The 56,088-nt window shown below is 70.0% G+C and carries 56 protein-coding genes (1 of these 56 running past the window's edge); 32 read left to right on the top strand and 24 right to left on the bottom strand.

Annotated elements, in window-relative coordinates; genetic code table 11:
- Together QSK37_RS31175 and QSK37_RS31170 are read left to right on the top strand one after the other, a co-directional pair.
- On the top strand, positions 1-176 hold the 3' end of the coding sequence (locus QSK37_RS31175; protein ID WP_285628336.1) for a sensor histidine kinase. The gene continues 1,066 nt to the left of window position 1, outside the view; only the last 176 of its 1,242 coding nucleotides appear in the window; the start codon falls outside the window, past its left edge; the stop codon is at positions 174-176.
- Positions 173-841, top strand: coding sequence for a response regulator (locus QSK37_RS31170; RefSeq protein WP_285628333.1), 669 nt, complete (start codon positions 173-175; stop codon positions 839-841). The genes QSK37_RS31175 and QSK37_RS31170 overlap by 4 nt, the downstream gene beginning before the upstream one ends.
- A gap of 170 nt (positions 842-1,011) precedes the next feature.
- Here the strand turns inward: QSK37_RS31170 and QSK37_RS31165 are convergent, their stop codons facing one another.
- Complete coding sequence (locus tag QSK37_RS31165) at positions 1,012-2,628, bottom strand: flavin monoamine oxidase family protein (protein ID WP_285628330.1); 1,617 nt, start codon at positions 2,626-2,628, stop codon at positions 1,012-1,014.
- A 551-nt stretch (positions 2,629-3,179) separates the two neighbouring features.
- On the opposite strand from QSK37_RS31165, the gene QSK37_RS31160 reads away from it, so the two are divergent.
- On the top strand, positions 3,180-4,187 hold the full coding sequence (locus tag QSK37_RS31160; RefSeq protein WP_285628328.1) for a hypothetical protein: 1,008 nt from the start codon (positions 3,180-3,182) through the stop codon (positions 4,185-4,187).
- A gap of 140 nt (positions 4,188-4,327) precedes the next feature.
- On the opposite strand, the gene QSK37_RS31155 is transcribed toward QSK37_RS31160, so the two are convergent.
- Positions 4,328-5,020: a response regulator gene (locus QSK37_RS31155; protein ID WP_285628325.1), complete on the bottom strand. Its 693-nt coding sequence runs from the start codon at positions 5,018-5,020 to the stop codon at positions 4,328-4,330.
- Between the two features lie 99 nt (positions 5,021-5,119).
- Positions 5,120-6,328 (bottom strand): sensor histidine kinase, encoded by a 1,209-nt coding sequence (locus QSK37_RS31150; RefSeq protein ID WP_285628322.1) that lies wholly within the window; start codon positions 6,326-6,328, stop codon positions 5,120-5,122.
- Between the two features lie 167 nt (positions 6,329-6,495).
- On the opposite strand from QSK37_RS31150, the gene QSK37_RS31145 reads away from it, so the two are divergent.
- The 3 genes from QSK37_RS31145 to QSK37_RS31135 all read left to right on the top strand — a co-directional run bounded on the left by QSK37_RS31145 (position 6,496) and on the right by QSK37_RS31135 (position 9,832).
- On the top strand, positions 6,496-7,032 hold the full coding sequence (locus tag QSK37_RS31145; protein WP_285628319.1) for a hypothetical protein: 537 nt from the start codon (positions 6,496-6,498) through the stop codon (positions 7,030-7,032).
- 105 nt (positions 7,033-7,137) lie between these two features.
- A complete protein-coding gene (locus QSK37_RS31140) occupies positions 7,138-9,312 on the top strand; it encodes an MMPL family transporter (protein ID WP_285628317.1) in 2,175 nt (724 codons plus the stop codon).
- A 118-nt stretch (positions 9,313-9,430) separates the two neighbouring features.
- A complete protein-coding gene (locus QSK37_RS31135; RefSeq protein ID WP_285628315.1) occupies positions 9,431-9,832 on the top strand; it encodes a VOC family protein in 402 nt (133 codons plus the stop codon).
- Positions 9,833-9,921: 89 nt separating this feature from the next.
- Here QSK37_RS31135 and QSK37_RS31130 read toward each other — a convergent pair whose 3' ends face one another.
- The 6 genes from QSK37_RS31130 to QSK37_RS31105 all read right to left on the bottom strand — a co-directional run bounded on the left by QSK37_RS31130 (position 9,922) and on the right by QSK37_RS31105 (position 16,462).
- A complete protein-coding gene (locus tag QSK37_RS31130) occupies positions 9,922-10,305 on the bottom strand; it encodes a VOC family protein (RefSeq protein ID WP_285628312.1) in 384 nt (127 codons plus the stop codon).
- Positions 10,306-10,959: 654 nt separating this feature from the next.
- Entirely contained in the window at positions 10,960-11,232 is a 273-nt protein-coding gene (locus QSK37_RS31125) for a hypothetical protein (protein WP_285628309.1), read from the bottom strand.
- A gap of 347 nt (positions 11,233-11,579) precedes the next feature.
- Complete coding sequence (locus tag QSK37_RS31120) at positions 11,580-13,232, bottom strand: FAD-dependent monooxygenase (RefSeq protein ID WP_285628306.1); 1,653 nt, start codon at positions 13,230-13,232, stop codon at positions 11,580-11,582.
- A complete protein-coding gene (locus QSK37_RS31115) occupies positions 13,232-14,098 on the bottom strand; it encodes an amidohydrolase family protein (RefSeq protein ID WP_285628303.1) in 867 nt (288 codons plus the stop codon). The genes QSK37_RS31120 and QSK37_RS31115 overlap by 1 nt, the downstream gene beginning before the upstream one ends.
- Entirely contained in the window at positions 14,095-15,450 is a 1,356-nt protein-coding gene (locus tag QSK37_RS31110) for an MFS transporter (RefSeq protein ID WP_285628300.1), read from the bottom strand. Before QSK37_RS31110 ends, QSK37_RS31115 begins: the two co-directional genes overlap by 4 nt.
- A gap of 70 nt (positions 15,451-15,520) precedes the next feature.
- On the bottom strand, positions 15,521-16,462 hold the full coding sequence (locus tag QSK37_RS31105; RefSeq protein ID WP_285628298.1) for a LysR family transcriptional regulator: 942 nt from the start codon (positions 16,460-16,462) through the stop codon (positions 15,521-15,523).
- A gap of 97 nt (positions 16,463-16,559) precedes the next feature.
- On the opposite strand from QSK37_RS31105, the gene QSK37_RS31100 reads away from it, so the two are divergent.
- From QSK37_RS31100 to QSK37_RS31070, 7 genes are read left to right on the top strand one after another with little or no spacing between them, the layout of a single operon-like run.
- On the top strand, positions 16,560-17,504 hold the full coding sequence (locus QSK37_RS31100; RefSeq protein WP_285628295.1) for a 3-carboxyethylcatechol 2,3-dioxygenase: 945 nt from the start codon (positions 16,560-16,562) through the stop codon (positions 17,502-17,504).
- The gene (locus QSK37_RS31095) at positions 17,501-18,400 is read left to right on the top strand and encodes an alpha/beta fold hydrolase (RefSeq protein WP_285628293.1); all 900 of its coding nucleotides are present in this window, start codon (positions 17,501-17,503) and stop codon (positions 18,398-18,400) included. The genes QSK37_RS31100 and QSK37_RS31095 overlap by 4 nt, the downstream gene beginning before the upstream one ends.
- Positions 18,397-19,881, top strand: coding sequence for an aldehyde dehydrogenase family protein (locus QSK37_RS31090; RefSeq protein WP_285628290.1), 1,485 nt, complete (start codon positions 18,397-18,399; stop codon positions 19,879-19,881). Before QSK37_RS31095 ends, QSK37_RS31090 begins: the two co-directional genes overlap by 4 nt.
- A 35-nt stretch (positions 19,882-19,916) precedes the next feature.
- On the top strand, positions 19,917-20,876 hold the full coding sequence (locus QSK37_RS31085; RefSeq protein ID WP_285628287.1) for a 3-hydroxyacyl-CoA dehydrogenase NAD-binding domain-containing protein: 960 nt from the start codon (positions 19,917-19,919) through the stop codon (positions 20,874-20,876).
- Positions 20,873-22,594, top strand: a complete 1,722-nt coding sequence (locus QSK37_RS31080) for an AMP-binding protein (protein WP_285628284.1) — start codon at positions 20,873-20,875, stop codon at positions 22,592-22,594. The genes QSK37_RS31085 and QSK37_RS31080 overlap by 4 nt, the downstream gene beginning before the upstream one ends.
- Positions 22,591-23,076, top strand: a complete 486-nt coding sequence (locus QSK37_RS31075) for a MaoC/PaaZ C-terminal domain-containing protein (RefSeq protein WP_285628281.1) — start codon at positions 22,591-22,593, stop codon at positions 23,074-23,076. The genes QSK37_RS31080 and QSK37_RS31075 overlap by 4 nt, the downstream gene beginning before the upstream one ends.
- The gene (locus QSK37_RS31070; RefSeq protein ID WP_285628278.1) at positions 23,073-23,519 is read left to right on the top strand and encodes a PaaI family thioesterase; all 447 of its coding nucleotides are present in this window, start codon (positions 23,073-23,075) and stop codon (positions 23,517-23,519) included. The genes QSK37_RS31075 and QSK37_RS31070 overlap by 4 nt, the downstream gene beginning before the upstream one ends.
- A 21-nt stretch (positions 23,520-23,540) precedes the next feature.
- Here the strand turns inward: QSK37_RS31070 and QSK37_RS31065 are convergent, their stop codons facing one another.
- Complete coding sequence (locus tag QSK37_RS31065; protein WP_285628275.1) at positions 23,541-23,744, bottom strand: SDR family NAD(P)-dependent oxidoreductase; 204 nt, start codon at positions 23,742-23,744, stop codon at positions 23,541-23,543.
- Positions 23,745-23,840: 96 nt separating this feature from the next.
- On the opposite strand from QSK37_RS31065, the gene QSK37_RS31060 reads away from it, so the two are divergent.
- Positions 23,841-24,788 carry an alpha/beta hydrolase gene (locus tag QSK37_RS31060; protein WP_285628272.1) on the top strand — a complete coding sequence of 316 codons (948 nt, stop codon included), beginning with the start codon at positions 23,841-23,843 and terminating at the stop codon, positions 24,786-24,788.
- A gap of 647 nt (positions 24,789-25,435) precedes the next feature.
- On the opposite strand, the gene QSK37_RS31055 is transcribed toward QSK37_RS31060, so the two are convergent.
- Positions 25,436-25,858, bottom strand: a complete 423-nt coding sequence (locus tag QSK37_RS31055; protein ID WP_285628269.1) for a hypothetical protein — start codon at positions 25,856-25,858, stop codon at positions 25,436-25,438.
- 483 nt (positions 25,859-26,341) lie between these two features.
- Here QSK37_RS31055 and QSK37_RS31050 point away from each other — a divergent pair, with 483 nt between their 5' ends.
- Together QSK37_RS31050 and QSK37_RS31045 are read left to right on the top strand one after the other, a co-directional pair.
- Entirely contained in the window at positions 26,342-27,940 is a 1,599-nt protein-coding gene (locus QSK37_RS31050) for an FAD-binding oxidoreductase (RefSeq protein ID WP_285628266.1), read from the top strand.
- Positions 27,941-28,080: 140 nt separating this feature from the next.
- The gene (locus QSK37_RS31045; RefSeq protein ID WP_285628263.1) at positions 28,081-29,055 is read left to right on the top strand and encodes an L-threonylcarbamoyladenylate synthase; all 975 of its coding nucleotides are present in this window, start codon (positions 28,081-28,083) and stop codon (positions 29,053-29,055) included.
- Between the two features lie 87 nt (positions 29,056-29,142).
- On the opposite strand, the gene QSK37_RS31040 is transcribed toward QSK37_RS31045, so the two are convergent.
- The 3 genes from QSK37_RS31040 to QSK37_RS31030 are packed head-to-tail and all read right to left on the bottom strand — an operon-like array spanning position 29,143 to position 30,316.
- A complete protein-coding gene (locus tag QSK37_RS31040; protein ID WP_285628260.1) occupies positions 29,143-29,844 on the bottom strand; it encodes a hypothetical protein in 702 nt (233 codons plus the stop codon).
- Positions 29,841-30,029 (bottom strand): RNA polymerase sigma factor, encoded by a 189-nt coding sequence (locus tag QSK37_RS31035; RefSeq protein WP_285628257.1) that lies wholly within the window; start codon positions 30,027-30,029, stop codon positions 29,841-29,843. The genes QSK37_RS31040 and QSK37_RS31035 overlap by 4 nt, the downstream gene beginning before the upstream one ends.
- Before the next feature lie 38 nt (positions 30,030-30,067).
- Positions 30,068-30,316, bottom strand: a complete 249-nt coding sequence (locus QSK37_RS31030) for an RNA polymerase sigma factor (RefSeq protein WP_285628254.1) — start codon at positions 30,314-30,316, stop codon at positions 30,068-30,070.
- A 1,043-nt stretch (positions 30,317-31,359) separates the two neighbouring features.
- On the opposite strand from QSK37_RS31030, the gene QSK37_RS31025 reads away from it, so the two are divergent.
- Both QSK37_RS31025 and QSK37_RS31020 read left to right on the top strand, forming a co-directional pair.
- Positions 31,360-31,602: a hypothetical protein gene (locus QSK37_RS31025; protein ID WP_285580030.1), complete on the top strand. Its 243-nt coding sequence runs from the start codon at positions 31,360-31,362 to the stop codon at positions 31,600-31,602.
- Positions 31,603-31,748: 146 nt separating this feature from the next.
- Entirely contained in the window at positions 31,749-32,492 is a 744-nt protein-coding gene (locus QSK37_RS31020; RefSeq protein ID WP_285628251.1) for an SCO6745 family protein, read from the top strand.
- A gap of 252 nt (positions 32,493-32,744) precedes the next feature.
- Here QSK37_RS31020 and QSK37_RS31015 read toward each other — a convergent pair whose 3' ends face one another.
- Positions 32,745-33,296 (bottom strand): TetR/AcrR family transcriptional regulator, encoded by a 552-nt coding sequence (locus QSK37_RS31015; RefSeq protein WP_285628248.1) that lies wholly within the window; start codon positions 33,294-33,296, stop codon positions 32,745-32,747.
- 117 nt (positions 33,297-33,413) lie between these two features.
- Between QSK37_RS31015 and QSK37_RS31010 the strand changes: the two genes are divergently transcribed.
- The 4 genes from QSK37_RS31010 (at position 33,414) to QSK37_RS30995 (ending at position 37,721) form a co-directional block, all read left to right on the top strand.
- Complete coding sequence (locus QSK37_RS31010) at positions 33,414-34,463, top strand: aldo/keto reductase (protein WP_285628245.1); 1,050 nt, start codon at positions 33,414-33,416, stop codon at positions 34,461-34,463.
- 64 nt (positions 34,464-34,527) lie between these two features.
- The gene (locus QSK37_RS31005; protein ID WP_285628242.1) at positions 34,528-36,003 is read left to right on the top strand and encodes a hypothetical protein; all 1,476 of its coding nucleotides are present in this window, start codon (positions 34,528-34,530) and stop codon (positions 36,001-36,003) included.
- Positions 36,004-36,395: 392 nt separating this feature from the next.
- On the top strand, positions 36,396-37,046 hold the full coding sequence (locus QSK37_RS31000; RefSeq protein WP_285628237.1) for a hypothetical protein: 651 nt from the start codon (positions 36,396-36,398) through the stop codon (positions 37,044-37,046).
- Between the two features lie 84 nt (positions 37,047-37,130).
- Entirely contained in the window at positions 37,131-37,721 is a 591-nt protein-coding gene (locus QSK37_RS30995; protein ID WP_285628235.1) for a hypothetical protein, read from the top strand.
- Positions 37,722-37,818: 97 nt separating this feature from the next.
- On the opposite strand, the gene QSK37_RS30990 is transcribed toward QSK37_RS30995, so the two are convergent.
- Together QSK37_RS30990 and QSK37_RS30985 are read right to left on the bottom strand one after the other, a co-directional pair.
- Positions 37,819-38,202 carry a hypothetical protein gene (locus QSK37_RS30990; RefSeq protein WP_285628232.1) on the bottom strand — a complete coding sequence of 128 codons (384 nt, stop codon included), beginning with the start codon at positions 38,200-38,202 and terminating at the stop codon, positions 37,819-37,821.
- Between the two features lie 337 nt (positions 38,203-38,539).
- Positions 38,540-38,887 carry a TetR-like C-terminal domain-containing protein gene (locus QSK37_RS30985; RefSeq protein WP_285628230.1) on the bottom strand — a complete coding sequence of 116 codons (348 nt, stop codon included), beginning with the start codon at positions 38,885-38,887 and terminating at the stop codon, positions 38,540-38,542.
- A gap of 281 nt (positions 38,888-39,168) precedes the next feature.
- On the opposite strand from QSK37_RS30985, the gene QSK37_RS30980 reads away from it, so the two are divergent.
- Both QSK37_RS30980 and QSK37_RS30975 read left to right on the top strand, forming a co-directional pair.
- Positions 39,169-39,660, top strand: coding sequence for an Lrp/AsnC family transcriptional regulator (locus QSK37_RS30980; protein WP_285580106.1), 492 nt, complete (start codon positions 39,169-39,171; stop codon positions 39,658-39,660).
- 109 nt (positions 39,661-39,769) lie between these two features.
- The gene (locus QSK37_RS30975) at positions 39,770-40,786 is read left to right on the top strand and encodes a DMT family transporter (RefSeq protein WP_285628227.1); all 1,017 of its coding nucleotides are present in this window, start codon (positions 39,770-39,772) and stop codon (positions 40,784-40,786) included.
- On the opposite strand, the gene QSK37_RS30970 is transcribed toward QSK37_RS30975, so the two are convergent.
- Entirely contained in the window at positions 40,707-42,170 is a 1,464-nt protein-coding gene (locus QSK37_RS30970; protein WP_285628224.1) for a serine/threonine protein kinase, read from the bottom strand. The two genes, QSK37_RS30975 and QSK37_RS30970, sit on opposite strands and share 80 nt — an antisense overlap.
- Positions 42,171-42,252: 82 nt before the next feature.
- Positions 42,253-43,425, bottom strand: a complete 1,173-nt coding sequence (locus tag QSK37_RS30965) for an MFS transporter (protein WP_285628217.1) — start codon at positions 43,423-43,425, stop codon at positions 42,253-42,255.
- 172 nt (positions 43,426-43,597) lie between these two features.
- On the opposite strand from QSK37_RS30965, the gene QSK37_RS30960 reads away from it, so the two are divergent.
- A complete protein-coding gene (locus tag QSK37_RS30960) occupies positions 43,598-43,966 on the top strand; it encodes an ArsR/SmtB family transcription factor (RefSeq protein WP_285580527.1) in 369 nt (122 codons plus the stop codon).
- Between the two features lie 96 nt (positions 43,967-44,062).
- Positions 44,063-45,007, top strand: coding sequence for a DUF1259 domain-containing protein (locus QSK37_RS30955; RefSeq protein WP_285628215.1), 945 nt, complete (start codon positions 44,063-44,065; stop codon positions 45,005-45,007).
- 39 nt (positions 45,008-45,046) lie between these two features.
- Here QSK37_RS30955 and QSK37_RS30950 read toward each other — a convergent pair whose 3' ends face one another.
- From QSK37_RS30950 to QSK37_RS30930, 5 genes are all read right to left on the bottom strand, one after another.
- Entirely contained in the window at positions 45,047-45,412 is a 366-nt protein-coding gene (locus QSK37_RS30950) for a VOC family protein (protein ID WP_285628212.1), read from the bottom strand.
- Between the two features lie 101 nt (positions 45,413-45,513).
- Positions 45,514-46,218 (bottom strand): helix-turn-helix transcriptional regulator, encoded by a 705-nt coding sequence (locus QSK37_RS30945; RefSeq protein WP_285628209.1) that lies wholly within the window; start codon positions 46,216-46,218, stop codon positions 45,514-45,516.
- A gap of 45 nt (positions 46,219-46,263) precedes the next feature.
- Entirely contained in the window at positions 46,264-47,253 is a 990-nt protein-coding gene (locus QSK37_RS30940) for a cation diffusion facilitator family transporter (protein WP_285628207.1), read from the bottom strand.
- 13 nt (positions 47,254-47,266) lie between these two features.
- Entirely contained in the window at positions 47,267-47,890 is a 624-nt protein-coding gene (locus QSK37_RS30935; RefSeq protein ID WP_285628204.1) for an ACT domain-containing protein, read from the bottom strand.
- A 245-nt stretch (positions 47,891-48,135) separates the two neighbouring features.
- On the bottom strand, positions 48,136-49,158 hold the full coding sequence (locus QSK37_RS30930; protein ID WP_285628201.1) for a PHP domain-containing protein: 1,023 nt from the start codon (positions 49,156-49,158) through the stop codon (positions 48,136-48,138).
- 97 nt (positions 49,159-49,255) lie between these two features.
- On the opposite strand from QSK37_RS30930, the gene QSK37_RS30925 reads away from it, so the two are divergent.
- From QSK37_RS30925 to QSK37_RS30900, 6 genes are all read left to right on the top strand, one after another.
- On the top strand, positions 49,256-50,443 hold the full coding sequence (locus tag QSK37_RS30925; RefSeq protein WP_285628198.1) for a sensor histidine kinase: 1,188 nt from the start codon (positions 49,256-49,258) through the stop codon (positions 50,441-50,443).
- Positions 50,440-51,096, top strand: coding sequence for a response regulator (locus QSK37_RS30920; RefSeq protein ID WP_285628195.1), 657 nt, complete (start codon positions 50,440-50,442; stop codon positions 51,094-51,096). Before QSK37_RS30925 ends, QSK37_RS30920 begins: the two co-directional genes overlap by 4 nt.
- Before the next feature lie 729 nt (positions 51,097-51,825).
- The gene (locus QSK37_RS30915; RefSeq protein ID WP_285628193.1) at positions 51,826-52,749 is read left to right on the top strand and encodes an alpha/beta hydrolase; all 924 of its coding nucleotides are present in this window, start codon (positions 51,826-51,828) and stop codon (positions 52,747-52,749) included.
- 198 nt (positions 52,750-52,947) lie between these two features.
- A complete protein-coding gene (locus QSK37_RS30910) occupies positions 52,948-54,069 on the top strand; it encodes a PucR family transcriptional regulator (RefSeq protein ID WP_285628840.1) in 1,122 nt (373 codons plus the stop codon).
- Between the two features lie 80 nt (positions 54,070-54,149).
- Positions 54,150-55,079 (top strand): ACP S-malonyltransferase, encoded by a 930-nt coding sequence (locus tag QSK37_RS30905; protein WP_285580129.1) that lies wholly within the window; start codon positions 54,150-54,152, stop codon positions 55,077-55,079.
- Positions 55,076-56,041: a beta-ketoacyl-ACP synthase III gene (locus QSK37_RS30900; protein ID WP_285580131.1), complete on the top strand. Its 966-nt coding sequence runs from the start codon at positions 55,076-55,078 to the stop codon at positions 56,039-56,041. The genes QSK37_RS30905 and QSK37_RS30900 overlap by 4 nt, the downstream gene beginning before the upstream one ends.
- Positions 56,042-56,088: the final 47 nt, after the last annotated feature.

Genomic DNA, 56,088 nt, shown 5'->3' with positions numbered 1-56,088 from the left:
CGGTGACGAACACCGGCGGCCCTGCCACGGTCGCCGCCGGCGCCGACGGCACCGGGCAGGGACTCACCGGGATACGTGAGCGAGCGGCCTTGTACGACGGCACGCTGCGGACGGGACCGCTGCCCTCGGGAGGATGGCACGTCGACCTCTGGCTCCCCCGAGAGCAGGATCGATGATCGCCGTATTGATCGCCGACGATCTGCCGCTGCAACGGCTCGGCTTCCGGATGCTGCTCGAAAGCCAAGACGACATGACCGTGGTCGGCGAGGCCGCCGGCGGCTCGGAGGCCGTCCGGATGACCGCGGAACTGGGGCCCGACGTCGTGCTGATGGACGTCCGCATGCCCGGCCTCGACGGCGTCGAGGCGACCCGTCGCATCGTCGCGTCCGGCGGCCCCAGCCGCGTGCTCATCCTGACCACCTTCGATCTGGACGAATACGCCTTCGCCGGGCTGCGCGCCGGAGCCAGCGGCTTCCTGGTGAAGGACGCACAGCCGGGCGACCTGCTGTCGGGCATCCGCGCGGTCGCCGACGGTAACGCCGTCGTGGCCCCGTCCCTGACACGAAGGCTTCTCGACCTGTACGCGCACCGGTTCCCGGTCACCGGACCGGACAGAGAACCTGAGCCCCGGCTGCGGTCGCTGACCGAACGCGAACGCGGCGTTCTCCTCTGCATCGGCCAGGGCTACAGCAACAGTGAGATCGCAGAGCGCCTGGTCCTGGCAGAGTCGACGGTCAAGACGCACGTCGGACGCGTGCTGGCCAAGATCGGTGCACGGGATCGAGTGCAGGCCGTGATCTTCGCCTACGACACCGGCCTGGTCACCCCGGAAACCCGCTGACCCGTACGGCTTCCGGACAGCCGCGTTGCGCCTGACTTAAACAGCGACCTGGGGACTCAGATGGGGCCGCCCCAACAGGGCGGCCCCCTTCAGTGTCGTAAGAAGAGCTTGAGCCAGATCATTGGACGGACCGACGGCTACCGGGAGAACGCCGGAAGAGGAACGGCAGGTCAGGCGGCCAGGACCCGCTGATGGAGTTCGGTGACGACCTTGCGGGCGGAGGAGATCGCGCCGGCCTGCCAGGCGTCCAGGTAGCTCAGGTAGTCGCCAGCGAAGTAGACGTTGCCTTGAGCCTGGTTGAGCGGGGCGAACGCTGGGGCGTCGGGGCCGCCGGACATGGAGTGCCAGGCGGCCTCGATGTGGGGGGCGAGCTTCCATTGATGCGAGTACGAGGCCGCGAGTTCCGAGCGGTACTTCTCACCGTGGATCTTCACGCCCTGGGCAACCGCGCGCTCCAGTCTCTGGGCCGGAACGAGCGCCGAGTAGGTGTCGGAGTGGGAGCCGGTGTTGTAGTAGCCGATGATGGTGCCTCGCTCGCCGAGGTGACCGTAGGACGGGTACCAGATGTGGTCCAGGTCCAGGTCGGTCTCGGTGATACCGCCCATGATCTTGAAGTCGGTCTCCCACCAGCGGCTCTTGTACTCCAGGCCGATCTTGGAGGCCTGGGAGGGCCGCACGGCCTGCAGGGCGGTCTGCACCGCGGAGCCGAGGTTGTGGGAGGTCCGGGCGAGGATCCAGGGCGCCAGCGTGGCGATGCAGTAGTCCGCGTCGACGACCTTGGTCCTGCCGTTACGGGTGTAGGTGACCTCGACGCCGTCGGAGGTGTTCCTGACGTCGGTGACCGCGGCGCCGGTGAGGATCTTGTCGGGTCCGATGGCCTTTGCGAACGCCCTTGGTATCGCGTCCATGCCGCCGACCGGCTGGAACATCAGCATGGCCTGGTCGTAGCCGAACTCGAAGGAGAAGTAACGCCCGACGTTGGAGGCGAAGACCTCGGTCAGGGACGGTACGTCGCCGAGTTCGACGCCGGGGGTGCCCGCGGCGCCGGGATCGACGCTGAAGCCGCGGTGTTCGGTGCCGGTGTACTTGTAGTCGGAGCCGAGGGAGCCGTAGCTCCTCAGGAAGGTGAGCAGCCGCTCCTTGTCGTCGGCGGTCAGCTCGGCGTCGAGGGCGCCGGCGTTGGTGGCCTTGGCGAGCAGTTCGGAGACGTAGCCGTACACGTCCGCCTTGGCGGCACGGTAGGCGGCCGGGGTCTCCATGCCGGTGGACTCGTTGTAGATGAGTGCGCTGGCGTTGGTGTTGGTGAACACCTCGACCGGCACCTTGAGCTCTCGACAGTAGTCCAGGGTGACCATCCACTGGGCGAGACGGGCCGGGCCGCAGTTCATGTACTGCCCCTGGCTGAAGGTCACCTTCTGGGTGACACCGTTCAGGTCGGTGACGGTGTCACCGCCGCGCACGGTGAAGTTGCGACCTCCGACGCGGTCGCGGGCCTCGAGGACGGTGCACTTGTATCCAGCCTTGCCGAGCTCGTACGCCGAGGTGAGGCCGGCTATGCCGCCGCCGATGACGACGACCTTGGCGGGCTTGCCGCCCCGGCCCTGGAGGGTGAAGTCACCGCGTCGAGGAGCGATGAAGGGCGCCTCCTTCTCGGCGGCGTAGGCGGCGGTGGGGGCGAGATCGAGGGCTCCCATGGTGGCGAACATGGCCCCGGCACCACCGGTGATGCCGACGGCCCGCAGGAAACTACGTCGGCTGGTGCCCGTTCCCGGCTGAGGCTCTGCCATCTGGCGGATCCCCTTTCAATAGGACGCACCACCGGTGTCTGGGCACCGGTGGTGATCTTGAAAGACGAAGAGATCCTCACATCGGCGTGTTACGAGCCACCTCATTCAGGCGTTTCGTGCGCGTTACCTGGCTTTCGCAGCTGATGTAGTGCGATAGGCCATGAATCTGGGTCCTGATGTGCGAAAACGTGCTGTCGACCGGTGAGACGACGTGTATCTACGTCGCGATACCGCCCGTCATCCAGCCTTTAATCCATAGGTTCCGGGTTCGAGCCCCGGGCACCCCACCAGTCCCTACCTGCGAATTCACCCGTGGACGGGGACAGGCTGCTGGACGAGCTGGGTGTCGGCTGCGCTGGCGGCGGTGGCCGCTACACGTCCGCATGAGATCGCCGACGAGGCGGCGAAGCGCCGGTTGGTCGGCGTTCCCGGACAGGCCACAAGCATGATTCATCCACCGTTAACCGGGACGACCAGGCCACGTCATCGACGCACCAGGACGTCCCGTTGCTATGCATCCGTCCGTATTTCACGAAGATCTGGAGAGCTCGATGCGTAGATCCCTGGTGACCGTGGCGGCCGGCGCGGTGTTGGTGCTCGGCGGGGCGTCCGCCGCCGGCGCCGGCTCGCCTTCCGCCGGCAGCGCCTCGCACGTCGGCCGTGGCGACGATTACGAGATCGCGCTGATCGGTGACATGCCCTACGGAGACTCCGGACGCACCCGGTTTCCACGCGTCATCAACGAGATCAACGCCGACCGGAGCATCTCGTTCACGGTGTTCGACGGGGACATCAAGAACGGCAGCGAGCGCTGCGACCAGGGGCAGTACGACCTGGCGGCCAAGAACTTCGACTCGTTCCAGCGGCCTGTCATCTACGTGCCCGGCGACAACGAGTGGACCGACTGTGACCGGGCCAGCAACGGCGGCTACGACCCGAGCGAGCGGCTCGCGCTGGTCCGCCGTATGTTCGCCTCCACCCCGGACTCTCTCGGTCAGAGGAAGCTGCGGCTCACGCGGCAGTCCGCCGACTTCCCCGAGAACGTGCGCTGGCAGTACGGCGCGGTGACGTACCTCGGCCTCAACATCACCGGCAGCGACAACAACGCACCGCAGTTCGACTCGAGCGGTAAGCAGACCGACGGGGACCTCGCCGAGTACACCGCACGCAACGCCGCGAACCTGGACTGGCTCGACCGCGGTTTCGCCGCGGCCAAGGCCGTCAAGTCGAAGGCGATCGTCATCGACATCCAGGCCGACATGTGGGCGGCCTCCGACCCGACCGCGCACTTCGCCGACACCAAGCGCAAACTCGCGCAGCTGACGATCGGTTTCCCCGGCCAGGTCCTGCTGGTGAACGGCGACAGCCACTTCCTCCAGATCGACAAGCCCCTCAAGGACGCGAAAGACGCGACGATCGAGAACTTCACCCGGGTGCAGACGTTCGGCAGCGATCAGAACCACTGGGTGAGCGCGCTGATCGACCCGAGCGACCCGCAGGTCTTCACCTTCCACCAGCACATCGTCAAGGCGAACGAACCGGCCTACGTCAGTCCGTGACCCTGACGTCCCTCCCCGGATCGGGCCGGGCCCCTTCTCAGGGCACGGTCCGATCCACCGGTCTTTCCGCAGGCTGTGGATGGGTTTTCAGCACCCGCAGGGGTCGCGGCGCTCGAGCACTCGAGGCGGCCGGCCAACGATTACGGAGCATTGGGTGACGTCGGGTCAGGCGGGTTGACCAGGCGGTACTGGTAGGCCAGCGCGACCAACTGTGCGCGGTCTCGGGCGCCGAGTTTGGCCATTGCCCGGCTGATATGGGTTTTGGCGGTGGCCTGGCTGATGGATAGGGCCGCGGCGATCTCGTCGTTGCTCATGCCGTGCGCCGCCAGCCCGGCGACCTCTCGCTCCCGCCCGGTGAGCTTGGCCAGCGCTCCAGGGTTGATCTGGCGGGTGGGCGCGTGGTCGACAAGCCGTGCGATCAGCCGGCGGGTCAGGCCGGGCGACAGGAGTGCTTCGCCACCTGCAACCACCCGGATGCCCTGAAGCAGTTGGCCGGGATCGGTGTTTTTGATCAGAAAACCGCTGGCGCCGGCGTCCAACCCCTCGATGACGTATTCGTCGTGATCGAACGTCGTGAGGATCAGCACATGCACGCCCGCGAGGTCGGGAGCCTCGGCGATCTGGCGGGTGGCGTCCAGCCCGTCGACACCTGGCATGCGGATGTCCATGAGGACGACGTCGGGGTTGGTTTGCCGGGCCAGGTCAACCGCTGCGGCGCCGTCGGCTGCCTCGCCCACCACGATCATCTGCGGTTCGGCGTCGATGAGGACCCGGAACCCGGCACGGACCAACATCTCGTCGTCGGCGATAAGGACCCGGATCGGCTCGGTCATGCCTGACCAACACCAGGTGCTGTCGGTGGTCGTCGGTGTCCGCTCGTCCGGGTCACGCGTGGTTCCGGTTGGCCGGTCATTGGCGGGCGCATGTCGTCATCATGCCGGGTCTGGTGTGGGTATCACACACCGCACCTCGAAGCCGCCGTCGGGGTGCGGGCCGGCGGTGAACTGCCCGGACAGCGCCACGGCCCGTTCTCGCATGCCGCTCATGCCGTGCCCATCCTTACCGTTGGTGCCGCGGTGACCGGGGCCGGGGGCCGGCCCGTCGTCGCGGATCTGGATGACCAACTGCGCGGGTTCGTAGCGCAGGTCAAGCTGGACGGTGCGGGCGTGGGCGTGGCGCACGACGTTGGTCAGTGCCTCTTGGATGATCCGGTAGGCGGCAAGATCGACGGCTGCGGGCAACGGCCGGGCGCTGTGGTGGATGTTCAGCTTGGGCTGGACGCCGGCTGCCCGAACCGGGTCCAGCAATGCGTCGAGCTGGTCGAGGCCGCCGCGGGGTGCCCGGGGCTGGTCAGGCTCGTCGCTGTCGGCGCGCAGAATGCCCAGGATGGTCTTGACGTCGGTCAGCCCCTGGTCGCTGATGTGTTTGATCGTGCTCAGTGCCTCCGCCGCCTGGGCGGGTCGCGTGGCGATGAGGTGGATGCCGACCCCGGCCTGCACGCTGATGCTGGCCATGGTGTGGCCGAGGACGTCGTGCAGTTCGCGGGCGATGCGCAGCCGTTCTTCGACCACGCGGTGGCGGGACTGCTCCTCGCGGGTCTGGGCTTCGCGGGCAAGCTGAGCGCGGGTGGCCACCAGCAGCGCACGGTTGTACCCGACCGCCGTGCCGGCGGCGCCGGCGGTGATGGCCATCCACATGGCGTTGCCCGTGATCCCGGCCGGCACGGCGGCGCCGAAGGCCAGGTGGATCGCCACCACCGCGGTGAGCGCGGTCACCACCGCGCCCGCCAGCCCCCACCGCCACCCGCGTCGGGCCGCCAGGGTGTAACAGGCGATCAGCGGGGTCAGCGGGATCAGGGGGCTGGGATAGTGGGCGGCTGACCAGACCAGGGCGACCGTGCTGAGGACGACCAGCACCGATCTCGGGTAGCGGCGGCGGAGCGCCAGTGCGCCGGCCACAACCCCGACGAGCCCGACCGCCCCGGCGTCGAGTGGGCGAGGGTTGTCGATCCACGGGAGTCTCGCGCCGGTTCGGCTGCCGGCCAGCACCAGCACCGACAACGCCACGCCGAGCCCGACAACGGCATCGGTGAGGTTCGGTGCGGCCTGGCGCACGGTGCTGAGCGTCTTTGGCGTCTGCATCGCGAGTCATTCTGCCGGTATCCGCTGGTCAAGCGCATCCGCTGCCTGGACTACCACACTCGGCGTACTGGTCTACCGCGTGGGGATGACCTACTCCGGCGGAGTGAGCCACGAAACACTCCCACCAGCCGACGCGAACCGCCTGCGCCTGCCGCCACGATCATTTCGTGACGAGCACCAGCGAGGAAGAACTGATGGTGGCGAAGCGGGCAAGGACACGACGCCAGACCGAAGGCGGGCCGGCGGCCAGGCGAACCGGTAGAAGCATCCCGGATGCATCGGGCGATTCGACGAGGTTCACCGCGCCCAAGGCGACGCTACTGCCGGAGAGCGGCTGGGAACTGCGTGTCGGCCGGGGCAGCCGGAACCGCGCGGCCCTGGAAGTGCACACCGGCGACGGGCTGATCGACGTAGCCGTCGCCGACGGTCTCGTCGCGGCCCTCATCCGCGGAGCCGTACGGGGACGGCGGTGGTCGGTGGCCTGGGGGCACCTACCTCGCGGTGGCGACGTGCTCGTGGAGTTCCGCTCCGGGAATTCGATGCGCCGCGTCCCCGCGATCACGATCGCGGGGGCCTTCTGGGCGGCCGAGGTGCCGGGGCGGTTCCGCTCGGTCGTCGTCACCACCGCCGCCGACCGGGCGTCATTCCGCCTGCGCCGCTTCCGGCAGCACGGGACTGCAGGACTCCGCCCGCAGGCGTCGTAGCGGGCGTCGACGAAAGCGACGCCCGCTCACGGCTCCGCCCGTGCATTGGGCTCCAGGGATCCAAGGGGGTCGAGTACGACGCTCGAACGACTTGAGGAGAAGATGATGACAACCGAGGCTTCCCGTACGGATGGGGCTTTGGCGGGACTGGCCCGTTTCTGTTACCGACGGCGCCGTCTGGTCTTTCTGGCCTGGATCGTCGGCGTGCTCGCCGTTGCGTTCATCGGCTTCGGTTACGGCGCCGCCCCCGACAACGACATGTCCGGCGGGGGCTCCGGGTCCGCCAAGGCGCAGGCGCTGATCGAAAAGCACTTCCCTGAGCGGCAGGGGGACACGCTCACGCTCGCGATCAAGGCGGACAAGGGGATCGACGACCCCGCCGCCCGGCGGAAGATCGAGAAGGTCATCGCCGATCTTGACGCCTCACCCATCACTGGCCCGGTGACCTCGCCGTACCCGGACAAGAAGCTGGTGACCAAGGATCGTCGTATCGCCCGTACGATCATCCCGCTGACCGAAAAGGATGCGAAGAAGACCGAGGTCAAGCCTCTGGTGGACACGGTCAAGCAGGCTTCCGGAGATGGCGTGTCATTGGGGCTCGGTGGGGAGCGGGCAGAGAAGGCCGAGACACCCAAGCAGGGTCCGGGCGATAGCGTGGGCGTCCTTGCGGCGGCGGTGATCTTGTTCATCGCCTTCGGGTCGCTGGTGGCGATGGGCTTGCCGATCGTGACCGCGCTGATGGCGATCCTCGGCGGCCTTGCCCTGACCAAGCTATCGGGGTACCTCGTTCCCGCGCCGGACTTCACCGTGCTCTTCGCCGCGCTCATCGGGCTCGGTGTCGGCATCGACTACGCACTGTTCATCGTGACCCGCTACAAGGACGGCCTGCAGGAGGGCGACGATCCCGAGAGCGCCACCGTCAACGCCATCACCACCGCGGGTCACGCAGTGCTGTTCGCCGGTACGACCGTGGTGATCGCGATGCTGGGTCTGGTCGTCATGGGGCAGAGGCTGATGACCGGGGTGGCCATCGGCGCGTCGGCGACAGTCCTGGTGACCATGATCGCCGCGGTGACCCTGCTGCCGGCGTTCCTGGGCTTCATCGGCCACAAGATCAACTCGCTGCGGCTGCCTCGCCGTACGTCCCGCCGGCCCGCGTCTACCGGTGGCCCGGCCCCAACGCGCCGTACCCCCGCCGAGCGCTGGGCCCGCACAGTACAGCGCAGACCATTGGTCGCTGCGGTACTGGCCGGCGCGGCTCTGCTGGTGCTGGCCGCCCCCGCGCTGTCGATGCGCCTCAGCCTGCCCGACGCCAGCGTGCAGCCCCACGACAGGAGCAGCTACACCTCGTACAAAATCCTCTCCGAGGGTTTTGGCCCCGGCTACAGCGCACCCCTGATCTTCGCCGCCGAGGCCGGCTCCAAGGACGAGCTGGGCCCCGCCGTCGAAATGGTCAGCGCGACCGAGGGCATCGCCTACGTCACGCCACCCCAGATCAGCAAGGATGGAGAGGCCGCCACCTTCACCGCCTTTCCCAAGACCGGATTCCAGGACGAGGCGACCACGCACCTGGTGCACAAGCTTCGCGACGACGTGCTGCCCAAGGCACCCGCCGGGGACAAGGTCTACATCGGCGGCCCTAACGCCGCCGCGATCGACTATTCCCAGGAGACCGGCTCGCGCCTGCCCCTGATGATCGCGGTCGTCATCGTGCTGTCGCTGGTGCTGCTGATCGCGCTGGTCCGGTCGGTCACGATCGCGCTGCAGGCCGCCGTGATGAACCTGTTGTCGATCGGCGCCGCCTACGGCGTGCTGGTCGCGATCGTGCAGTGGGGATGGTTCGGCTCGGCCCTCGGTTTCGCCACCGACATGCCGGTCACGACCTGGGTGCCGTTGGTGATGTTCCCGGTCCTGTTCGGCCTGTCGATGGACTACGAGGTCTTCTTGATCTCGCGGGTCCGTGAGGAGTACGAGCGCACCGGCGACACCCGGACCGCCGTCACCCACGGGCTGGCGCGGACCGCCAAGGTCATCACGGCCGCGGCCGCCATCATGATCGCCGTCTTCACGACCTCCGTGCTCGGCCCCGACGTCTCGATCAAGCAGGTGGGCCTGGGCATGGCCGTCGCCGTGTTCATCGACGCCACCATCGTCCGGATGATCCTCGTCCCCGCGGTGATGGAACTGTGCGGCAAGGCCAACTGGTGGATGCCCGGAGGCCGGGCACCGAAGACGACCTCGGCTGCACAGGCCGAGGTCGGGGAAAGGGTCGAAGTCTGACCCATAACCCGGCCGTCGAGCAGTCCGGCCATGCCACATTCGGCCGCGCGGCGACAGGCATTGACACCCGCATCCGCCACCTGTTGCCCGTCCTCACCCAGACACCGGAGACTCACCCATGACCGCACCCAGCCACTACGCCAGCGTCCGCTACCTCGTCGACGACGTCCAGGCAGCCATCGACTTCTACACCACCCACCTCGGCTTCACCCTCAACACCAGTGCCGCACCCGCTTTCGCCGACGTCGTACGCGGGCGGCTGCGACTGCTGCTGTCCGGACCCGCGAGCTCCGGTGCCCGCGCCACCCCCGCCGAGAACACCGTCGCAGGCCGCAACCGCATCCACCTCATCGTCGACGATCTGGACGCCGAGATCGCCCGGCTGCGCACCGCGGGCCTGCCGTTCCGCAGCGACATGATCGTCGGCCCCGGTGGACGCCAGATCCTGCTCGCCGACCCCGCCGGCAACCTGATCGAACTGTTCCAACCCGCCGACCGGCCCGAGGCACCCACACGCTGACCCATGAGCACTCCCACCAACGTCCCGTCCGTGCGATGACCACGGCGTCATTCACCCCCAGCCGCGGCATCGTCTGGCCTCTCGCTTCGTCAGCGGGCCGCGGGCTGGAAGAGCTCGACGACGTTGCCGGAAGGGTCCTGGAGCAGGATCTGTTTTCCGCCCGGCCCGGTGATGATGTCGTTGCGGAAGTGCAGCCCGGCCGAGCGGAGCTTGTCCACCTCGGCGGCCAGGTCGTCGACGATCAGGTGGATGCGGTTCCAGCCCCCGGGACCGGGCGTGACGCCGTCGGGCATCGGCCGCCCTGCCGAGGACTTCGGCCCGCTCAGCAGCAGCCGCAACCCGCCGCGGGTGACATCGGCGAAGGCGGGTACCGCGGACGAGCGGAGCACGAACCCCAGGTGAGTGGTGTAGAAGTCGACGGCCTTCTGCACGTCGTCGACGATGTACCGTACGCTGACCAGATCTTCGGACATCGTCAGTCCTCACTCGCTAGGTGATGGATGAGGAAGCGGATACGAATGTCGAGTTCGGCGGCGGTTCGTTCGAACGCCGGATACTCGCCCCGCGCCGGGTTCCCGAATCGCTAGACAGTGAGTCAGCGGAAAGGCTGGGTTGCCAGACTGACGGACAGTAACCAAGGCAGCTGGGCATAGCAGTCTCGTCAGCGTCGGCGATCTGGGATGTAAGGCCATGTTCGTCATGGTCGGAGAGCCCCACAGCGCTTCAGCGAAAGAACTCCCGATGAAGGGTTCGAAAGTTCGATCAGTGGTAGATGGGGCGCAACCGGTGGCCACCTCCAGGCAACCAGCCGGCACTGCCATCGCGCGAACGTGTCCAGGGCTGACATTGAAGCTCTGAGCCCAACGACGTCGCGGGATCAGAGATGGTGACCACGGCGAGCGCGAGCTTGATCAACGCGAGAAGCCAGGCGACGGGGTGACCAACGATCAGCCGGCGTTGCGCGGCCTGACGCCAGCCGACACAGGCTCAGAAGAACAAACCGCACCCCGACAACACACCGAAGGGCAAGGCAAAGGGCAACCCCCACAAAGCGCCGACCGGCTGAGACCCCGAAGTCACTCGCCCGGAGTAACGGCCCAAGCTTCTACGGCGCTGTAGATCTTGTGCTATCTCATCCCGGAGACTCCATACCGGCGGACACCCGGACAAGCATCGCGGCGACCGTCGGGCGACACCACGTACCGGCCGCCACGCACCACCACACCGGACCGCTCCAGGCTGACCATCTCACCGCCATCGTCGCGATCGGCGCCGTGCTGTGGATCCTCGGCACCGCCTTCGTCACCAGCTGGCGGGACAGCGACCGAAGGTTCCGGGGCATACTCAGCGAATTCGACGAGCACCACGACCCACATGCCGAACGACACACCGATGCACATACGGCGAGCCCACGTTGACGACCGTACGTCACCGAGACACCGCATTACGCATTCGCGCTCGCGTATTCGCCGTCTCCCTGGACGGGCCAACACTCCGGATCAAGTCGGTCAGCGCAGGCCGCTTATTGAGGACTGCCAGGTAGGGCAACACCCTCGTCGATGATCAGAAGACGCTGCGTTCCCTTGTTCTGTGCGCCCTGCAGCCTGACCGCACCGGCGCAATGGCCCTCCGGCATCTCCGCGCGGCGCGGACCGGTGCGCACTGCCCGTGATCGCTACTGGGAGCGGGTGGCATGCAGGGTCGGTACCTCGTACGACAACCCCACGGGGCCGCAGCGCACACTCGCTCAGGACGTGACCGTCGGAAGGTCGGCGGTGACCGCGCCGAAACCGGCAAGCCGCCGGAGCAGGCCGTCGACATCGGCCGGGGGCACTGCCCCACTCCAGGCGATGAACAGGTCGGGGCGAACGAGAAGGAGCGGCTGTGCGTAGCTCTCGTCGGCGTGCACTACCGAGAGTGGGATTCCGAGCCTGGCTGCGGCCTGGACGAAGCGGCCGGCATCGCCACCGGCGCAGACCAGCGTGAATTCCCTGCCGAGAAGGTCGAACACCGAACGTCCGTCGGGCAGCCAGACGTGCGGAAAGCGGGCGCCTGGGGCGAGGCTCGGGCGGTACTCGTCGATACGTGTGATCGTGTCCTCCGCCGACCGGCCGTCCGCTGCGATCCCCGGCGAGTCCACGTAACGGGACCCGAACTGCACACCCTGGCTGTGCCACTGCTGCCGATCGAGCTTCGCGATGAGTTCCCCGACCTCGGCCCGCAGCCGGGCGCCCTCGGCGTCGTCGACGTGCAGCGCGGGGTCGCGGGCGATGGACGCCATGTCCCGGTCGATCTTGAGCGCCGCACGCGAGGTGGCCTCCCCCACGGAGCGGCGCTCGACCTCGTACGCCTCGAGAAGTTCGGGTCCGCCCCAACCGCCGAGCAGCGCCGTGAGGCGCCAGCCCAGCCCGACCGCGTCGGCGATGCCGGTATTCATGCCGAAGCCACCCAGCGGGAGCCAAAGGTGTGCGGCGTCGCCGGCGAGCACGATCCGGCCGTCGACGAACCGGTCGGCCACGAGCCGGCGCGGCGTCCACCGCACGACCTGGATCTTCTCCAATTCCATTTCCCGGCCGAGGGCGGCGGACAGGACCTCGTCCTCGTCGAGGTCATCCGGTGCGGTGCCCTCCGGGACGCGGGCATGGCACAGGAACAGGCCCTCACCATCGAGTTGCACGAACGAGCCTTTCAGGCGTGGTCCGTACCACCAGTACATCCAGCCGGGCCTCTCTGACGCGGCGAACTCGCGCCCCAGCTCCGCCGAGCGGAAGTAGACCGAGAGCCGGTTCTCCGCGGCACGGGAGTCACCCTGCAGCCTGGCGCCAATCGCCCGCCGGGTGGTGCTGGCCCCGCCGTCGCAGCCCACGACGTAGTCGGCGGTCAGCACCTTCTCGATGCCTCCGGCGATGACGCGCACCTCGACGATCTCGCCACGCTGCCGGACTCCGACGACCTCGTGCTCACGAGCGATCTCGACCGAGTCGTAACCGCGGACGTGCTGTTCCAGGATCGGCTCAAGGAAGATCTGTGAGATCCGGTGCTGGGGCTCGGGGGTGGGCCACTCGTCGAGCTCGGGCGCGGTCCGGTCCAGGATCTCCTGGGCGGACGAGAACCGGAAGCGGGTGAGCTCCCAGCCCGTCAGGCTCGTGCAGTACACGACGTCCGTGGCGTGGTCGAGCGGCAGCCCGGCGCGGCGGATCCGGTCCGCGACGCCGAGCCGGCGAAAGTACTCCATCGACCGGGCGTTGGTCGTGTTGCAGCGCGGGTTGTCCGTGGTGGTGTCCTGCTTTTCGAGCACGAGCGTGTCGACGCCGCGAGTGCCGAGCTCGGCGGCGAGTGTCAGGCCGACCGGTCCCGCACCGACGACGATTACGGAGCGGTGTCCGGAGGGGGTGGGCATCAGAGATTCTCCTCGGGGGTGTCGAGTGCTTGCAGCGCCTTGTCCGCGGCGGGAAAGACACGGCAGAACGTGCGCCAGAAGACGTTCTCGAGATGCTCGGCGTCCATTTCGGACGCGAGCAGCTCCTCCATCACGGCCGGCACGTTGTAGCTGACGGGGTCGGCATAGGAGTCGGTGCCGAACATCAGCCGTTCGGAGCCGAACCGGGTCACGAAGGTGTCGAGCGGGCGCAGCAGCGGGAAACAGATCGCGGTGTCGAACAGGATGTTGTCGAAGCGGTCCGCCAGATCCATGACGTACTGGATCTGGGTCGACGCCGAGAACGCGTCGAGGGCGACGATCGTCGCATCGGGATGGTCGCGGGCGAGGTCCGCGAACATCCACGGCGCTTCGAGGTTGGACTCGGCGAACATGTGCACGTAGCAGGGGAGGCCGCGGGCGGTGGCCTCGTCGATCAGGGCGTGCATCCGCTGGTCCGAGACGGCGACGCCCTGGTAGCGGGTGTGCCAGACGACCCCGTCGAGCCCCAGCTCGTCGACCATCCGGTCGAGTTCCTCGCGGCAGAGCGCGAGACCGTGCAGCGGCTCGACAGTGCCGAGCGCGGCGAGGAAACGCGGCGAGCGCTTCCGGTAGGCCGCGATCGCATCGTTGACCTCTCGGGTGTTGACGATGCCGTATGGACGCTCGTACTGCAGGCCGGGCATCACCGCGCACGCGGTCATGCCGAAGCGGTCGAGCATCGCGTGATGGGTGTCGACGTGGTCCCGCGACACCGAGGCCGTGGGCCGCTCCTCGGCCGCGCCGATCGAGAGGGCGCCAACGTGGTGGTGGGTGTCGACGACGTGCCGGACCGTCCGCCTCGTCATGTGAGCTCCCGGCGGCTCGCCGAGTTCGCGCGCCTGCGCAGGACCGTAATGGACAACAGACTGATCACCCCGAGCACCGTCATGTACGCGGCGACGGACCAGCCGGCCTTTGTCGCGTCGAGCAGGGCGGCGGTGATCAGCGGCGCGAGCCCGCCACCGAAGACCGACCCGACCTGGTAACCCAGCGACGCTCCAGAGAAGCGGACGTCCGTGCTGAACAGCTCGGAGTAGAGCGCCACCTGAGGGCCGAACATCAGCGAGTGGACGGTGAAGCAGACGAACAACGCGACGAAGATCAGCCACAGATTGCCGGTGTCGATCATCGCGAACATCGGCCAGCCCCAGACCGCGACACCCGCGGCCCCGATGATGAACAGTTTCGGCCGCCCCAACCGGTCGGACAGGTGCGCGAAGTACGGCAGGAAGATCAACGGCGCGATGCAGGCGGCCAGGATCGCCCCGAGCAACGGAGTCCGCGCCAGGTGCAACGACTTGACGCCGTAGTCGAGGATGCCCGACACGATGATGAAGGCGACGGCGTTCGGCAGCACGAACGCGCCGCCCGCGAGCAGGATGGTCCGCCAGTGTTCGCGCAGCACCTTCGCCAGCGGCTGCTGCTCCGCCACGTTCGGCTCCGGGCGAGCCGCCTGCAGCTCCTTGAACTTGGGCGTGTCCTCCACCGCGTGGTGGATGTAGAGCCCGATGGCGATCATGACCAGGCCGGACAGGAACGGAATCCGCCACCCCCACGCCAGCATCTGCTCGTCCGAGAGGACGAACGAGAGCACGAGGAACGCGCTGATCCCGCCCATCAGTCCCAGTTGCGCGCCGACCTGCACGAAGCTGCCGAAGAACCCGCGCCGACCGGCCGGCGCGCTCTCGGTGAGCAACAGCGACGCACCGCCCCACTGGCCGCCGAGCGCGAAGCCCTGCAGCAGGCGCAGGAGCACGAGCAGCACTGCTCCGACCCAGCCGATCGCCGCCGCCGTGGGCAGCAGGCCCATCAGGAAGGTGGCCACGCCCATCACCACCGTTGATGCGACGAGCACCGGTTTGCGGCCGTACCGATCACCGATGTGCCCCGCGACGGCGCCGCCGACCGGGCGGGCGACGAACCCGACGGCGAGGGTGGAGAACGACGCGAGCGTGGCGGCGGTGTCACCAAGCCCGGAGAAGAACAATGGGCCGAGAAAGATGGCGGATGCCGTGGCGTAGACGAAGAAGTCGAAGTACTCGACGGCCTGGGCCAGCACGGCAACGGAGATCAGCCGCTCCCATCTGGGGGGCTGCGCGGCCGCTGGGGCACCCGGCCGGTCGGCGGTAGCCGGCGTGGAGGGAGTGAGGTCGGTCATGCAGAGGAAGCTAAGCCGGACCCAGCAATAGCACTATGACGATTTTCGGCGACTTCACTGAGTCAAAAAGCTATCTCTCCTGGTCCAGCAGCTCCCGGATGCCATCCAGAAGCACGGTGGTCAGCGTCGACTGGAGAGCGGTGAGCCTCTTGCCGCGACGCCGCACCAGGTAGAGCTTGTCGTACAGCGTGTGCCCGGTGATTCGCACCTCGCGCAGGAGGCCCGCTTCCAGTTCGCGACGCACGGATTCTCGCCAGAGCAGCGCCACGCCGAGTCCGCCCTGTACGGCCACCTTCATGGACTCGGCGCTGCCGAGTTCGATCTCCACCCGCCGGTCCACGACCCCGAGAGAGGCCAACGCCGAGTCTTGGCTGCGGCGAATCGCCGCGCCGGACGGCGGGCAGACGAACGGAAGCGCGGTCAACTCGGCGACCGTCGCCGAGTCGCCGACCTGCTCATCATCGGGCGCCGCGACCAGGCAGAACGGCGGCCGAGCGATCAGTTCGGACTCAAAGGAGTTGGCGTCGAGCACGGCGTCCGTGGCGACGACCGCAAAGTCGGAGCGGCCGTCGAGCGTGCGCTCCAGGGCGATCTCCACGGTCGACTGGTTCAGCGAGATCGACGCCTGTGGATGTGCGCGACGGAAGTCCACCAGGATCTGCGGCAGCACGTAGTTGCCCACGGACATGCTCGACGCGATCGAAGCCCGCCCGACCACCCCGCGGGAGATGTCGCGCAGACTCCGGTCGAGTTCGGTGCGCCCCCGCAACACCTCGGTGGCCCACTGGTGCACCTCGGCACCGGCCTCGGTCAGCTTCATGCCCCGGCCGTCGCGTTGGAAGAGCTTGACCTTCAGGCGTTCCTCCAGCGAGCGCAGGTGGGCACTGACCACCGGCTGGGAGACGAACAGATCCTCCGCGGCAAGGCGGACACCACCTCGCTCCACCACGCTGCAGAACACCTCGAGTTTGTGCAGGGAGATCCGGTTGTCCGGCGCCGTCGGCGAACTCATAGCCGAAATGCTAAGTCCTGATGCCAAACTTTCACATAGACCTATATGGCCGGGTAGTCGTAGCGTTCGGCGCATCCCCGCCATCGAGGAGGTCCCGATGCCGCTGGCCGTCGTCACCGCGTCGCACTCGCCGCTCATGCGTACCGTTGAGCCACGCGGCGACGCCCGGGCCGCGGTCGACGCGGCGTTCGCGCAGGCCCGGGCCTTCGCCGCGGACTTCCGGCCCGATCTGGTCGTCGTGGTCGCACCGGACCACTACAACGGCATGTTCTACGACCTGATGCCGCCGTTCTGCGTGGGCACCGCGGCCGAGTCCGTCGGCGACTACGGGACGGCGCGGGGACCGCTCGCGGTCGACCGGGAAGCCGCACGGCACGTCGTCCGGGAGGTCCTGGCCGCGGGCATCGACCTGGCCATGTCCGAGCGGATGGTCGTCGACCACGGCTTCGCCCAGCCCCTGGAGTTGTTGTTCGGAGCGATCGACGCCGTTGCGGCGGTGCCGGTCTTCATCAACTCCGTGGCGGTGCCGTTCGGCCCCGTACGGCGCACCCGCCGGCTCGGCGAGGCACTGGGCCGAGCCCTGCTCGCGCTCGACCGCCGGGTGTTGCTGCTCGGCTCCGGCGGTCTCTCCCACGATCCGCCGCTGCCCACGCTGGAGGGCGCGCCGCCCGAGGTCGCCGCCCGGCTGATCGCCGGCCGGCATCCGACACCCGAAGAGCGGGCCGGGCGCGAGGCCCGGGTCCGTGACGCCGGGCTGGCCGTCGCGGCTGGGGAGCCGGGGCCGCGACTGAACCCGGACTGGGACCGCGCGTTCTTGGACCTGCTGGCCGAGGGGCGCCTCACCACCACCGACACCTGGACCAACACCTGGATCACCGCCGAGGCGGGCAACTCCGCCCACGAAGTTCGCACCTGGCTGGCCTGCTACGCGGCCCTGGCCACCGCCGGTCCCTACGCCATGCGCGGCAGCTTCTACCGCCCGATCCCGGAATGGATCGCCGGCTTCGGCATCACCACCGCAGAGACCCGGAGGAACGCGTGACCGTCCCCATTCCCGCCCCCGTCACCGACGAGCCGAGCATCTGGACCGCGCTGATCGGGCAGGACCTGACGATCCGACACGTGCAGGTCGACGAGTGGAACACCCGTGTGCTGGAGGCCGGCACGGGACCGGAGACCGTGGTCCTGCTGCACGGCGTCGGCGGGCATCTGGAGGCCTACGCCCGCAACATCCCCGCCCTCGCCGCGCGGTACCGCGTGATCGCCTACGACTACCCGGGGCACGGGCTGACCACCCCGGCGACTCGGCCGCTCGAACTGCCGGACTACGTCGCCCACCTCATGAGCCTTCTCGACGCGCTCGGTGTGGAACGGGCACATCTGAACGGAGAGTCGCTCGGTGGCTGGGTCGCGGTGAAGGCCGCGTACGCGCACCCGGAGCGAGTGGGCCGGATGGTGTTGAACACCCCTGGTGGTGCGCTGTCCGACCCGGCTGTCCGGGAGCGGATCCGCACGCTGTCCCAGGGCGCCGCCGACGACCCGAGTGACGAGCGCATCCGCGCCCGCGTGAGCTGGCTGATGGCCGACCCGGCGAGTGTCACTCAGGAGCTGGTCGACGTCCGGCGGACCATCTACGCCCAGCCGCCGTTCGCCGAGTCGATGCGGAACATCATGTGCCTGCAGGACGGAGACGTCCGGGCGCGCAACATGATCACCGACGACGAACTGGCCGCCATCACCGTGCCCACGCTCGTGGTCTGGACCAGTGACGACCCCTCGGGGCCGGCCGCCGTCGGGCTGCGCATGGCGGACAAGCTCCCGAACGGGCGCTTCGAGCTGGTCGATGGCGCGGGGCACTGGCCACAGTGGGAGCGGCATCGTCGGTTCAACGAGCTCGTCCTGGACTTCCTCGGGCAGCGAGAGGACGCGTTTCTGTGACATCAACCCAGCTTCCGGGCAGCCATGACGTCGAGGCCATGACGGCCGATGGCGCACTGCCCGTCCGCAATCCCCGAACGGGGCGCGTCGACTACCTGATCCATCCACCCAACCGGACCGAGATCGCCGAACGCTGTGCCGGCCTCCGCAAGGCCCAGCCCGCGTGGACCGCGGCCGGGATCGGCCACCGGGCGGCCGTGTTGCGCCGCTGGGCGGACGCCATCGAGGCGAACGCCAAGGCGATCGGGGACGCCGAGACGGTCGACACCGGCCGCAGCCGGGTGTCTCACGAGGTGCCGTACATGGTCGCGGCCTCGATCCGCGGATGGTGTGACGCCGCACCCACGATCCTCGAGCGCGCTCGGCTGCACGGCATTTCGAGCACGTCCGCCACGGTGCGCTACGACACCGAGTTCGACCCGTACGGCCTGCTCGGTGTGATCAGCCCGTGGAACCATCCGTTCCTGCTCTCGACGCTCGACGCCGTGCCCGCGTTGCTCGCGGGCTGTGCGGTGATCGTCAAGCCGAGCGAGGTGGCACCCCGCTTCGTCGAGCCGGTTGCCGCCAGCATCGCCGAGGTGCCCGACCTGGCCGCCGTGCTGCACTTCGTGACGGGTGGACCCGATACGGGCCGGTCCATCGTCGAGGAGGTGGACGCGCTGTGTTTCACCGGCAGCGTCTCCACCGGTCGCGCACTGGCGCAGACTTGTGCCCGCCGCTTCATTCCGGCGTTCCTCGAACTCGGCGGCAAGGACGCGGCGATCGTCACCGCCTCGGCGGACCTGCGGCAGGCCGCGGCCGCGGTCCTCAAGGGCGCTGTGCACAACACGGGGCAGGTGTGCTTCGCGACCGAGCGCGTATACGTCGACCGGTCCGTGCACGACGCCTTCGTCGAGGAGCTGACCAGCCAGGCCCGGCGGCTCGAGCTGAACTACCCGGACGTCGACCGGGGCCATATCGGCCCCTTCATCCTCGGCAGGCAGGCCGACATCGTCGACGCCCATCTGGCCGACGCGCTGGCCCGTGGCGCCATCCTGCACTGCGGCGGCCGCAGCGAGACGCTCGACGGCGGTCGTTACATGCACGCGACGGTCCTGACGGGCGTCGACCACGACATGAAGATCATGCGCGAGGAGACGTTCGGACCCGTCGTCCCCGTGCAGGCCTACGACCACATCGATGAGGCGGTCCGGCTCGCCAACGACAGCGACTACGGTCTGTCCGCCGCGGTGTTCGCCGGTGACGAGGACGAGGCCAGGGCGATAGGGCGGCGCGTCAACGCCGGCGCCGTCAGCCTGATGGACACCTCGCTGACCATCACCATCATGCGCGACGTCGAGAAGACCTCCTACAACCTCTCCGGGTTGGGCGGCTCGCGCATGGGGCCCAACGGCATGTTGCGCTTCCTCCGCCGCAAGGCGCTGCTCACCCGCTCCGGTCCGGTTCCGGATATGGACTCGCTGCGCGAAGACGCCTCCTGACCCGGCACGCGACGACACTGACAGGGAGGTCAGGCATGCCCAACGACTGGAGCGACGAACCGATCGGCCTGGTGGGCGCTGGGACGATCGGCGGCGGATGGGCCGCCACTTATCTCGCCCGCCGCCGCTCGGTGCTGGTGGTGGATCCGGCACCCGCCGCGCTGGGGAGGCTGACGTCGTACCTTGAGGGCGTGTGGCCCTCGGTCCGTCGCACCGTGCCCGACGCGCCCATGTCGGCGCCCCTGGACCTGCTCCGGCTGGTCCCGACCGCCGGTCTCGGTGCCGCGACCCTGGTGCACGAGAACGTCCCCGAGTCCGTCGAGGCCAAGCAGGGCGCGTACCGAAGCATCGAGGCCGCGGTCGCGCCCGAGGTCCCGATCCTGTCGAGCAGCGGTGGCCTCATGCCGTCGGACCTGCAGACCCGCATGGACCACCCAGAGCGTCTGGTCGTCGCCCATCCGCAGAGTCCGGTCTACGCGCTCCCACTTGTGGAGGTCCTGGCGGGCAAGGCGACCTCGCCCACCGTCGTCACCGCGGTGCTCGCCCACCTCACCGACCTGGGCAAGCGCCCGGTGCTGCTGCACCGCGAGATCCCCGGCTACCTCACCAACCGGCTGACCTTCGCGATGCTGAGGGAAGTGACGTACCTGCTCGCCGAGGGCGTCGTGGACGCGAGCGGCATCGAGGACGCCGTGGTGCACGGCATAACCCCGCGGTTCCTGATCGGCGGCCCACTCATGTCGCTTGCGCTGGCCGGCGGTCCCGACGGGATGCGTGGCGCGATGCGCTCGTTCGCGGACACCATCGAGGGGTGGTGGTCCGACCTGGGCACACCGCAGCTCGACGAGGACGCCCGGGCCCGGCTGATCGCGGCCGGGGACGAGGTCCTCGACGGCCGGCCGATCGGCGACGTCCTCGCCGCCAGGGACGCGGCCGCCGTTGATGTGCTCGCGCTGCTGCACTCCCTTCACCGCGGCGCGGAGCCCCGCGCATGAGCATGTTCGCAACGCCCGCGGTCGACTGCCGCCGCGAGCCGGACGGCATGCTCGTGCTGCGGTCCCGGATTCCGGCGGGTACGGCGACGCCGACCGTCCTGCACTGGTTGCGCCGATTCGGCGCCGAGACACCGGACGCCGCCTTGCTCACGGTGGCCACGGGCGCGGACCGGACGGCCTGGTCCTACGCTCAGGCGTGGGAGGACGTGAGCCGGGTCGCCGCGGCGCTGGTCCAGCGCGGTCTGCGGCGCGGGGACCGCGTGGTAGTGCTGGGTCCGAACTCCGTCGAGCACATGGCCATGGGGCTGGCCACGATGCTGGCCGGCGCCGTAGCCGTGCCCGTCGCACCGCAGTACGCCGGGGCCTCGGCCGACCGAGGCAAGCTGGCCGATCTCCTCGCCCTGCTCGAACCGGCACTGGTCTGGGCGGCCGACTCGGCCCACGCGGCGGTCCTGGCGGAGGCCCTGCCCGCCGGCGCACCGGCCCGCATGCTCGTCGGCCGCCCGGCCGTCCGGGAACTGCGGTGCGCGATTCCCGACGACGCTGCACGGCCGGCGCCCGAGAACATCGACCCCACGGCCCCGACGAAGATCCTCCTCACCTCCGGTTCGACCGGTCGGCCGAAGCCGGTGGCCTACACCCAGTCGATGATGACGACGAACATCCAGATGACGCTCGACGTCTGGCCCTTCCTGACCGGCCACCGCCCGGTACTGGTCGACTGGCTGCCGTGGAACCACGCCTTCGGCGGCAACGCCAACGTCAACCTCGTGCTGTCCCAGGGCGGAACACTGCACATCGACGAGGCCGCGGGCCGGCCGGACCGCCTCGACGTCACGATCCGGAACCTCCGCCGTCACCGGCCCACCTTCCACGGCGCGGTTCCGTCCGGGTTCGCGGCACTCCTGCCCGTGCTGGAGGCCGATCCGGACTTCCGCGCGGCGTTCTTCGGCCGCCTCGACGTCATGTTCAGCGCCGGCGCGGCCATGCACCCGAGCGTGTTCCGCCGGCTGTCGGAACTCTCGGCGGCGGTGCGCGGACGCCCGGTCCCCATAGTGACCGGATGGGGCTCGACCGAGGTGGGCCCCGGCGCGACCATGGTGCACGCGCCCGGAGTCGCCCCGGACTGCATCGGGACGCCGCTGCCCGGTGTCGAGATCGGACTGCGTCCCGTCGCGGGAAAGCACGAACTCCTGGTCCGCGGGCCATGCGTCGCCGGCGGATACTGGCGACTGCCCGAGCAGAGCCGAGCGGCGTTCACCGCCGACGGCTGGTACTGCTCGGGCGACGCGGGCGAACTCATCGATCCCGCCCGCCCGGAGCGCGGATTGCGCTTCACCGGCCGGATCGCCGACGACTTCAAGCTGGCCAACGGCACCTGGGTCGACACCAGCGGCATCCGCGCGAGCCTGCTGGCCCGCAGCGCGGGACGGTTGCGCGACATCGTCGTGTTCGGCGCCAACCGGTCCGCACCGTGCGTGCTCGTCTGGGCGGACAGCCGTGCCGCCGAACCGTTCGGCGAGGACGACCTGCGGCTGCTGCTGGACGCCTACAACCGTGAGAACACCAAGCCGAGCACCCGGGTCCTCGACGGCGCCCTGCTCGAACCCGAGGGCGACGAGGTGGGCAGCAAGGGACAGCTCGTGCGCAATGTCATCCTGGAACGGCGGGGTCGGCTCGTCGAGCAGATATACGACCGGCAGAGAGCGGGATCGTGAAGATCGGGAACCCAACCAGAACCCTGGCCGTCGACCGCGCTGCCGACCTCCAAGCCCACGTCGGAAGCGAGATCGGGATCAGCGGCTGGGCATCGCTCGAGCAGGACGACGTGCTCGGCTTCGCCGAACTCACGCACGACCGGCACTGGATCCACACGGACCCGGTACGGGCCCGCGACGAGGCCGGCCTGAACGGTCTCCTCGCCCACGGATTCCTGGTGCTCTCCACGGTCACCGCGCTGGCGAACCAGTGCTACACCATCGCCAAGGCCACCAGGTGGACCAACTATGGGCTGGAGCGGATCCGGTTCACCGCACCGGTCTCCCCCGGCGATGAGTTCCGCCTGCGGTTGTCCCTGGACGCCGTGGCGCCGGGCCCCGGCCCCACCACCCGGCTCAGCCTTGGGTGTCGGCTCGAACGGCGGGCGAGCGAACGGCCCGCGATGGCGGCGACATGGATCGTCCTGGTGGAGGAAGCATGAACGGCGTTCCCGAGGGCTTCGTTCCGCTCGACCAGGATGGCACCTTCCTCGGCCATGTCGGCGGCCTGCTGTGGCGGCGCGGCACCGACCGGACCGACCTGTGCGTGTCGCCGGCACCGCACCATCTCAATCCCAACGGCACCGCGCACGGCGGTTTCCTCATGACCGTCCTCGACATCACCCTGGGCGCCACGGTCGAGTCCTTCCTCGGTGCGGACCCCGACCGCCATCCCGTGACGCTCCAGTTGTCATGCTCGATGCTGGCACCCGCGCGTGGTGGTGAGCTGCTGTTCGGGGAGGCGACGGTCGATCAGTCGACGCGGACGGTGACGTTCGTGTCCGCGCGGCTCCACAGTGAGGGGCGGACGGTCCTGACGGCAAGCGCGGTTTTCCGCAACCCACCGTCGCGTTCGCCGGCGCAGTTGATGCCCAGGGCGACCTAGACGGGCCGGTCGTCGCGAGGGTCACGATGGACTCGGCGCCCTCGGCGACGCTGTGCCCGAGGCCGCCGGTGAAGTCGTCGCGGTCTGCCCGGGGTCTGCGGCGTTGACCTTCACCTCCTTCAGTTCCTTGGCGTACTGCGTCGTGAGCATCGTGACCGCGGCCTTCGAGGCGCAGTAGAGGGGCAGGGCATACCGCGACTCGATCCGCGCCGGGTCCTGGGTCATGCCGAAGGAACCCAGAGGCCGCTGAGTGCCCCCCAAAGGGGGCATGTTGTGAACCACGTGGTTCACTTACCTCATAAACGAAATCGGAGGCTGGTCATGCGGGGGTTCACAAAGCGACAGCAGGTTCGTTTCGTCAGCGATGACGCCGAGTGCGCGGCGTGGCACTATGCGGGCGACAACGGCGCCTGCGTGGTCATGGCTGCGGGCTTCGGCGTGACCAAGGAGCCGGGTACCGATCGGTTCGCCGCCCGGTTCCAGGAGGCCGGGTTCAGTGTCCTGGCCTTCGATCATCGGGGGTTCGGCGACAGCGGCGGGGGACCGCGGCAGGTCGTCCGCATGCGGGAGCAGCTGGCCGACTGGAACGCCGCGATCGCGCACGCCGCGACGTTGCCCGGCGTCAACCCGGATCGGATCGCCGCGTGGGGCTTCTCCCTGGCCGGCGGCCACATCATCCGCGTGGCGGCGGACCATCCGAGTCTGGCGGCCGCGGTCGCCCAGACTCCGACGGTCGACGGCGTGGCCACCACGCTCAGCGCCGGGCGATACCAGCGGCCCACGGCGGCGCTGCGTTTGCTCGGCCGGGCCGTCCGCGACGCCGTGGGTGGCCGGGTCGGCCGCCCGCCCGTGCTGGTGCCGCTGGCCGGCGAGCCGGGCACCGTCTCGGCCCTGACCACACCAGATGGCAAGCAGGGGCCTCGGGCCCTCGACCCGGACGGCCGGTACCCGGAGTGGCAGATGGCGGTCGCCGCTCGCTCGACCCTGATTCTCGGCGGCTACCGGCCGGTCCGGCAGGCCTCTCGTGTCCGATGCCCACTGCTCGTCGTGGCCGGCGACAGCGACAGGTCGGCCCCGCCGAAGGCCGCGATACGTACGGCCGAGCGGGCACCGCGCGGGGAACTGGTCCGTCTCAAGGGCGGGCACTATGCGCCGTTCCTGGACGAGCACGAGAAGGTCGTGTCGGCTGAGCTGGAGTTCCTGCGGCGCCACCTCCTCGACGAAGACGCACAGGCCGAGGCCACGGCGGCGGAACCGGGCATGGTGTGAAGGAGTCGCGCTGTCCCCCGACGGGGCGTCCGAGCACGAGCCACACCGGCGCGGATCGGGTCTTCGACTCTTCACGGCCCGATGAGGGACGGGGTGCTGTGCGACGAGACAGTCGCGAACCTGTCGCCCACCATCGCCGCCCGATCCCGATCCGGCCGCTGGTCGCCCACCGCCGCCCGACGAACTTTGACACGGTCAGCGTGAGGCGCCCTGACGAGGACTGCCAGGTAGGGCAATGTTCTCTTCGGTGATCAGAAGACTGAGAGGCTGGGATGCCGAGCGCGTCACGCGGCTCGAGGTCGTCGGCGAGCATCCACACTAAGATCCGCGCCCCTCCGACGAATTGCCTTGAATCCGTTGGCGCAGCCGGGAGGGGAACGCCTTCACCTTTTGGAGTGGGCTCGTCATCGCGTTGCGGACGGATCAACCCATGCCCGAGCGTGGCGGCGGCGCGATCGGCGGAGGGCCGAGCTCGATGAGGCCGTTCCGACCCCTTCAACGCCTCGGGCGGGAGCTACGACTACCTGCGGATGCGCTTCGAAGGGATGGATAGCGGAATTCCGCCGACACCGTGGCTGCGCGGACAGCCGAATTTCGCCCGACCGGGACACCCGGCCGAGAAGCGCCGCTCTCCCCCGGGTGCCGGCTCAGGGACGCTCGTTATCCCATAGCATGCTGGAAATCCACCACCGGCCGCCCGCATCGCGGTGGACCTGGATCGTGTTGACCCCGCGGAATGCCGGTTCCGGCTCGTCCAGCGAGTGCTTGCCCACGTAGGCGCTCCACACGTGGCCGATATTGCCGAACAACCGGATCTCGCTTTCGACCTCGATCTCATAGAGGTCGGTCGCGGCGAGCAGCGGCGTGACGTCCTCAATGAACTCATCGAGCGTCAGGACGTTCAAAGTCGGCCGCCCCTGGTCGTCACGCACGGTCCGCATAAGGCGGCAGTCGGGATGGAGCACCTCGCGGTCTCGCGACCAGTCCCGGGGCCCCGCTGGACCGGAAACCGTGGCGTACATCTCCGCGACCAGCCGGCGGACCTGGTCTTCATCGGTGGCGAGACTCATGATCGTAGGATGCCAGCTCACCATCAGAGGAGAGGGAGCCGAAACGCCGCTCCGTCCTTCTAGAGGGGCTCGAAATCCACGGCGAGGCGTCAGGGAGATATCAAAGTCGCCTGTGCGGGCAGCACGCGGGCACTGGCCCGGCCCGCGAACTTTCGTGCCACCGCCCCGACCTGGGCGGCCAGGCGGGTGGTTCGGACGCCTGTTCCCGGAACGTCTGCCGGGAGCACCGCCAGCCCCTGCAGGCGAGCCGGCGCACCCGCACGTTCACCACCACCGGCCGCCGTCAGCCGGACAGACCCGCGGCGAGCCGTGATCGCCGCCCATGTCGGATCGGTCCCGATTCGTGCCCGCCGGCTGGTGGACCCGAATCGGCCATCTGGTTGATCGGGCGGTTCATCCGCAGGCTCGGAAGAACGGTTGGTGCGCGCCCGGGTCCCGGGTCGACACGCTGATGTCCGGACGGATGGAAGGGGTGTTTCGACGATGAACGAAGGGGTGCGGCGTCGTGGCCTGCTGACCGGCGCGGGCGCCGTCGTGGCCGCCGGAGTCGTGGGCACGCGCTCCTCCGGTGCGGCGGTGCCGAAAGAGCCGATGTTCGGGCCGGTGACGATCCGGCCGGGTGACGCGCGGTACGACGGCCTGCTGCGGGGCAATAACTTCCGGTTCGTGGGCCGGCCCGACGAGATCCGCGTGGCCGGCTCCACCGATCAGGTCGTGCGCGCGGTGTCTGAGGCGGTACGAGCCGGGCGGCGGGTCGCGGCGCGCAGCGGCGGGCACTGCTTCGAGAACTTCACCGCCGACCGGGCCGTACGGTCGCTGCTGGACCTGTCACCGATGAACGCGGTCGGCTACGACGCCCGGCGCCGGGCGTTCGCCGTACAGCCTGGGGCCACTCTCGGGCACGTGTACCGGACGCTGTTCACGGGGTGGGGCGTGACGATCCCCGCCGGCGGTTGTCCGGAGGTGGGCGCGGGCGGCCATTTCGCCGGCGGCGGGTACGGGCCGCTGTCCCGCCGGTACGGCTCGGTCGTGGACCACCTGTACGGGGTGGAGGTCGTGGTGGTCGATCGGGACGGCACCGCCCGCGCCGTGGTCGCCACCCGCGAGGCCGATGACCCGAACCGTGACCTCTGGTGGGCGCACACCGGCGGTGGTGGCGGCAACTTCGGCGTGGTCACCCGCTACTGGCTGCGCTCACCCAAGGCTGCCGGCGACGAGCCGTCCCGGCTGCTGCCTGCCGCGCCGCGGGAGATGCTGGAGTGTCTGGTCACCTGGTCGTGGGACGGGATGACCGAGCGAGCGTTCACCGGGCTGCTGCGCGCCTTCGGCGCCTGGCACGAGCGCAACAGCGCACCCGGCTCTCCAAACGCCGGCCTGTACGCCATCCTCATGCCAGCGCACCGCAGCGCCGGAAGCTTCTCGATGGTCACGCAGATCGACGCGGGCATCCCGCACGCGGACCGCCTGGTGACCGACTTCGTCTCCGAGATCACCGCCGGCACGAAGCCGACGCTGAACGCCCGGCGGATCATGCCGTGGCTGCACGCGACGACGTGGCCGGGCACCGGCGAGCCCGGCGACGTGATCAGCCGCCGATACAAGATCAAGGCCGGCTACCTACGCCGGTCGTTCACCGACACCCAGCTCGCCGCCGTCCATCACCACCTGACGGACTCCGCCGGCGGGCCGAACGCGGGGATGCTGCTCGTCGGCTACGGCGGACAGGTCCGCGCGGTGCCGCCAGGCGCCACCGCGGTCGCCCAGCGGGACGTGGTGATGAAGGCGGTCTACGAGACGGTCTGGACGGACGAGAGCGAGGACGCGGCCAACCTCGCTTGGGTACGCGGCCTCTACCGTGACGTGTACGCCGACACCGGGGGTGTGCCCGTGCCCGGCGAGGTCAGCGACGGCTCCTACATCAACTATCCCGACGCCGACCTGGCCGACCCGGCCTGGAACACCTCCGGCGTGCCGTGGCACACCCTGTACTACAAAGACAACTATCCCCGCCTTCAGCGGATCAAGGCCCGCTGGGATCCACTCGGTGTCTTCAGCCACGCCCTGGCGATCGAACCCGGCTAAGACCGCAACTGACAATCGGCAGCGGCGGGCTTGAGCTTGGCGGCCGCGTCGCCGGCCGGCGGTTCGGGATCGATCGCCGCCGCCCCCATCCCAGGCCTGGTAGGACAACGCGGGAATGGAATGGTGGGAGGATTCTGAGGGTGAGGGCAAACATCAGTGACATCGAAAAGGCGGCCGGTGTGCTGCGCGCCGGAGGCCTGGTGGCCTTCCCGACCGAGACTGTCTATGGTCTGGGTGCCAACGCCGAGGACCCTGTCGCGGTCGCGCGTACCTTCCAGGTCAAGAGGCGTCCGCCCTCCCACCCGCTGATCGTCCACATCGGCGACGCGAAGCATTTGGACGAATGGGTCGCCGATGTGCCCGCGACCGCACGCCTGTTGGCCGAACACTGCTGGCCGGGGCCACTCACGCTGGTCCTACGGCGTGATCGCCGGGTGCCGCTCGAGGCGACGGGTGGCCTGGAGACGGTGGCCGTGCGCGTGCCCGATCATCCCCTCGCGCTCGGGCTGCTGTCGGCCTTCGGCGGCGGCCTCACAGCCCCGTCCGCCAACCGCTTCGGCTCGGTCAGCCCCACAACGGCGAACCACGTCCGCGCCGAGCTCGGTGATGAGATCGACTTCGTACTGGACGGCGGCGCCTGCGAGGTCGGCATCGAGTCCACCATCGTCGACGCCACGGGCGAGACGCCGAGCATCCTGCGACCCGGCGGAGTGACACGCGAGGACCTCGAAACGGTGCTGGGCCGCTCTCTTGCCGTCCACTCGACGAGCCGCGTCCGGGTACCGGGCCAGCATCCATCCCACTACGCGCCGCGGGCGCGAGTCGTCCTGGTCGAGCCCGAGAAGGTCGTCGCCGAAGCCGAGCTCGCGCAGGAGCTGGGGCACCGGGTGGGCGTGCTCGTGCCCTCCTCCTTCGCTGAGGCCCCGGTCAAGGTGCACGCCGTGGTGGCGGTCCCTGGTTCGATGGCCGCCTACGCGCGCGGGCTGTACGGGTTCCTGCGCGAGCTCGACCAGGCCGGGTGTGACCTCATCGTCGCGTCCTTGCCGGTGGAGGAGGGATTGGGACTGGCGATCGCCAACCGGCTCCGCCGCGCCGCCGGGCCCCGGCCCTCTTAAGCCCGCCGGCATCGGCGCTGTTCGACGTTCCTGCTGGAGCGCCCACCGGATAAGCCGCCCCAAGTGCGCGAGGTATGGTCAGTACAGCTAGTCGCCCGCGAACAGGATGTCTCCGGAAGGGCCGCCGACCACGGCGTTCTTCGGCAGGCCCGGCGGGCGGGCCGGAGTGGGCGCCGGATAGAACCGGCACGGGATCAGCCGTCCGGCCACGAGGTACTCGCCGACGCCCCGATCGGTGCCGCCCTGGTGCCGGGTGACGTTGAGGACGAAGACGAAGTACTGGCCGGGTCGCATCAGCCGGGTGTTGATCTGCAGCCGCATGACTTCTGGGTCGCCGGGCACGTCGATGGGGTGGCTGTAAAGGCCCTCAGGGATGTTGTCGATCTTGTGGGCGTACGGCTGGCGGCAAAGGTCGGGCCCGTAGATGTAGAAGACCCTGGCGGGCACGCCGAGCTTGCTGAGCTGCCGGGACAACGCGTCGGCGTCATGGAAGTCGCGGATGTCGATGTCGACTGTGCCGTCGGTGTGCTTGGTGACGGCGTACGCCGGGTCGGTGTCGCCCAACGAGGTCACCAGCGTCGCCATGCCCGCGGCGACCGCGACCGCGGCGGCCGCGACCCACACGCGATGCCGGAGGTATCGGGCAGCGGCCCAGGTCGGAACCCACGTCCCAGCCGACGCCCGGATCCGCGATCGGCTACGGCGCGGCGGTGTGGCTGCGGCGCGAGCCGCCACGATCTGCTTGAGCTCGGTCAGGCGGTGTTCCTCGAAAGCGTCCAGATCGGTCATGATGCTCCCTCCAGGGTTGCTACAGCCGCCGGGGTGAGCAGGCGGCGGGCGCGGTGCAGCCGGACCCGCGCGGTGCCGGGCCGGATCTTCAAGATGGCCGCCGCCTCGATGGCCGACAGGCCGTCCACGTCGACCAGTTCCAGGACCGCCCGGAGCCTGTCCGGCAGGTCCGCGATGGCCGCCATGAGGTGCCGGGCAGCGCGTTCGGCGTCGATCCGCTCCTCTAGACGTTCGATGTCGTAGGGGCCAGGGGCCTGCGGCCTCCGGCGCGGCGGTCCTTGTCGAGCTGCCGGGCACTGCGGCGGCGTTCGGCGGCCAGGACATTGCGGGCGATGCCCACCAGCCAGGCCGTCTCGCCGCCGAGCCTGGCCCGGTACCGGTCCGCCGTCTCGATGGCGGCCAAGAAGACCTCTGTGGTGAGGTCGTCCACAAGATGCGGATCGAGCACCCGGCGGGCCACGAAGCCGGTCACCATCCGGACGTGCCGCCGGTAGAAGGCATCGAAGGCCTCTGGGTCAGTGCCGATGTCGGGACATGCATCGCCGTCCTCCCTGCGAAGTCGCTTTGCCCACCTTGGGGAAACCGCAGGGAAGCGTTACACGCCGATGCGCCGCCGGGCAGGGCCGGTCACCGCACGCCCGTTCCGTAGCGGGAGTCGAGGCGCTTGGCCCCTACCGGACGGCCGCACCGTCACTCCGGAATGGAGCGGGGCGAGCCATCGGAGCCCGGTCATTCGAGGAATTCAGGAACGCGGCAGTTGTCGCCAAAATGATCATGGGTAGCCGGGTGACGCTGATCGCTCACGGCTGTTCCGTTAGGGGATCGTCCACCGGAACAGCGAGCAGCCGGAGCGGACCCGCAGGTCGGGGCGTTCCGTAGGACTGTGCCGCGAAATGTTCCGGTGGTGGGGGGCTATCCGGAACACTTGAGGTGTGAACGGGACCTCGTGGCTGGGCGATTACGCAATGCCCGGTCGGCGAGAATCCTGGCTCAAGAGAGAGCCGGGCTTTTTCCTGGTCCATTGAATTCCAGGACTTACCTTGTGACCGCGACCTGACGGTTGTTCCAGGGCCGCCGCGTCGCCCAGCCTGTTGCCCGGCGCGCCCGGTTGAACGGACCGTCCGTCAGGGTCGGCCAGATCCTGGGAGATCATCTCAGCGACAGGTGCTCTTCCTCGACGTCCTCACGGAAGCCTCCTCTCGCCTACATCGGCTTCAGGGCTTGCTGACCTGCCGATACTCTCACACTGTGCCCGAATTATGGGCCTATGGGCGTTTTGCGGCAAACATCCCTATACTCGACGAGCTGTACGCCATCGAGTCGGCCATGCAGATGGACGCATCCGCGGACGAATGTGGCAGGCCGACCACTCGGAGGTCCGTCTGTGATCGACATCCCGCTTTACTACGCTCCAGTCGCCGGCGTGGAAGGACGGCGACGCCGCGCCGATGCGCCGGCCCGCCGGGCCGCGCGCTCCCGGCTCCGCGCAACCCTCGCCCTGTCGGGGGTGAGCGTGTGAGCGCCATCGGCACCTTCATGATCTGGGGCGCCCTCGCCGGCATCCTCCTCGCCGCCGCCGTGTTGTGGCGCGGCATCGTTCGTACGCGAAACCGCACGGACAGTGATGACGCGGACGTTATGTGGCTGGGGCAGCTAGGCGAAGAATCCGGAGAGGACACCTCCATCGACCGGCGGATCGCCGCTAACGACGCCAGCCGGCGTCGCGTAGCACGGATGGGCGAGCGCTGGCTGCCATGACCGTCAACACGATGGTTCAGACGCGTTCTCCTGAACGGGCTCAGGGCGATCGACGGCGCGTCGTGCGCCGCCCCGCCCTCTGGTGAACCGAATTGGCCTGGCCTAGAACTATAGAATGCGGTTCGGTTCGAGGAGGGGCGGTTGGGATGCGCGAAATCGCGGCGGCGGTGGCCGAGCCGATCGGGCGGCTGGGTGGAGCCTTCATGATCTCTCGAGAGGCGAAGGCCTACTCGAGAGAGGTGAGGTTGACCGGCTGGGCGCCGTATTTCCGGGGTCGCTTCGGGGTTCTGGGAGACGTCGACGCCGATGTGGTCGTGTCCGCGGCCGGCTTCTTCCCGGCCGAGACCGTACGGGAGGCGTGGGAAGCCGGCGCCGGTCTCTCCGCGGCGACCGCGGCTGATCGGTATGCCGTCGTGGCTCATGACTTCGGCCGCCGCAAGCTGGCCGATTTTGCCGAGTCGGCGCGCCTGGCCGATCTGCTCCAGCTCGTCGTGGACGGTGGGAACGTGGTGGGTGCGCCGCTGTTCGCCGGTTGGCGGGCGATGCGGTTGCCTGAGGATGACCGAGCACGGGTGATTCAGCTCGCCCATGTCGTACGTGAGCTCCGTGGCGGCCTGCATATCGTCGCGGTCCTGGCGAGCGGGCTCAGCCCGTTGGAGGCGGTTGTGAGCGGCACCTCGGCGATCCTGCCCGACGGTGAGGCGAACGCCGAATACTTCGGCTGGCCGCGGCCGTATCCGGAGGTCACGGAGGAGGTACGGCGCCGACATATTGCCGCGGAACGACTCACTGACGAGCTGATGGCCCCCACCTTCGCGGCCCTCGACAAGACAGAAGCCGACGAACTGGTCGCCCTCCTCGCGAAGGCGGAGCGAGCCGTCTTCGGCTGAGAACTCCTGACAGAGTGATCGTTTGAGGCGCCGCCAGATCTCCCAACGGATGCGTAGCCGGCGGAACCAGTGCGGCAAGGCGGTTCTCGCCCGTCAGCGAGATGGCCAAGGGAATGCCGCCGCCCTCACCGATCAGGTGATGGACCGGGCTCGGACCGGTTTTGGGCCGCCCTTCATCGCGGCGCCTGACCTGCGGCATCGAGGTCAGGCGCCGTTCGTGTGATGTCCGGCCGTCCCCCAGTGTGACCGGCCCTACGGCCGGAAGCCGTCGATCGCCAGTTCCAGCAGGCGGTCGGCCTGGGCGGTGCCGGCCGGGTCGCCGGGGGTGCGCCACAGGCAGCTCATCAGCAAGAGGACGTCGGCGGAGTCGAGGCCGGGGCGTACCTCGCCGGCGCGTTCGCAGGCGTCGAGGAGCCGGCCGATGGCGGCGGTGACGGGGGCGTACGTCGCGTCGACGATCTCCTGGGCGGCGGCGGTGTGCAGCGCGTCACCGAGGCCGTGCTTGAGGCGCACGTAGGCCGCGAGGGTGGTGAACCAGTGCCGCAGCGCGTCCAGCGGCGTATGGGCGGCCAGGACGTCCGGCACGGAGTCGACGAGGCGGCCGACGTCGTGCCGGTAGACCTCCAGGATCAGCGCTTCGCGGGTCGGGAAGTGCCGGTAGAGCGTGCCAGCGCCGACGCCCGCGCGCTTGGCGATCGAGTTGAGCGAGGCGTCCGGGGACTCGGCGAGCGCGTCGTGGGCCACCTGGAGGATCGCCTCCCGGTTCTTCAGCGCGTCGGAGCGCTGCGGCGCGGCGTCGGGCACGGGTCCTCCTGGTGTGCGGGCGATCGCCCGATTGCGAAGCGGAGAGTTCTCCGTTAGCGTCTCCGAAGTCAGACGGAGAGTTCTCCGTTTACTCTCGTACCCACTGTAGGAGCCCCCGTGCGCTACATCAAACTCGGCCGCACCGGCCTCGACGTCTCCCCGGTCGCCATCGGCGCCATGACCTACGGCGAGCCCGGCCGCGGCCACCCCGTCTGGTCGCTCGACGAGGAGACCAGCCGCCCGCTGATCCGGCACGCCCTGGAGGCCGGCATCAACTTCTTCGACACCGCCAACATGTACTCCTACGGCTCCAGCGAGGAGATCCTCGGCCGCGCCCTCAAGGACTACGCACGCCGCGACGAGGTCGTGATCACCACCAAGGTGCGCCACACCATGCGCCCCGGCCCCAACGGCAAGGGCCTCTCCCGCAAGGCGATCATGACCGAGATCGAGGACAGCCTGCGCCGCCTCGGCACCGACCACGTCGACGTCTACATGATCCACCGCCTCGACAACGAGACGCCGCTGGAGGAGACCCTGGAGGCCCTGCACGACGTCGTGAAGTCCGGCAAGGCCCGCTACCTCGGCGCGTCCTCCATGCACGCCTGGCAGTTCGCCAAACTTCTCCACCTCCAGGAGCGCCACGGCTGGGCCCGGTTCGTCACCATGCAGGACCACTACAACCTGCTCGCCCGCGAGGAGGAACGCGAAATGCTCCCACTCTGCGCCGACGAGGGCGTCGCCACCATGGTGTGGAGCCCCCTCGCCCGCGGCCGCCTCGCCCGCCCCGCCGGCCAGGCGAACACCACGGAGCGCGCCGCCACCGACGGCGCCTACGCCGACATGCTCTACACCAAGGCCAACGCCGACAACGACCGGCAGATCCTCGACGAGGTCGGCGCCGTCGCCGACGCCCGCGGCGTCACCCGCGCCCAGGTCGCCCTCGCCTGGCTACGCCGCAACCCCGTCGTCGCGGCCCCTATCGTCGGCGCCCGCACGATCCAGCAGATCGACGACGCCGTCGCCTCCCTCGATCTCGACCTCACCGACGAAGAGGCCCGCCGCCTGGAAGCCCCCTACAGCCCCCGCCACGACTTCCAGGGCATCTCCGACGAAGCGGTACTCGAGCGCATCAAGGCCGGCATCCCCGGCTACGCCGACCTCTGACGCCGCGCCGGTGGGTCGCGACGCTCGTTGACACGGCGGCCGTGGCCGCGAGAAAGTCCCGCCGATGAAGAATCCCGGCCTGACACCCTTTGAGCGCAAAGTATGGGACGCGTTCCCGTACGGCCGAGACGTCCAGTTCTCTGGCGCCAACGGCGAAACGGCCGAGGACGGCCATGCGTGGGGCCCGGAGCGCTCCGTACGCGCCGAGGTCATCCGGAGGCTTCTGGTCAGTGGCCGGCCCGCCGATGGCGAGATCGCGTCACTGCGCCTGGCCGGCGTACGCGTCACCGGCCGGCTGGATCTCAAGCACGCGACGATCCCCTACGCCGTCCGGTTCTGGAACTGCCACTTCGACCACGCCCCGAACCTGTACGCGATGCGGATCCGCCAGCTCAACTTCAGCCAGTGCCACCTGCCCGGCCTGGACGCCGCCACCATCCGCGTCGACGGCGTCCTGCGGATCACCGGCAGCCGCATCCCCGGCGCGGTACGGCTCGGCGGCGCGAGGATCTCCGGGGCCTTCTTCCTCGACAAGGCCGACCTGGGCGAAGAACGCGTCGATGACGCCGAACGCGACCCGATCCTGCAGCTCAACCACGCCACCATCGACGACGACGTCTGGGCGCCCCGGCTGCGGATCCGCGGACAGATCCGGCTGGCCGGCGCGACGGTCACCGGCGCCGTGAACCTCGACAACGCCGAGCTGAGCGAGCCGGACCGCACGGTCATCGACGCGGAGAACCTGACCGTCGGCTCCAACCTGGACGCCTGGCGGCTCCATACCGAGGGCAGGATCAACCTACGCGGAGCCAAGATCCCCGCCCAGGTCAACCTCGGCGAGGCCCGTCTGTCCAACCCCCGCGGCGTCGCGTTGCGCGCCACCAGCTGCACGATCGGCGAACTCTGGCTGGGTGACGCCGCGCCCATCAGCGGATCGGTCAACCTGCGCGGCTCCCAGATCGGCCTCATCCACGCCGCACCCGAGGTCTGGCCGGCCCACGTCAAACTCGACGGGCTCACCTACACCTCACTCCAGCCCCGCCTCCCCGCCGGCCCACGGCTGGCCGTACTCGAACGCGACGACGACGGCTATGTCCCGCACGCCTACGAACAACTCGCCGCCGCGTACCGGCGCGTCGGCGACGACGCCCAAGCCCGCGCCGTGCAACTCGCCAGGCAACGCCGCCACCGCACCACACTGGCCTGGTACGCCAAACTCTGGGGACACGCCCAGGACGCCACCGTCGGCTACGGCTACCGCCCCACCCGAGCCATGGCCTGGCTCCTCGGCCTCCTACTCCTCGGCACCGTCGTCTACGGCCTCCACCACCCACAACCCGTAGAGCCAGGCAAAGCCCCCGACTTCAACGCCCTCATCTACACCCTCGACCTCCTCCTGCCGATCATCGACTTCGGCCAGGAGAAGGCCTTCAACCCCCACGGCGCCTACCAGTGGCTCGCCTACCTCCTCATCGCCGCAGGCTGGATCCTCGCCACCACCGTCGTCGCCGGCATCACCCGCGCCGTCAGCCGCCAGTGACCGCTCCGCCGCTCAACGCGCCCGCTGAACGCCGGCATACGGAAATGCGGCAACGCCGCTGCACGACCCCGTCCGGTTGGGAACTGCCTTTCGCGTCTTCTTGACCCCGGCCGGGAGCACTGGAAGAACGGACGAAGAATGGCCGAGGGTGATGATGTCCATGCTCTCCGAGCGGCACGGACCGAACGTCATTCAGGTCAATCGGGCCGCGATGTACCTATTATCTCCAACGGTGGCGCCGTCGCTTGCCCATCCGCCAGACTGTGAACTTCAGGCAGCGGTCGGACATGATCGAAGCCGGCCTCGGACGAACCTGGCGTCGAACGTCCCCTTGGAGTACACAACATGGCCATGAGACGGCAGGCACAGGCCGACGACGATGGCGGCGTCAAATGACTGCGCTCGGGAGATCCGCGAAGCTAGGTCTGTTCGAAAGCGCGGCAGAGAAATTCTTTCGCGGTAGCTCGAAACTTCCCGAACGTGACGCCGTAATAGCGGCCGGCCCCGCAGACGAAGAGGAGTTCGTAACGCTTCTCCCCTACCTGAGTGCGTCTGATATTCAGGAAGGACTCCCGTTGTGCGGAAGAGAGGGCGAGGAGGCGCTAGACACGCTGCTCACCTATCGCACGAAAATTCAATACACCGAGGGACTCGGATCATGGTACACACACGACGAAAACATGATGTATATTGATCTAACCCATAAGTGGCACCTCTTGACCACGGTTGTGCACGAGGCGGCGCATGCCCGAACAGCCCATGAGGGTCTTAGGCCGGACATCATCAAGAGTGACCGAAAGCCCTACATCGAGGGCATGTGCAAAGATGAGAGCAACGCGCAGGTCAAACAGATTCTCAGCAATATGGGGTATCAGCGCTACGCGCCGAACCTGCCAGACGTGATCCTGCAGCGCGAATACGCGCGCGGCGGCGAGCAGGCGATTTTGGACAGCATCTACAGCGGCCGGATAGTGAGATGCACAGACGGCATCCCGTACCCGCAATATTATGGAAGAATGTGGGACGTACATCACAGGGGATAACACATCGACGCGAACGCCAATTGACGACTGTGCGCGATGCGGCCTCTACTCCGTCAGGTCGACGAATGCGTTAACGGAGGAAATATGCGTGAGATGGTGAGTGCCGGCCTGGCCGCCAAGGGCCGTGCAGTCCAAGCCGCGCTCGCGAAGAACCCTGCCGCATCCTTGATGCACCCACTGAAGCCCGTACCCGGTGGAGCGCATGTCATACTATTCGACGCATTTCCACATTCACGAGCGAGCTTTTACGTGGGAATGGTCGACGACGTCGTCTTCTATCTTACCGAAGCGCCGGAAGAATTCACTTCGATGATGCGTGCCTGCGGGCTTCGCATCGACAGGCCCGAGGTCGCCGTTTCTGTCGCTCGCGCCTACATCGAGACGACGCGCTCGATGCGGAAGTTTAGCGGCGTCATCGACAGCGTCGACGACATACGAATGATTCCGTGCCGAGACGCGGAAGAAGAAAGGCTTTGCCGTGACGCGACCGCCAGGCTGCGCGGCATCGTCGACCCTCCGAGCGCACGGAAGATCGGATCCAGATATGTCATAACCGCCTACGTGCTATGCGGCTCCGACCTTGACCTACGGACCCTCACCATAACGGAAGACTGCGAGATAGCCAGCCGGAATGAGCTAATCGCGTCCGATCTGCCCGTACCACTCAGTATGTAATACCGCCGGTAAAGGTGTGCCGTGCCACGCACGCCGTCGCCGCGCTCGTCACTTCCCGTCGACCAGCCGTGAGGCGGCGGACCCACGCTCTGGACCGCTACCAGTCGGTCGCGTCGGGCGGGAACGTTCTGAGGGTGCAGATCATGGGCTGTGGCACTCCGGGTATCGGCTTGGCGCACACGGTGCGCACGACCGGGGTGGGCGGTGGCGGTGACGGCGGCGGAGCGGTCGGCACCGGCCGGTTGAGGGCGATCTGGCCGACGAGGCGTCCGTTCCGGTAAGCACGGACCGTTGTGGGCACCTTGTCGGAAAGCTCGGCGAGGCTGATCGCGGCCATTCCCCCGTTGCGGCCCCGGGCGACGGCCACGGTACGGAACGCGGTCACCGGATCGACGACGACCATCGGATCGTTCTTGCAGCCCGTGCCGGTCAGGATCCGGATCACCCTGAGGTGCCGGTCCACGGCCGCCGCGAAGGTCATCGAGGCCGGGATGACCGAGTGGCGCACCGACGAGACCCGTCCGGTCCTCTTGGCGGGCGGGCTCTGGTCCAGCCGCAGGGAACCGGGGCCCCCTCCAGGCGGATCCCGCAGACCCTCGTCCAGGACGGCGCCGCCGGGCAGGAACAGGAGGTCGGCTGGCGGTCACAGGCCACCAGGGCCGCACACGATAACGCGGTCGCGGACAGGACCAGGCGGTTGATCGGCATCTCGCCACCTCGGCTTCACGAGGCCTGGTCGGGCACCCGCCGGCACCCGGCGTCACCGCTTGGACGGCGCCCGCCCGCGTTCCGTTCCACGAGGACCGGCGGACCGTCGCTCAACCCGCGCCCAGGCCCCGGTCGGCGAAGGCGATCAACCACTCGAAGCCTTCGTCGACGTCGACGCTCCGCTGGAAGCCGTTGGCCGCCTGCAAGGTGGCGAAGCCGTGGCAGAGACCGCGGAGCATGCGCGGGGCGTGGTCCACGTCGCCCTTTTTGATCTCGTAGCCGCGCAGCACCGTCGTGAACGCGTCGAGCGGCCGCTGACTCGCGGTGGCCATTGGATCGTCCGGGCCGGTCGGTTCCACGCCGATCGTCGCGCCGTACCGGCCGGGATGCTCCAGGACGAAGCCGCGGAAGGCGCGCGTCGCGGCCCGCGTACCCCTGGACCGCGCCGCCCACGGCATCGGCGGCCTCGCTCAACGCCAACGCCGCGACGCGCCGGTTGAGGTCTTCCTGGCCGCTCACGTGCTCGCACCGGACCGCCCAGGTGACGGACCACGGCGAGCAGATCACCGGCGATGGCGGTACGGCTCCAGGCCGGCGCCCGTCACCTCATACGGGATCGTGCCGCCGTCGACGGCGAGGTTCTCGGTCATGGCCGCGACCGAGGTCCGAATAAAGTTCGGCGAATGCGGCGGCGAGCCGACGCCGCGCGTACGGAGTTCGGCGTGATGGAGGGATTTTCGTGGACGCGGTGGACCGGGAGATCCTGCGGCGGCTGCAGCGGGACGGCAGGCAGACCAACCGGGAACTGGCGCAGGCGGTGGGGATCGCCCCCTCGACCGCCCTGGAGCGGACGCGCGCCCTGCGCGAGCGCGGAGTGATCACCGGTTTCCACGCCAGGGTGGACATGACGGCGCTCGGCCGCAGCGTGCAGGCGCTGATCTCGATCCGGATCAGGCCGCAGTCGCGAGAGGCCATCGAGTCGGTGCGGGACAGCATGGCCAAGCTTCCCGAGACGCTCGGGGTGTTCGTCGTGACGGGCAACGAGGACCTCCTCGTCCACGTGGCCGTGCCCAGCACGACGTACCTGCGGGACTTCGTCCTCGACCGCCTCGCGCGGCGCAAGGAGTTCGTGGACGTGCGCACCACCGTGGTGTTCGACTACGTACAACCGGCCGAGCAGTCCGAACTTTCGGACGTCGGAGAGCGGGATCACCGAAGCTCGTACGGCTGACCGCGGGGAAAGCGAAGCCCTGGCGAACGATTGACGGCCGGGCCGCACCCGCTCGAACGAAGTTCGCCCCCCGGCGTCTTTTCGCGCATTTCTCCCTAACGTCGCGGCCATGGAGCAACGAAACGACGTTTCCGGAGTGCTGCTGGTGCTCATGGCCGGAATCCTGTGGGGCACCGTCGGACCGGCCCAGGTGCTGGCCGACGTCCCGGCAGGGCCGGTCGCCCTGGGCGGCGCCCGGATCCTCCTCGGCGGCGTCGTGCTGGCGGTCGCCGTTCTGGTGACGGCTCCCCGCGCGTACCGCACGCTGTCCCGTACGACCTGGCCGCCGCTGCTGGCCGCCACCGCCGCCACCGCCACGTTCCAGGCCGCGTTCATGACCTCGGTCGCGCGGACCGGCGCTGCCGTCGCGACCGCCATCGCGTTCGGGATCGCGCCGGTCAGCACCGGAGTCTGCGAACGGCTGGTGCTCGGCACCCGGCTGACGCGGCGCTGGATCGCCGGTACGGCAGGGGCGATCGCCGGCTGCGCCCTGGTGATGACACCGGCCGGCGCCGTACGGGTCGACGCGTACGGCGCGGCGTTCGGGGTGTTGGCCGGCGGGTGTTTCGGCGTCTACACGGTGTCGGCGAAGCGGCTCATCCAGAAGGGCGCCGGCATGCCGGCCGCCGTATCGATCACGCTGCTGGCCGGTGGGGCGGTCCTCGCTCCGTGGACCCTGGCCGGTCTGCCCGCGCTCGGCACCGTACGCGGGCTCGCCCTGGTCACGTGGCTCGGTCCGATCACCGCGGCGCTGGCGTACTGGTTCTTCGTCACCGGCCTGCGCCGCGTCACCGCGGCGACGGCGGGCACGCTGTCACTGGCCGAGCCGCTGGTCGCCGCCGCCCTGGCCGTCTCCGTCCTCGGCGAGCGCCCGTCCGCGCCGGTGACCGCGGGTTCGGTCCTGCTGCTCGGCGGGCTCGCCATCGTCTCCGTACCGTCGAGGCGTACGCCGCCAGGTGCCGGACAGAGGACACTCTGCTCACCGCCGCCGGGAACGCGGCCGAGACCTAATGGGTCAGCACCCCGTGTCCGGTGGGGTTCTCGAAGGAATAGTCGATTCTCCTTCCGGTCCGGTACCTCAGTGTGATCACCGTGTCGGTGCAGTTAAGCCGTCCCGTCCTGATGTGCTCTTCCACCACCAGGCGGTCGGCGGAGGCCTTGGTGAGCTTGAGTTCTCCGACGCATCGCAGCGTCGTGTACGAGGAACGGCCGACGACGGCGCCGATCCGGCCCCGGGTGAGGGTGAGCACCACGGGATACGGGCTTTTGGACAACCCTTTCTGGTCGATCGAACCGTGCCACGTTCCGAGGAACTTGGCCGGCACGTCATCGCCGCCCTGCCCCGGCGGGGCGGTCACACCCGACCTCGGAGGATCGGCCGACGTCCCCGAACCCGACACCAGGGTCCTCATCATCCACACGAAGGCCGACACGGCCAGCACGGCCAGCACGATCAGCACGGTCACGATCGCGAAGAGACCGAAGCCCAGGCCGGGCGAGCGTTTCCGCGGGCGCGGCGGCGGAGGAAGCGGATACCGCACACGCGCCACACGGTGAGCGCGCGCGACCGGGACCGGCGCGTGCATCGTGATGGTGGGCGGCTGCTGTCGTCCGCCCGTGGAGGCGCCGACCGGTACTTCCGTGGCGGGACCCGGTGCGTCCGGGCGGTGGCCGGTCAGTCGCGTCAGGAGCTCGGGGACGCCGGGCCGGGCCTTGGGGTCCTTGGCCAGCGACGCTTCGACGATGTCGCGCAGCGAGCGGTCAAGGCCTTCCAGGTCCGGCGGCTCGTAGACCACGCGGTGCAGGATCTCCGGGAGCGTACGGCCGGTGAAGGGGCCGCGGCCGGTGCCCGCGAACGCCAGGACGCACCCCCAGGAGAACACGTCGGCGGCGGGGGTGACGTCGGCGCCGTTGATCAGCTCGGGCGCCAGGAACGCGGGCGTGCCCACCAGCTGTCCGGTCCGGGTGACCGTGGTGAGGCTGTCGAGAGCCCGGGCGATCCCGAAGTCGATGACGCGGGGTCCGAAGGATGAGAGCAGGACGTTGGTGGGCTTGAGGTCCCGGTGCACCAGTCCGGCGTCGTGGATGGCCGACAGTGCGGTCGCCATTCCCACCGCCAGGCCCTCCAGGTCCGATCCGCGCAGCGGCCCCTCGGACTCGACCGCGTCCTGCAGAGTGGGGCCGGTGATGAACTCGGTGACGACGTAGTAGGGAGGGCGGTCGAGTTCGGCGTCGAGTACGGGCGCCGTACAGAACCTGCGGACGCGGCGAGCCGCCCGGACCTCCTGCCGGAAACGCTCGGCGAAGGCGGTGTCAGTGGCGAGTTCCTGGTTGATGACCTTGATCGCGGCCTTCTGGCCGTCATCGTCCTCGCCCAGGTACACGGTTCCCATGCCACCACGCCCGAGCCGGCTCAGCAGGCGGTAGCCGCCCAGGCGTCGGGGGTCGCCGGGCTGAAGATCCTCTGGCATGCGCGGTCCGTCCAAGGGGGAGGCGGCGTCGCGATCAGACTACTGATCGCACACGGCCCCAGGGGCGAATCGGCCTGGCCGGTCACGCCGCCGTACGGCGCCGGTCGGCGAGGACCACGACGCCGCCGACGGCCGCCAGGCTCAGCAGTACGGCGCCGAAGGCGGTCGCGCCCGACGTGAGGCCCACGGCGTCGCTGAGGTAGCCGGCGGCGACGGGCAGGAGACCGGCGGGCAGATAGCCGCCCACGTTGAGAGCCGCGTTGGCCTCGGCCAGGCGCCGGGCCGGGACGCTGGAGTTGAGCAGGGACAGCCCGCCGAGCTGCCCCATGCCCTGGCCGGCGCCGGCCAGCAGGGCGGCGGCGACGAGCGCCGGGACGGACGCGGTGTGCACGGCCGTGATCAGGGCGGCCATGCCGGCCGTGGTGCTGACCGCGCCGGCCGTGAGAACGGTGCGCCGGCGCAGCCGCTGGACGGCGAACTGCACCGCGGTGGCGGCGAGGAACATCACGAACGCCATGGCGCCCGCGACGACGCGGCTGGTGGTGCCGAGCAGACCGGACAGCAGCGAGGGGCCCAGCGACAGCACGAAGGACGTCGCGGTGATGCCCGGCGCGAACACGGCGACGCCGAGGGTGAGCTGCCGGCCGTTGCCGTGGGGGACGCGCGGGAGGCGCACCCAGGCGCCCGTGACCGGTACGGCCGGACGCGGCGCGGGCATGCGTGCGACGACGAGGACGGCGGTGACCAGCAGCGCGGCCTCGACGACGAAGACGGTGACGGTCGGGCCCGGCACGACCTCGGAGAGCACCCCGGCCAGCAGCGGCCCCAGCCCCGCGCCGAAGACCATGGAGCAGGAGGCGAGCAGCGCGGCGAGCCGCCTGCGGTGCGGACCCGCCACGTCGGTGACCGCCGCCATGCCGGCCGAGACGACGGCGCCGACGGCGATGCCGGCGAAGAGCCGGGCCACGATCAGCGCGACCACGGTCGACGCGGTCGCGAAGATCACGCAGGCGGCGAGGGCGAGGCCGAGAGCGGGCAGCAGCACGCGCCTGCGTCCGAGCCGGTCGGAGACCACGCCGGACACGAGCAGGGAGCCGAGCAGCCCCACGATGTAGCAGGCGAAGATCACGGTGAGCGTGCCCTTGGAGAAGCCGATGTCGCGCTGCCACAGCACGTACAGCGGGGTGGCCGCGTTGGACAGCACGAACACGGCGGCGACCGGCCAGGCGGCCAGCCACACCCACCACGTCGGCACCGGACGCTCCCCGATCCCGGGTCCGCGTGGAACCGTCTGGCTCTCTGCCACTGCGCCCTCCGACGGTACGACAAAAGTCGAACTAGTACGAATAGGGTCGGACTGTAGCATCCAGTACGATCAGAGTCGAACAAGAGAACGTCGTCAGGAGGAGCCGCCCGTGCCGCCGACCATGGCCGCCGCGCCCGCCATCAGGGAGCTGCCCGAACCCCCCGGCCTGCCCGAGCCGCTGCCCGAGCCGGCAGTGGACGACCTGCGCCTGGAGACGGTGCTGAGCGCACTCAGCGAGCCGCTGCGCCTGCGCATCGTGCGCAAGCTGCTGCTGGAGCGGGAGAGCTTCGACCACCCGTGCGGCTGGTTCGGCCTCGACCGTCCGAAGTCGTCGCTCACCCACCACTTCAAGGCCCTACGCGAGGCCGGGATCATCCGGCAGCGCCAGTACGGCCTGGAGCGCCGCAGCCACGTACGCGTCGCCGACCTCGACGCCCGCTTCCCCGGCCTGCTGGCCCTGGTGACGGCCTGGACCCCGGACGCCCGCTGACCGCCCCGAGGCCGGAAACACGGTACGCACCCCGACAACCGGGGAACGGCTCATATAGCGGCATCCGACACCTCGGCCGACGGGGGGAGGAAGACGATGTCCGGTCCGTTCCCGTGGCAGGTACGCGCCTCACCGGCGCACTGGCGATACCGTGTCCTCGGCCTGGCGACGGCCGCCGCGCTCGCCCTCACCGGCGGCACGGCCCCGGCGAAGGCGGGCGGCATCGACTGGAACGCCGTGGGCCGCGCCATCGGCCGGCCGCTGCAGAGCGAGGCCGGCGGCGTGCACACCGCCGAGTGGCTGCGCACCGACCTGCACGTCGTCAACGCCGGCGTACGGGAGAACCCCGGCATGGAGCTGAACGCCGAGGCCTCCTTCCACCAGACCGCTCCCGGCCGAGCCCTGATGATCGGTGAGGTCACGCTGACCGGCCCCGAGGTGAACCGGGTCGCCGACCGCCTGCGGCAGGGCGGCGTGGAGATCACCGCCCTGCACAAGCACCTCCAGGACGAGACCCCGCGCCTGTGGTGGATGCACTACTGGGCCCAGGGCGATCCCGTCCGCATCGCCCGTACGGTGCACACCGCTCTCGCGCAGACCGGCATCCCCCTCCACCAGCCGGAGGGCACCGAACCCCCGGTCGCCCTGGACACCGCGGCCCTGGACCGCGTCATCGGCGCCAGGGGCGAGGACGAGCACGGCGTGCTGCAGTATCACATCCCCGTCGCCCAGAAGATCACTGACACCCGCGCCCACGTCACGCTGCCGTACCTGATGGAGGCCTCGACGCTGCTGATGTTCCAGCCGCTCGGAGCCGGACGCGCCGCGGTCAACGGCGACTTCACGATGACCGCCGACCAGGTCAACCCGGTGATCAACGCCCTGCGCTCGCACGGCATGACCATCGTCGAGCTGCACAACCACATGCTGTACGAGCAGCCGCGCCTGTTCTACCTGCACTTCTGGGAGACCGGAAACGCCACCGCGCTCGCCCGTACCCTGCGCGCGGGCCTCGATCAGGTCCACGCGCCCCGCCGTTGAGGCGGGCGGACGCGCCCGCGAGCGCCCACCCGCCCGAGCTCAGGCGCTCGGCGGCGGGGTGAAGATGCCGAAGTGGTTGCCGGTGGTGTCGCGCAGCTGGGCGAAGACCAGGCCGTCCGGCGTGGTGGTCGGCGGCACGATCGCCTTCGCGCCGAGCGACTCCGCCTTCGCCAGGGCCGCCGCCACGTCCTCGACCGTCACGTAGAAGATGGCGTAGCCGGGGAACCCGCCCTCCGAGTCGAAGAGACCCCCACTGACGTGGTCGGCGCCCGGCGCCGTGATCTCCCGGTACGGCCCGTCGCCGGCGAACGTCCAGCCGAACAGCTCGCCGTAGAACTTCTGGGCCTCCTCCGGCCGGTCGGTCGCGACCTCGAACCATCCCACCGCGTTGTACTGAGCACTCATCATCGTCGCCTTCCGATCCGGGACTCCGCGCGGATCCGCGCGGACGACACGTACGATCCCGTCCGCCAGCGACAGCCCTATGTCGGTGTTTCCCGGGGAGTTCAGCCGAGTTGGAGTGCGTGTGCCACCAGGTCCGGAACGCGCGGGGCCATCTCGCCGAAGTCGCGTACGGGCGCGGTCTCCTCCAGCAGGGACGCCCGGCGGACGCGGTCCATGCGGAACAGGCGCGGGCCCTCGCGCAGGCGGCACCAGCCGACGAGGTACCAGTCGCGCGCGCCCGACACGAACGCGACCGGCTCGACGTCGCGTTCGGTCTCGGTGCCGTTGCGGTCGACGTAGGCCAGCCGCACCACCTGCCGCAGGGCCACGGCCTCCTCGACGACGGCGGGCACGACGGCACGGTCGTCCTCCCCGCCCGGCACCAGGAACCGGATCCGCTCGGCCAGTTCGCGCGCCTCGGCGCCGTCGGCGGCCGACATCGCAGCGATGATCTTGAGCAGGGCGGTGCGCGCGGACCGGGCGAACGGCGCTTCCGTGGCCCGGCCCAGCGCGATGCCCACGGCGACCGCCTCGGCCGGAGTGAAGTTCATCGGGGGCAGGGTGCGGGTGCGGTCGAGGGTGTAGCCGCCGCCGCGCCCGGTGTCGGCGTAGATCGGCACGCCCGCCTGCTGAAGCGCGCTCACGTCGCGTTCGATGGTGCGGACGCTGACGTCGAAACGGTCGGCGAGCGAACGGGCGCTGCGCCGGCCGGGCGCGCTCGCCCGGAGTTCTTCGACGATCGCGTAGAGGCGGTCGGTACGGTTCACGCCCCGAACGTAGGTCGCGACACCGACATTTACCGGCGAACGCCGTCAGGCGGTCTCGTCGGCGATTTGCCTGCCGTACCGGGCCAGAACGCGTTCGCGCAGGCCGGAGTCGTCGCGGGGTACGGGTTCGAGGAACACCTCATAGACCTCGTGGTAAGCCTCGTGCAGCTCGCCGTCGAGCCGCGCGCACGCGCGTTCGACGTCGGCGGCGCCGAGGGAGTCGTCGAAGTCCAGCCGGGCGCAGACGAGCACCTGGTCGGTGCCGACGTTCATCGTCAGCAGGTCGACGAGCTCCTCGACCTCGGGCGCGTTCGTCAGCATCCGGCGCATGCCCTCCAGCACCTCCGGCCGCGCCTGGCGGCCGACGAGCAGCTCCCGGTTCGTCCGGCCGAGCAGGAACGCGACCAGCGACAGCATCAGGCCGATGAGCAGCGAGGCGATGCCGTCACCGACGGCCGAGCCGGTCAGCTGGTGCGTCAGCAGGCCGAGAGCGGCGAAGGCGATGCCGAGCAGCGCCGCCGAGTCCTCGAACAGGACGGACTTGGCGGTCGGGTCGTCGGTCGTGCGGAGGAACTCCAGGAAGCCCTGGTCGCGCTCGCGCGCGTGCTGCCGGGTCTCGCGGAACGCCTGCCGCCACGAGATGAACTCCAGCACGGCCGAGATCGCCAGCACGACGTAGCCGATGAGCGGGCTGGCCTCCTCGGCGCCCTTGCCGAGAAGCGCCCCGATGCCCTGGATGAACGCGAACAGCGCACCCATCCCGAAGATGCACACGGCGACGAGCAGCGACCAGAAGTAGCGCTCGGTGCCGTGGCCGAAGGGATGCCGCGAGTCCGCGGGCCGCTTACTGCGCCGCAGCGCGGTGAGGAGGAACACCTCGTTGATCGAGTCGACGAACGAGTGTCCCGCCTCCGCCGCCATGGACGCCGAACCGGTTATCAGCGCGGCGGCCGTCTTGGCCAGCGCGATGCCCAGATTGGCCGCGAGCGCCAACAGGACGGTCAGCAGGCCTTTCTGTTTCTTTACCTTCGCCACGCGCCATAGCGTGTCATGCCGCAGCTGAAACGCCCAATACGGCCTCGGCCGCGGTCGCGAGCTGGATCAGCCGCTCGATCTCCGTCCGGTGGAACGGCGGGGCCGCCACCCGGGCCAGGAGCAACGTCTGCGTGGCACCGCCGACCGGCACGCAGGCGTACCGGACCCCGTCCTCGCCGGTGAAGGCGCGGCCGGAGGAGGCGGGCAGCGGCGGCGGTACCACCGGGTCGGGCGCCTGCCAGCTCGCGTGCACCACCGTGCCGTCCGGGGTCAGCATGGCGGCCCAGTCGGCGCCGAAGATCTTGGGCACCGCCTCGACCAGCGCGACGACGCCGTTCGGCGGGTTCGAGGCCATCTGGCCCACGACCTCGACGTCGGAGAAGACGCCCGGCGCCTCGGTGGTACGCCAGACCCCGTCGACCACGACACCGCGGACCGAGTACAGCGCGTCGCACAGGACGTCGAGCGAGACGCCGTCCGGCCAGGTGACCGTGACGTCGTCGACGGCGCGGCCCGCGGCACGCTCCAGCACCACCACCTGGACGATGTCGGCGCCGGCGGCGCCCAGCGTGCGGGCGACCGTACCGAGTGATCCCGGCCGGTCCGGCAGCTTGATTCGGATGCGCAAGAGCGACAAAACGCTCACCTCCCTGCCGAACAAGGTGCCCTATCGACATTTCCGGCATGTTGCCCACGTGTATCCATGCCGCTACCAGCCGACCAGAGGGCGTCTCCGCAGGTCGGAACGGTCAGATCACCTTGGCCAGGAGCTCGGCCATCATCGGCTCACGGTCCCGCAGGGTGAGGCCCGCACCAGGCCGTCCATCAGCTCGGCGGGACCTCGACGGCGGGCGGCGCACCGACATCACGCCCTGACCGGCGTCAGCCGGCGGCCCAGGCGAGCAGGTCGTCCAGGCCCATCGTGTTGACGACGCGCTCCGGGGGCACGCCGCACCGGGCCGCGCGCTCACACCCGAACGGCTGCCAGTCGAGCTGACCCGGCGCGTGGGCGTCGGAGTCGATGGAGAACCGGCAGCCCGCCTCCAGCGCGGGGCGCAGCAGGCGTTTGGGCGGGTCGAGCCGGTCCGGCCGGGAGTTGATCTCCACCGCGACGTCGTGCCGTACGCAGGCGGCGAAGACCCGCTCGGCGTCGAACTCCGACTCGGGCCGCTTGCCGCCGCGGCGGCCACCGGCCGCGACGATGCGGCCGGTGCAGTGGCCGAGGACGTTGACGCGCGGGTTCTCGATGGCGGCCAGCATGCGCGGGGTCATCTCGGCCGACGGCATGCGCAGCTTGGAGTGCACACTGGCGACGACGACGTCGAGCTCGGCCAGCAGCTCGGAGTCCTGGTCGAGCGAGCCGTCGTCGAGGATGTCGACCTCGATGCCGGTCAGGATGCGGAACGGCGCGAGCTCCTTGTTCAGCGCCGCGACCACGTCGAGCTGTGAACGGAGCCGCTCCGGCGACAGGCCGTTCGCCACCTTCAGCCGCGGCGAGTGGTCGGTCAGCGCGACGTAGTCGTGGCCGATGCCGATCGCGGCCGCCGCCATCTCCTCGATCGGCGAACCCCCGTCCGACCAGTCCGAGTGCGTGTGCAGGTCGCCGCGCAACGCCGCACGCAGCGCCTCCGCGGCCTCGTCGAGCGGCTGCCCCTCGGTCGCCTCGAGCCGCCGCAGGTACACGGGCGTCTCCCCGTCGAGCGCCTCCTTGATCACCAGTGCGGTGACCTTGCCGACGCCGGACAGCTCCTCCAGCGTGCCGGCTCGCGCGCGGGCGGCCAGGTCGCCGGCCGGGGTGCGCTCGACCGTCGCGGCCGCGCGGCGGAACGCGCGCACGCGGTAGGTCGCCTCGCCGGCGCGCTCCAGCAGGAACGCGATGCGTTTGAGTGCCTCGAGGGGATCCATGGCCTTCTTTCTACCCGTGCCCCATACCGGAGTAGCACCCGCGGGATCCCTCTGACGTCGGACGCGTCCCGCGTGCGCGGCCCCCTAAGCTCGGCGCATGACCGGTGAGCGGAGCGCCGCGGCGCCGCGGCGTGGGCGCATCCGCTCCCGCCTGCGGGTGGGCCGCGTCGACATCGTCGTGGCGTTGGACTTCGTCATCGCCCTGCTGTTCTTCGCCCTCGACAACGCCGTTCCGCGCCCGCCGCACCCGTCCCCCGGTCATCCCTCCGACGTCCTGCTCATCCTCGTCTCGTTCATCACCGCGGCGCCGCTCACGCTCCGCGACCGGCGGCCGCTCGCCGCGTGGCTGTGCTCGGCCGGCGGGGTCCTGGCCGCCCGCGCCCTGCTCCTCGCTCAGGGCCTTAGCCTGCCCTACCTTCCGGGCGCCGTCGTGGTCTACCTGCTGTGCCTGTACGCGGTGGGGGTCCGTGGCGGCAACCGCGTCACGGCCGGCGCCGCCGTCGTCACGGTCGTCGGCGCGGCGGTGGTCGACTCGTCCACCGCCGCGGTCGCGGTTCCCATGTTGGTCCCCCTCGTCGCCGGCCATCTCGTACGGATGCGGCGCACCACCCGGCAGGTGCTCGCCGAGCAGGAGGCGCGGCACGCGGCCGAGACGGCCGTGCTGGAGGAGCGCCAGCGGATCGCACGCGAGCTGCACGACGTCGTCGCCCACCACATGTCGGTCATCGCGATCCAGGCCGAGGCCGCGCCGTACAAGGTCACCGATCCCCCGCCCGAACTGGCCGAGAGCTTCGCCGACATCCGCGCCAGCGCCCTCGAAGGGCTGACCGAGCTGCGCCGCGTCCTCGGTGTGCTGCGCACCGGCCACACGCCGGAGACCACGCCGCAGCCCGGCCTCGACCGCCTGGAGGAGGTCGTCGCCTCCGCCCGGAGCGGCGGGCTGACCGTCGAGGTCTCCTCGACCGGCGAACCGCCGCCGCTGCCGCAGGGGGTGGCGCTGTCGGCGCACCGCATCCTGCAGGAGGCGCTCAGCAACGCCATGAAGCACGCGCCGGGCGCATCGGTGACCGTCGACATCGACTACCGCTCCGACGAACTGCGCCTGCGCGTCGTCAACGGTCCCGGCACCGCGCCCCGGCCGGTCGCCGAGAGCGGCGGCGGCCACGGTCTCGTCGGCATGCGCGAACGTGCGAGCATGCTCGGCGGCACGCTCGCCGTCGGCCCCCGGCCCGACGGCGGGTTCGCCGTCACCGCCGTCCTCCCGTACCAGAAGGCCACCGCATGATCCGTGTGCTCATCGCCGACGACCAGGGCATGGTCCGGTCCGGTTTCTCCATCCTGCTGAACGCCCAGCCGGACATCCACGTCGTGGGCGAGGCGGTCGACGGGAAGGAGGCGGTGGCGCGCGCGGCGGAACTGCGCCCCGACGTGGTCCTGATGGACGTCCGCATGCCGGTGATGGACGGCCTGGCCGCCACCCGCATCATCACCGCGGGCGAGGCCGCGCCGAAGGTGCTGGTCCTGACCACCTTCGACCTGGACGACTACGTGTACGAGGCGCTGCGTTCGGGCGCCAGCGGGTTCCTGCTGAAGGACGCCTCGGCGAGTGAGCTGTCCGACGCGGTGCGCGTCGTCGCGCGGGGCGACGCGCTGCTCGCCCCGGTGGTGACCCGGCGGCTCATCGCCGAATTCGCCCGCATGGGCGCGCCGCGGGGCCCCGACGGCCGGCTCGCGGAGGGACTCACCGAACGCGAGAGCGAGGTGCTCGGCCTGGTGGCGCGCGGCATGTCCAACGCGGAGATCGCCGCCGAGCTCGTCCTGGCCGAACAGACCGTGAAGACGCACGTCGGACGCATCCTGATGAAACTGGAACTGCGCGACCGCACCCAGGCCGTGGTCTACGCGTACGAGACCGGCCTCGTCCGCCCCGGCGGGTAGCCCAAGCCCAGGCGGCTCGGACGGGCGGCCCGAACCCCGGCAACTCGTACGGGCAGGCGCGCGGCCCCAACCCCAGCCGCCCGGGCGCAGGCCTAACCTCGACCGCGCAGGCCCAACCCCCAGCCGCTTGGGCGCGCAGACGCGCGGCCCGAACCCCGACCGCCCGGGCGCGCAGACCCAGTTTCGGCCACTCTGGCGGGCAGGCCCGATTTCGTCCACTCGGGCGCGCAGGCCCGGCCCCGGACGCGCAGGCGCGCGGCCTCAACCCCAGCCGTCCTGCGCGCAGGCCCGACCGCGCAGGCAGGCACGCCGAGCGCCGACCGCTCGGGCGAGCAGCCTCAACGCCAGCCGCGCAGGCGCGTAGGCACCGACCCCAGCCGCCTGAGCGCGCAGGCCCGCAGACGCGCCGCACCGACCCCAGCCGCCCGGGAACGCAGGCCCAACCGACCGCGCAGGCACGTAGGCCGAACCCCGACCGCGCAGGCGGGCACACCGAGCCCCGACCGCTCGGATGAGCGGCACCGCCCCAGCCACTCGGGCGGCCGGGCCCGAGTCCGGCTGCGCAGGTGGGTGTGCCGAACCTCGGTCGCTCGTATGCCCACGACGTACCTGAGAGGTACGCGCGGATGTGCTCTCCGGAGGGACGCGCGGCACGGGCGGCCGTCCGTAGCTTCCTGTTCTGCCGCCCGGCCGACCCGGCCGGGCGGTGTGGACCGGAAGGAGATCGGGATGACGGCCCGCCGGGTGACCCTGCTCGCGTTCACGGGCGCCGCGCTCGTGCTCAGTACCGCCGCGGCGGGCGACGCCTCGTCCGGGCCGCTGCCCCTGCGGCCCCTGCCCGCCCTGACCGGACCGGCGCTGAGCGCGCGGTACGCGGCCGAGCGCGCGGCGATCGAGAGCGCCGCGCGCGGCACCGAGGACCCGCGCACGTCGCAGCGTCTGCGCGCGCTCGCCGCGCCCGGCCGTACGTTCCTCGACTTCGATCCGCGCGGCCGGGCGGTCGAGGTGGTCGGCGACCTGGCGACCGCGCGGCGCGTCGCCGTGCTGGTGCCCGGCGCGGACACGACGCCGGCCACCTTCGACTCACGCGGAACCGCGTCGCCCGGCGGGGGCGCCCGCGCCCTGTACGCCGAGGCCGAGCGGCTGTCCCCCGGCGCGCGGCTGGCCGTCGTCGCCTGGCTCGGGTACCCCGCCCCGGCCACGGTCAGCCCCGCCGTGGTCACCACCGGCCGCGCCGACCAGGGTGCCCGCGCCCTCCGCCCGCTGGTTACGTGGCTGGACGCGCGCGGCGCCGGTGTCGCGCTGCTGTGCCACAGCTACGGCACGGTGGTCTGCGGACGCGCCGCGAAGGACCTCGACGTGACCGACATCGCCGTGTTCGGCAGCCCGGGGATGACCGTCGCCTCCGCGGCCGGGCTGCGCACCTCCGCGCGGCTCTGGGCGGGGCGCGCCTCCGGCGACTGGATGCGGTACGTACCGAATGTCCGGGTGCTCGGTGTCGGTTTCGGCGCGGACCCGGCCGGAGCGGGATTCGGCGCCCGGCGGTTCGCCGCGGGGGACGGCGGGCACAGCGACTACCTTCGGCCGGGCGGCGTCGCGCTGCGCGACCTGGCGCTCATCGCGCTCGGCCGCGCCGGCGACGTGTCGCGTTGACATGTGACGCGCTGACCAGCCCCTTCCCGACACGTCCACACGGAAAGGCGGTTACCGTCACAGGTGACGAACCGCCGTCGGTGGCGCGTGCGCGGTCCCGGCCGATGCGCTCATCCGCCGGCCGGGGGTGGGAGGGTGGAGAATGTGAAGAACGACGGCGACATCCGCGAAGAGACGACCGAGCGGCTCGAGCAGGCCATGGGATCGCTCGGCACCGCCGCGACGGCCAGCATGGAAGAACGCCTGCCGTGGTTCCGCGCGATGTCGGCGGAGTACCGCTCATGGGTCGGCCTGGTGGCCCAGGCGGGCATCGCCGGGTTCGTCGAGTGGTTCAAGAACGAGGAGAAGATCCGGCCGCCCATCGCGGGCGAGGTCTTCGGCACGGCGCCCCGCGAGCTGATGCGCGCCGTACGGCTCCAGCAGACCGTCGAGATCGTGCGCGTCGTCATCGACGTGGTCGAGGCTCAGGTGAACAAGCTCGCCGCGCCGGGCGGCGAGACCCAGCTGCGCGAGGCCATCCTCCGCTACACCCGTGAGGTCGCCTTCGGCGCCGCGCAGGTGTACGCGCGGGCGGCCGAGACGCGCGGCGCGTGGGACGCGCGGCTCGAGGCGCTCATCGTCGACGCCCTGCTGCGCGGCGAGGTCGACGAGTCGCTGCACTCCTGGGCGGCCGCGCTCGGCTGGGCCTCGACCTCGGTGGCCGTCATGGCGGGGCACACGCCCGACGACGAGCCCGAGGCCATCATCGACGACATCCGCATCGCGTCGCGCCGCGCGCGCGTCGACGTGCTCGCCGGGGTCCAGGGCAGCCGCCTCATCGTCATCGTCGGTGGTGTGGAGGACGACCCGCTCGCCGCGGCGAAACCGTTCACCTCCAAGTTCGGCGCGGGTCCGGTCGTCATCGGCCCGCGGGTGGAGGACCTGTACGCGGCCACCGGCTCGGCGCGCGCCGCGCTCGCCGGGCTGCAGGCCGTGGCCGGCTGGCCGGACGCGCCCCGCCCGGTGCTCGCCGGAGCGCTGCTGGCCGAGCGGGCGCTGGACGGCGACCAGGACGCACGGGCGTTTCTTGTGGAGGAGGTCTACGAACCGCTGCGCGACGCCGGCGCTCCGCTGCTGGACACGCTCACGACCTACCTGGAGCAGGGCTCGTCGCTGGAGGCCACCGCGCGGCTCCTGTTCGTCCACCCCAACACCGTCCGCTACCGGCTCAGACGCGTCACTGAGCTGACCGGATACGTGCCCGCGGACGGCCGGGCCGCCTTCACGCTGCGCATCGCGCTCGTCCTCGGACGCTTCGTGTCGCGTGAGGCCCACTTGTAGGACCCTCACAAGGCGGGCTGCCTCAACTTCGTACCTCACCGCATGAACATGGCGCGCCCCCACGCGGCACTGTGGGATGCGTGCTCGCCATCACCGCGCCCGGCCAGGGCGCCCAGACACCCGGATTCCTCGAGGCCTGGCTCGAGCTCCCGGGGGTGACCGAACGCCTCACCTGGTGGTCGGCCGTCACCGGGCTCGACCTGATCCGTTACGGGACGACCGCCGACGCCGACGAGATCCGCGACACCGCGGTCGCGCAGCCGCTGCTGGTCAGCGCCGCTCTCGTCGCGTACGAGGTGCTCGGCGTCAAGCCCGGTCTCGTGGCGGGGCACAGTGTGGGCGAGCTCGCCGCGGCCGCGATGGCCGGTGTCATCTCCCCCGAGGCGGCGCTCGTGCTGGCGCGTGAGCGCGGCCGGGCCATGGCCGAGGCGGCGGCCGTCACCGAGACCGGCATGACCGCGGTGCTCGGCGGCGACCCGGACGAGGTGCAGGCGGTCCTGAAGGAACACGGCCTCACGCCGGCGAACATGAACGGCGCGGGACAGGTCGTCGCCGCCGGCACGATGGAGCAGCTCGCCGCGCTGAAGGAGCGGCCTCCGTCCGGGGCGCGGCTGCGCGGTCTCCAGGTGGCGGGTGCCTTCCACACCACGCACATGGCCCCCGCGGTCGACACGCTCCGGCGCATCACGCCGGGCATGCCCGTGGCGGACCCGGGTATACAGGTGCTGTCCAACCGCGACGGCACCGTCGTGGGGCGTGGAGGAGACCTCGTCGCCCGTCTCGCCGAGCAGGTCAGCAACCCGGTGCGCTGGGACTCCTGCATGGAGACGATGACGGACCTCGGCGTCACCGCCATCATCGAGCTTCCGCCGGCCGGCACTCTCGCCGGTATCGCTCGACGTGCGCTGCCGGGGGTCGAGGTCGTGGCGCTCAAGACGCCGGACAAACTCGACCAGGCCCGCGCCCTGGCCGAGGCCAGCCCCAGTGACGACACATTGGAGAACGCGTGACGTCCTTCCAGCTCCGTACCGGCGCCCCCGGGGCGCGCATCCTCGCGTTCGGCCACTACCAGCCGTCCAACGTCGTCACCAACGACGACATCGCCAAGACCGTCGACACCAACGACGAGTGGATCCAGAGCCGGGTCGGCATCAAGCAGCGCCGGATCGCCGGACCCGACGAGTCGGTGGTCGACATGGCCGTGCAGGCGGGCGGCAAGGCCCTCGCCAACAGCGGTCTGTCCCCGGCCGACATCGACCTGGTCGTCGTCGCCACCTGCACGCAGGAGGCGCAGATCCCGAACGCGTCGGCGCAGGTCGCCACCCGTCTGGGCATCGTCGCGCCGGGCGCGTACGACGTCAACGCGGCGTGCGCGGGCTTCTGCTACGCCCTGTCCAACGCCTCCGACGCGATCCGCGCCGGCTCCGCGCGCAACGTGCTCGTGGTCGGCGCCGAGAAGCTCTCGCAGTGGGTGGACTGGACGGACCGTTCCACGTGCATCATCTTCGCGGACGGCGCGGGCGCGGTCGTCGTCGGGCCGTCCGAGGAGACGGCGGTCGGGCCGGTCGTGTGGGGCAGCGCCGGCGACATGGCCGAGCGGATCTTCATCAAGGACCGGAACAGCTTCCTCTACCAGGAGGGGCAGAGCGTGTTCCGGTGGACCACCACGAACCTCCACAAGGTGGCACGAGAGGCGTGTGACCGCGCCGGCGTCGACCCGTCGGAGCTGGCGGCGTTCGTGCCCCACCAGGCGAACCTGCGCATCATCGAGGCGATCGCGCGTAAGCTCAACGCGGAGAACGCGGTCGTCGCCGACGACATCGTGGAGGCCGGCAACACCTCGGCCGCCTCGATCCCGCTCGCCCTCTCCCGGCTCATCGAGCGCGGCGACGTGCCCTCCGGCGCTCCCGCGCTGCTCATCGGCTTCGGTGCCGGGATGACGTACGCGGCTCAGGTCGTCGAGATCCCGTAACTCCCCCTGTTCCTCACTCACCTTCAGTACAACCCGATTCAGAGGAG

The organism is Actinoallomurus iriomotensis, from assembly GCF_030269445.1.
GTDB lineage: Bacteria > Actinomycetota > Actinomycetes > Streptosporangiales > Streptosporangiaceae > Actinoallomurus > Actinoallomurus iriomotensis.
This window is presented reverse-complemented; position numbering and strand designations above follow the sequence as displayed.

Coding starts and splice junctions, on each gene's coding strand:
- QSK37_RS31105 (WP_285628298.1), bottom strand. CDS start 16,462: ATGAGTTCGCCGACGGCGCCGGACAACCGGATCTCCCTGCACAAACTC.
- QSK37_RS31150 (WP_285628322.1), bottom strand. CDS start 6,328: ATGCAGACGCCAAAGACGCTCAGCACCGTGCGCCAGGCCGCACCGAAC.
- QSK37_RS31055 (WP_285628269.1), bottom strand. CDS start 25,858: ATGAGTCTCGCCACCGATGAAGACCAGGTCCGCCGGCTGGTCGCGGAG.
- QSK37_RS31165 (WP_285628330.1), bottom strand. CDS start 2,628: ATGGCAGAGCCTCAGCCGGGAACGGGCACCAGCCGACGTAGTTTCCTG.
- QSK37_RS31120 (WP_285628306.1), bottom strand. CDS start 13,232: ATGCCCACCCCCTCCGGACACCGCTCCGTAATCGTCGTCGGTGCGGGA.
- QSK37_RS30985 (WP_285628230.1), bottom strand. CDS start 38,887: ATGCCGTGGGCGGCGCGGTCCAGGGGTACGCGGGCCGCGACGCGCGCC.
- QSK37_RS30950 (WP_285628212.1), bottom strand. CDS start 45,412: ATGAGTGCTCAGTACAACGCGGTGGGATGGTTCGAGGTCGCGACCGAC.
- QSK37_RS30975 (WP_285628227.1), top strand. CDS start 39,770: ATGGAGCAACGAAACGACGTTTCCGGAGTGCTGCTGGTGCTCATGGCC.
- QSK37_RS31020 (WP_285628251.1), top strand. CDS start 31,749: ATGCGCGAAATCGCGGCGGCGGTGGCCGAGCCGATCGGGCGGCTGGGT.
- QSK37_RS31160 (WP_285628328.1), top strand. CDS start 3,180: ATGCGTAGATCCCTGGTGACCGTGGCGGCCGGCGCGGTGTTGGTGCTC.
- QSK37_RS30970 (WP_285628224.1), bottom strand. CDS start 42,170: ATGCCAGAGGATCTTCAGCCCGGCGACCCCCGACGCCTGGGCGGCTAC.
- QSK37_RS31115 (WP_285628303.1), bottom strand. CDS start 14,098: ATGACGAGGCGGACGGTCCGGCACGTCGTCGACACCCACCACCACGTT.
- QSK37_RS30910 (WP_285628840.1), top strand. CDS start 52,948: ATGGGATCGCTCGGCACCGCCGCGACGGCCAGCATGGAAGAACGCCTG.
- QSK37_RS31065 (WP_285628275.1), bottom strand. CDS start 23,744: ATGACCCAGGACCCGGCGCGGATCGAGTCGCGGTATGCCCTGCCCCTC.
- QSK37_RS30920 (WP_285628195.1), top strand. CDS start 50,440: ATGATCCGTGTGCTCATCGCCGACGACCAGGGCATGGTCCGGTCCGGT.
- QSK37_RS31155 (WP_285628325.1), bottom strand. CDS start 5,020: ATGACCGAGCCGATCCGGGTCCTTATCGCCGACGACGAGATGTTGGTC.
- QSK37_RS31000 (WP_285628237.1), top strand. CDS start 36,396: ATGACTGCGCTCGGGAGATCCGCGAAGCTAGGTCTGTTCGAAAGCGCG.
- QSK37_RS31100 (WP_285628295.1), top strand. CDS start 16,560: ATGCCGCTGGCCGTCGTCACCGCGTCGCACTCGCCGCTCATGCGTACC.
- QSK37_RS30915 (WP_285628193.1), top strand. CDS start 51,826: ATGACGGCCCGCCGGGTGACCCTGCTCGCGTTCACGGGCGCCGCGCTC.
- QSK37_RS31140 (WP_285628317.1), top strand. CDS start 7,138: ATGACAACCGAGGCTTCCCGTACGGATGGGGCTTTGGCGGGACTGGCC.
- QSK37_RS30925 (WP_285628198.1), top strand. CDS start 49,256: ATGACCGGTGAGCGGAGCGCCGCGGCGCCGCGGCGTGGGCGCATCCGC.
- QSK37_RS31125 (WP_285628309.1), bottom strand. CDS start 11,232: ATGTGCATCGGTGTGTCGTTCGGCATGTGGGTCGTGGTGCTCGTCGAA.
- QSK37_RS31070 (WP_285628278.1), top strand. CDS start 23,073: ATGAACGGCGTTCCCGAGGGCTTCGTTCCGCTCGACCAGGATGGCACC.
- QSK37_RS31080 (WP_285628284.1), top strand. CDS start 20,873: ATGAGCATGTTCGCAACGCCCGCGGTCGACTGCCGCCGCGAGCCGGAC.
- QSK37_RS31170 (WP_285628333.1), top strand. CDS start 173: ATGATCGCCGTATTGATCGCCGACGATCTGCCGCTGCAACGGCTCGGC.
- QSK37_RS31110 (WP_285628300.1), bottom strand. CDS start 15,450: ATGACCGACCTCACTCCCTCCACGCCGGCTACCGCCGACCGGCCGGGT.
- QSK37_RS31040 (WP_285628260.1), bottom strand. CDS start 29,844: ATGACCGATCTGGACGCTTTCGAGGAACACCGCCTGACCGAGCTCAAG.
- QSK37_RS30995 (WP_285628235.1), top strand. CDS start 37,131: ATGCGTGAGATGGTGAGTGCCGGCCTGGCCGCCAAGGGCCGTGCAGTC.
- QSK37_RS31035 (WP_285628257.1), bottom strand. CDS start 30,029: ATGGCGGCCATCGCGGACCTGCCGGACAGGCTCCGGGCGGTCCTGGAA.
- QSK37_RS30990 (WP_285628232.1), bottom strand. CDS start 38,202: ATGACCTTCGCGGCGGCCGTGGACCGGCACCTCAGGGTGATCCGGATC.
- QSK37_RS30955 (WP_285628215.1), top strand. CDS start 44,063: ATGTCCGGTCCGTTCCCGTGGCAGGTACGCGCCTCACCGGCGCACTGG.
- QSK37_RS31060 (WP_285628272.1), top strand. CDS start 23,841: ATGCGGGGGTTCACAAAGCGACAGCAGGTTCGTTTCGTCAGCGATGAC.
- QSK37_RS31135 (WP_285628315.1), top strand. CDS start 9,431: ATGACCGCACCCAGCCACTACGCCAGCGTCCGCTACCTCGTCGACGAC.
- QSK37_RS31130 (WP_285628312.1), bottom strand. CDS start 10,305: ATGTCCGAAGATCTGGTCAGCGTACGGTACATCGTCGACGACGTGCAG.
- QSK37_RS31005 (WP_285628242.1), top strand. CDS start 34,528: ATGAAGAATCCCGGCCTGACACCCTTTGAGCGCAAAGTATGGGACGCG.
- QSK37_RS30930 (WP_285628201.1), bottom strand. CDS start 49,158: ATGGATCCCCTCGAGGCACTCAAACGCATCGCGTTCCTGCTGGAGCGC.
- QSK37_RS31050 (WP_285628266.1), top strand. CDS start 26,342: ATGAACGAAGGGGTGCGGCGTCGTGGCCTGCTGACCGGCGCGGGCGCC.
- QSK37_RS31085 (WP_285628287.1), top strand. CDS start 19,917: ATGCCCAACGACTGGAGCGACGAACCGATCGGCCTGGTGGGCGCTGGG.
- QSK37_RS30960 (WP_285580527.1), top strand. CDS start 43,598: ATGGCCGCCGCGCCCGCCATCAGGGAGCTGCCCGAACCCCCCGGCCTG.